Genomic DNA, 55,330 nt, shown 5'->3' with positions numbered 1-55,330 from the left:
CCAGGTGGCCAGCCAGTCCTGCAGGAGCGCCTTGTTGTGGTCGGCGAACTCCTTGTCGTTGGTCAGCAGCTCGAACATCGCCTTGGTGTAGCGCAGGTCGCGCTCGGCGAAGTCGTACTCGGCCGCGCCGACCACGGTCGGCGTCACGAAGTCACCGTTGCCGGGGGCCGCGTGCTGGACCAGCTGGCTGCGGAACAGCTCACCGACCAGCGGCTCGAACACGACGTTGGCGGCGAAGATCGCTTCGCACCAGTCGTCGATCCCGGTCAGCTGCTCGGCCACTTCACGGACGCCCTGCCAGGCCGGGTCGGAGTTCCAGGTCTCCAGGTGGCCCTTGCCGTCGAAGTCCTCGATCTCCTCGCTCAGCGTCAGGTTGTACAGCGCCAGGTCCTGGGCGGCCCGGATCCGGTGCATGCTGTTCACCGAGATCGCGTTGTTGTGCATGTTGGTGGGCGCCCGCCGGTTGGCGTTCGCGAACAGGTACAGCCCGAGGCCGTGGTCGACGTGCATCCAGGCACCGACGTGCTGCTCGACGAAGCGGATCCAGTTCCGGTTCCACTGCTCGAAGGCCTTCGACTGCCGTGCTGCTTCGACGTTCTGGGTGACCTGCCGGACGACGTTGGAGTTGTACCGGTAGAGCGTCATCTCCCACTCTTCGTTGGGATCGCGGAACTCGTGCCAGCCGGTCGACGGCCACTCCTTCACGATCATGCCGCCGGAGCCCGGCCCGCGCTGCGGCGAGGGCAGGTCCGAGCCCCAGGCCTTCAGCTGGGTCCACTCCAGCGGGTAGCCGCCGCGGCCGTCCGCGAAGCCGTACAGCCAGCCCTGCGTCAGGTAGTGCCGCGGGTCCGGCTGGACGTCGACCGTGACGTCCTCGTAGTGGCTCTGCTTGCGCTTCTGCGGGGTGTAGTAGTTGTACCGGCGGGCCGTCGAGTCCGGGAAGACCTTGGCGCCGGCCTCGGCGTCGGTGAAGACCGGCTGCGGCACACTGCGTGCCTGCGGGGATTCCTGTGTGGTCGTCATCTGGCTTCTTCCTCCAGCGCGGGATCACCGGCGTCGCCGGTGGTGGTGAACTTGTCGTAGAAGATGCGCTTCTGGGCGACCCCCAGCCGTTCCAGCAGGGGGAGCGCGGCCTCGACCATCGGCGGCGGGCCGCAGACGTAGGCGTCGGCACCGTCGAGGTCGTCCTCGTACCGGGCGACGACGTCGGTGATCAGGCCGACCTCGCCGTCCCACTCGTCGTCGCCGGCCGGCTCGGACAGGGCCGGCAGGTAGCGGAAGTCGGGAAGGGTCGCGGCCAGCGACCGCAGCTCCTCGTCGAAGCACAGGTCGCGCAGCCCGCGCGCGCCGTAGTAGAAGGTGGTCGGCCGGTCGATCGCCCGTTCGGCCATCGACCGCAGCAGCGACAGGATCGGGGCCATCCCCGCCCCGCCGCCGAGGAACACCAGCCGGGCGCCGGGGTTGTCGCGCAGGGTGAACACCCCGAACGGCCCGGTCAGGTCGAGCCGGTCGCCGACCGCGACGCGCTCGTCCAGGTACGACGAGAACAGCCCGCCCGGGTAGATCTTGATCACGAACTCGAGCTGGCCGCCCTCGCGGCTGGACGTGTTCGCCATCGAGAACGACCGGGTGGCCCGCGTCCCGGGGACGGTGATGTCGACGTACTGGCCCGGGAAGTACTTCAGCTCGCCGGGTTCCAGCAGCCGCAGGACCAGGTGCCGCATGTCGTGCGTGACCGCGGTGTTCGCGACCACCTCCGCGACGGCCTCCTGGATCGGCAGGCCGGACCTGATCATGTCCGCGTCGTAGTTGAGCAGCTCGATGGTGAGGTCCTCGTAGGCGTGCGCCCGGCACAGCAGCGTGTAGCCCTCGGACAGCTCGTAGTCCGGCAGCGCGAACGTCGAGTACCGGTCCAGCTCGAGGTCGTCACCGTCGAGCACGAACGACTTGCACGACGAGCACTGCCCTTCCTTGCAGCCGTGCATCAGCATCACGCCCTGCTCGGCCGCGGCCCGCAGGATGGTCTGGTCCTCGTCGACCTCGATCTCGATGCCGACCGGTTCGAACCGTACGACGTGCTTGTCGCCCATGGCTCCTCGGCTCCTCGCAGCTGCTCCGTGCGCCGGCGAAAACGGACCTGGGGGAGGGCGAGCGGGGGTCTCGCCCTCCCTGGTGGAGGGGTCGTGCGTCAGTTGTCGACCGGGGCCCGGCCTGCGGGACCGCCGCGCACGTAACGGGCCGCGAAGGCCGTCCGCTGGTCGTCGGTCATCTCGTTCAGCAGCACGTTCGGGCTCTGCAGCGGGGGACAGCGCCGCAGATGGTCGAGCGTCCACATCTTGTCGGGGTTCAGGTCGAGGTGCGGCTGGGCGACCATCGTCTTGCCGTCGTCACGGACGAAGCCCATGTCGGAGACCACGTCGGCCCAGTTCCAGCCGTGGTACAGCGTCTCCCACTCGCGGTGGCCGATCAGCTGACCCATGTTCGGCGTCTGCCGGCCCTGGTACGTCGGCCGGAAGGCGGTCTCATCGGTCCACTTGCACATCTCGTGGCAGTACGTGCGCCACTGGCCGTCGACCTCGGCCATCACCATGTCCTCACGGACCAGGCACGGCACCATGCAGGTCCAGCAGCGGTGCGGGTACTCGTAGTCGACGTCCTCGAAGACGATCGGGTTGTGCCCGTTCGGCGTGGCCAGCCGGTTGTAGTTCTCCCACCACTTGCCGTACCGGTCGTACCAGCCCGGGTACTTGAACTCGAACCACTCGAAGTCCTTGTCGGTCATCGGGTCGATCCGCCAGTAGTTGGCCAGCCAGCCGGTGGCGAAGAACTGCGCGACCTCGTGCACGTAGCCCTTGTTCCAGATCTGGTTCCAGGACTCCTCGATCAGGTCGTGCGGGATCTCCAGGCCGTACTTCTCCAGCGGCACCAGGTAGCTGCGGTAGTAGTCGTCGTAGATCCAGCGCCGCCACATCTCGGCGTACGACTCGCGGTCCTTGCGCCGGTCCTTCGTGCCGTATTCGATGAACGTCCCGATCGCCGCGTCGACGACGCGGTGGTTGTTCCACCAGGCGTAGCGCAGGTCGCGGGCCAGCAGTTGGTGGTTGCTCTCGTCGGCCAGCGCCATCAGCAGCGTGGCGTACCCGTTGCTGATGTGCCGCGACTCGTCGGACTGCACCGAGTGGAACACCGTCGGCAGCAGGTAGTCGCCGTTCGCGGCGGCCTCGGCCGGCATCGCGACGAACAGCGTGTTGGTGAAGGCGGTCTCGGCCACGATGGTCAGGTAGACGCTGGCCGCGGTGATCGCGTCACCGGTGATGAAGCCTTCCGCGAACTGCCGGCCGATGGTGCCGCAGTAGTCGCTCTGGAAGTTGCGCAGGCTGGAGTTGAAGCCCGCCGGGTCGATGTAGTTGTTCATGTACAGGCGCTTCAGGTTCTGCTGGATCGTCGAGTGCCGGACCTCGTCGATCATCTGGATCGCCTGACCGTTGTGCAGTTCCGGGTTCGGGACGGTCCGGAACAGCAGCGGCATCGCCCGCGCGGCCGAGATCTCCGGCAGCGGGATGATGCTCAGGAACAGCTTCTGCCACTCCAGCCAGCGCTCCTGCACCTGGCGGAACATGTTGCCCCGGATGGCGCCGTCGGACGCGCCGTACACCCGGTGGTCCTTCTCCTCCTGCATCGGGAAGTACGAGCGCAGCACCTGCTTGAGCGGGTCCTTCTTCTGCGCCTTCTGGAACGTGTAGTCGGTCCCGTACTGGGAGACGGGCTCGTGGTAGGCGGGCTCCCAGGACAGTTCCTGGATCTTCTGGTGGGCCTTCGCCACACTCTGGCGACTCATGGCACTCCTCTGTGGCTCGCTGTGGCCGCTGGCCTGGCCCCACCCCCACGGGGCCGTACGACGTGGGCTGGGCCACGTCCTGCTTGCTTTCTGCAGTACATCGCAGCCGCGGAGTGCCGGGAGGTCTCAAATTGAGACTCCAGTTGCCTGGTGGGTTTCAGTCGTTGCCGAAGACGGCGTCTCGGATATCGGCGAGCTCCGGGGCGGCGTCCCGCAGACTCCGGGCGTCACCCGGTACGGCGGGCCGGACACCGAGCGCGACGAGCAGCGCGGCGGCTGCCTCACCCGGATCGCCGGCCGACCCGAGCACCGGGTGCAGCCCGGCGTCGGCGAGCTGGTGGAAGACCGCGTTGACGACCGTCCAGGGGTTGTACGTCTCGTCGGTGGTCATCTCTCCATCAGAAACCCTGCGCTCCGCGGTGGCTGTCTCAAATTGAGACAGCCACCGGCGCGGACGTGACTACGCTGGAGGGATCGGTGCTGTTCCCGAAACGAGGCCCTGTCATGGAGGACCTGGAGACCATTGCCGGAGACAGCGGCCGGACCGAGCAGGCCCGGCTCAGTTTCCTGACCTACGACGCCTTCCCGGTCGGCGACGTCCGCCGTCCGGTCCTCGCCTCCTGGGTCCGTTCGCGCCGCCGCAACCTGCCCGCGGACCGGATCGAGCTCCCGTACGTCTCCGATCCCGATCTCGACCAGCCGCTCACGCGCAGCGCCGACCCGGTCCTGCTCCGGCTGCACGAGCACCTCGACGGCCAGCCGATCAGCGTCATCCTGACCGAGCGGGACGGCCTGGTCCTGCGCCGCCTGACCGCCGACACCGGCCTGAGCCGGCACCTGGACCGGGTCCACCTCGCCCCGGGGTTCAGCTACTCGGAGCAGTTCGCCGGCACCAACGGCATCGGTACGGCGCTCGAACGCGGCGGCCCGATGCACGTCTTCGGGCACGAGCACTACGCCGAGGACCTCGAGGACCTGGCCTGCGCCGGCGTACCGATCAAGCACCCGATCACCGGCAAGACCGTCGGCGCGATCGACCTGACCTGCTGGCGCAAGGACGCCGGCTCGCTGCTGATCGCGCTGGCCAAGACCACGGCCGACCAGATCCGCGCGGCGCTGATGCGCGACTGCTCGGCGCGCCAGCAGGAGCTCGTCGAGCAGTACCTGCAGGCCGGCCGGCGTACGGCGGACATGGTGCTCGCCTTCGAGGGCGACCTGCTGGTGATGAACACCAACGCCCGCCGCAACCTCGACAACAGCGACCAGGCCGCCATCCTCGCCCACGGCACCGATCTCCTGTCCGCGGGCCGCACCGCCATCGCGGTCGAGCTCCCCAGCGGCAGCCGCGTCCGTATCACCTGCCGCCCGGTCCCAGAAGGCGTCCGCACCACCGCCGCCGTCCTCCAGGTCACCCCACTGGCCCCCGGCCTGGGCGTGATGACCGTCCGCGCCAGCCGCCCACCCCCACGCCCCGAGCTCCCCGGCATGGTCGGCCGCAGCGGCCCCTGGCTGGCCTGCTGCCGCGACGTCGACAACGCCTACCGCGCCGGCCAGTGGATCGTCCTCACCGGCGAAACCGGCACCGGCAAGGCGGCACTGGCCCGCGCCGCCCACCAGCAGAACAACCCCGGCGGCGCCCTCGCCGTACTGGACGCTGCCGCCGTACCCCTGTCGAACGCTGGCGCCCCCGACTACCTGACCCCACCCGACTTCGCCGCCGACGTACAGGCCGAACTCTCCGACGACACCACCCAGGCCGTCATCATCCGCCACGCGGAGCACCTGGCCCCACCCCAGCTGGACGACCTGGTCAACGGCATCTACACAGCCCTCGAGACCCGCCGAACCGACCCACCCTGGGTCGCCCTGACCCTCACCGCCACAACCACCACAGACCCCGACCTGGGCGATCTGCTCCCGCTCTTCCCCCTGACCGTCACCGTCCCACCCCTACGCCACCACGCCGACGACATCCGCGAGCTGGTCCCGTTCTTCCTGAGCCAGCTGAGCCGCGGAGACCTCCGCTGCTCTCCCGAGGCCCTCCACCAACTCCTCCGCTCCGCCTGGCCCGGCAACACCGCGGAGCTCCACCGAGTCCTGAACCAGATCGTCCGCCACCGGCGGCGTACCGGCCAGGTCGTCCTCACCGACCTCCCCGCAGACCTCCAGTCCGTCAGCCGCCGAAGCCTCAGCCCTCTGGAAGCTCTGGAACGAGACGCGATCCTCCGCAGCCTCCTCGACAACAACGGCAACCGCCGCGAGGCGGCGCGGGCGTTGGGGATGTCTCGAGCGACGATCTACCGGAAGATCCACGACTACGGCATCCGCTAACTGACTGCTGCAGGTTCGTGGTGCCGGCGGTCGGCAGCGCGATTGGCGACCACACCTGTCGCAGTACCTGCGGCTGCGAACAGCACCCCGAGCCCGATCCACCCGGGCACGCCTTGGTCCACCGCAGTCGTGGTGACAACCGCCGGCCCAAGCATCAACGCAAGCGCATGCCCGGTCTGACTGAGACCTTGGTACGCACCAGCCCGCGCGGGGTCGGCTAGCTCGAAAGCCATTCCCCAGCTGCCCGCTTCCCCCTTGGTCTCCGCCGCTGAGGAGGCAAGCGCGCCAAGCAGCAACACGACGGTCGCCGCGACGGCGCCGAGCTGGCCCGCTGTGGCGAAGAGCAGGCAAGCGATTAAGAGGAGCAGCCCTGCCCGGCGTACGGATTGCCCGGCAGTACGAACGTTCTGCGTCCCCCGCGACGCGCGAATCTGAAACAGCGCCACGTACGCGGTGTTGACTAGCAGCAGCGCCGACACGACGACCGTCGGCGCCTCGGTATGGTCCGCCACCCAGAGCGGAATCCCGACCGACGTCAGCCCGAAATGAATCGCGACCACCGCGTTCAGCAACGTCGACGCCACATAGGTCCGATCACGCAACGGCGAGGGCCCGCGCGGTACGCCGAGCGCAGCCGACACATCCATCCGCGCGGCAAGCCCGGAGACCCTTCTCCGCAGACCAATCAGCGGCAGCGCCCCGAGCAGCGTGAGCACACCGACCACAACGATCGTGACCCGGTACGCCGTCGCCGTGTCGACCAGCAGAGCCAGGCTCGCCAGCAACGTGCCGACACCCATCAGCACGTTCATCACCACCCGCAGCCTCGCCCGAACAGCAACCCGCTCCGGCCCGACGTACCAGCGAGCGAGCATCGTCATCTGCGCGGTGCCCTGCAGCCCGCGAGTCGTCGACACGCACACCGCGACGGCCAGGAACGTGATGAGGTCCCCGGCGAACGCGTAAGCCAGCAACGAGACTCCGTTGGCCGCCAACGCCCATTGCTGCAGGCGATCCGCGCCCCACCGATCACTCAGCCGCCCACCGACGTACGACGCCAGCACCCCGAACCCACCCGCCACGGTCAGCCCGATCCCGATCGCGGCCGGCGACAACCCGACGCCCCGCGTGAAGTAGAGAGCGCTGACGGCGAAGAACATCCCGCGCGACAACGACAAAGCAGCAACAGCAGACGCGAGCGCCCGCTCGACAGGATCCTTCAGGAGTTGAGCCACCGTGCAGTTCTCGCACCACCCGGCACTGCTCCGCTAACGATGTAGCGTATTACTTCATGATCGAGTACGACCTCGCCGCCAACGACCTGGGCGAAGTCCGTTTCGCGATCTCTCCTATGAACGAGCTCGTCCTCTCCCTACGCGCCCTCCGAGACCCCGGCCGCTTCCCCCTGCAACTCCCGTGGCTCCGAGCCACCGAGCCCGCCCGAGCCCAACTCGATCTGGACCTCCTGCTCGCCCTGTCGAACGAGGTCCTCTGGGTCCCGGACTTCCTCACCCCGAGACCCCACACACCCCTAGGCAAGATCGACGACGAACTCGCCGCCGTGTCCACCACCCCGTCCTCGGTAGTCCGAGCCGACCTGGCGAGAGTCCACCCCGACTCCCTACCCCCGGTACTCCGCGGCCGCCCCGACCGCCTCCTCACCCGAGTCCTCGCCGCCCTCTCGCAGTACTGGGAAACCTGCTTCACCCCGTACTGGCCAAGGATGCGCACCATCCTCGAGTCCGACGTCGTCTACCGAGGCCGAGTCATCGCCCAATCCGGACTGGCCGCCATGTTCACCGACATCAGCCCCCAGGTCCGCCTCACCGGCCTGACCCTCCAAATCATCCTCCGCACAGACCTCACCTACCGCACCTCAGCCGCCGGCCGAGGCCTGACCCTCGTCCCCAGCCTCTTCAGCCGCAGAGCCTCCACCCCCATCTCCCCCGAAGAACCACCCCACCTCATGTATCCGGCCCGAGGCCTAGCCACCCTCTGGGAAACCCCACCCCCAGCCTCCCCCCAAGCCCTCACCAACCTCATAGGCCAATCCCGAACCCACCTACTAACCCTCCTCGAAACCCCCACCTCCTCAACAGAACTGTCAGTCCGCCTCAACGTCACCCCCACCGCCGTCAACCAACACCTGAGAGCCCTCCACACCGCCGGTCTCCTCACGAAAGCCCGCCACGGCCGCTCAGTCCTCTACTACCGCTCAGACCTCGGCGACCAACTCCTCCGAGGCATCTAGCCGTGCGCGGTCTTGCCCAGATCAACGGATACGAGACTCTTGGACGAGCACAACAACCGCCGGAGGTACTCCGCGCCCCAAGCACGTCTTAAGCCGTCAGGCGGAAACTGACATCCTCGACCATTGCGCATCTCCGCGACTCGTACTAGGTGCACGGACGGTTGCGCGGGATAGGCGAGGTCAAGCGAAACCCAGACTCGCAGACGCATTTGCCGTAGCGGTCTGCTCGGCTGCGCCAATGTTGGGACAATACCCGAGTAACCATGAACTCAGGCTGAAGCAATCACCACGATCGTCGGTGGCCTGGTGCGCCGAGGGTCAACCTTCTCGAGATGGCCAGCCAGCTCCAAGCGACGGAGGACAGCAAAATGATGTTTGTCTCCCGGGAGAGTAGCCGTGGCTCCTGGTGATGCGAGGAGCTCGTAGTCGCCGCTGAGTAAGATGAGGACATCGAGAGTTTCATCCGGCGTGATGGTGTCACCAAGCTGATCGATCAGTTCCATGAGCAAGACGCCATCTCTGGTCGACTCTGCGATTCGCGACAGCAGTCGTAGGTCGAGCGGGATCTTCTGCAGCGCTGCAAAAACACCGGCCGCTCGAAGAGTGATCCCATGGTCGCCGGGAGCGAACTCGTCCATTCGGGCAAGCACCGCCCGTTTCACTGTTTGGTCGATCGTCGGACTGCTCAACAGACGGGCGACCGTCGTCGTGTCGAGTAGGTCCGGAACGACGAACTCCGCGAACTTCTTCGAACGCTGGATCGCGTAGTTGAGTGTCTCCCAGTCTCTGGCGCCGAAGCGGTGGAACAGTTCGACAGTGTCCTCGCAGATCCCGTGCTCGATCAGCAGGCCGAGAAGGTGTCCTTCCTCAGGATGAATCTGAGCTGGCTCTAGACGCTGGTCTAGTTCCAGAGACGCGGCAAGTGTGACTCGATTCTCTGGATCCGCGATCGCATCCGCGCCGCCAATGATCTCCACAGCGAGACGCAGTCTTGTCTCGCTGTCTCCATCAGTCGCGTCCGGCTGAGCACTCGTGTCGATGGCTTTGGCATCGACGAGGAAGTCCCCCAGAGCCAGATCGATGCCTCCGACCTCATCCATGTACGTGACGACGTTACTCAACGTAGGCGAGAACCTTGCGGAGAGCGCTAGGGCGGGCCAGATATCTCGTGGCACGTCGGTCAGATGCGTGATCATGCAATCCACCGCAGCACCTCGACAAACTTCTACGAGATACTGATCCTCCCAGCTCTGCAGGCTGGTGATCACTTCAGAGAATTCTGCAGAAGAGGCGATGGTTGAGACGGTTGCGCGGTCGGTTTCGACCGCGTCGAGGTATTCACTAGGGTGATCAGCGCAGTACTCGAACACGCTCTGGGATATGTCGGAAATTGTGTCCAAGCTGATGTTGTCGGGGTCGCCGAGAGCGATTCGAAGGTTCGATGCAGTCAGAGCATAGCTCGCCGATTCGACGATCAAAGCTCGAACCTTGGGGTCGAGAATGGCGAGGTCATCGACTACAACCCCTGCCTGACTGGCAACCCATGCAGCACTCGACGCGATCGATCCATCGGATGGATCGGTGAGACATGGCAAGTTTGCGTAGTTGTGCTGGAGGTAGTCAGCCACCACTGCACTGGGGCCAAGGTCACCTCCGGATGGGTAGTGACCGACCGCCTCGTTGACCAACTCCAGCCGACGCTCGGGTCCCAAGTCAAGGGTCAGGATCAGGCGTTCAAGAGTTAGAGGCCAGCTTGCCGCTAAGCGTTGAACAGCTCGCAGCGGCAGCGACCCTTCGCTCAGAAACGACTCAAGAAATCGGCTCTCGCTAGGGCCGTCGATACGGACGATACGTTCCAGAACGGACGCTGCCCTTATGTCATTTCTGGCCAGCAGGAAGCTAAGTATCGCTATGTTGTAGGCGCACTCTTGATCCAGGAACGATGACTTCGTCTCCCGCAGGACGCTGGCGATGTCCTCGGCCTCTGGGAAGTGGTAGTTGATATCCGGGATGTTGGGTTGGACGTGTTGCACGATGAAATTCATCGCAGGCATTGAGACGCGCTTCCCGTAGTACTGGGCCACGTAGAGTGCGAAATTTTGATCGATGAAGCCTCGACGGACCAGGTCGCGACCAACTTCCGACTTGAGGGTCTCCTTCAGAATTTCTTCGAAGGCCACCTCCTCACCTTCTCGACGGAGAGTGAAGTCGGATCGTTCCGCGAGATCTGCGAAATCGGCGCTTCTGAGGACCTCTATGTCTTGGAGGATCTGGTGACTCTCGAGCTCAAGCGCCTTTTGTTCCCGTTCATCCCAGTCATTCGGATCTATGTCGCCCAAGACGAGGTTGAGGAGGATGTCGGGGGTGATTCGGATCGTCTGAGGGTTGTAGGAAGGACTACTGAAGGTGACCACCACCGCTCGGCGGCCTCCGACGAGCAGATTCCAAAACCTCTCTGTAAGTACCTCCTCCGGGTCGAATGTCTGGTCTTCGATCGTGCAGGTCCTCGTTCTCAGGCTGGAGAAGGGCGCGGCCTGCTTGAACATGTCGAGGAATCGGTTCAACTTCGTTCCGTACTCTTCAGACCGTGCTGCGAGAGCATCTGACAACGCGACCGAATCACCGATATCCCGGAGACGCTTGCGTCGCAACGTGAGTGACTGATCTACCAGATCTCTGCTGGCCCGATAGAGGTCATCGAGACGGCTGCGACCAAGTTGAACCTGTTCGAAGTCTGCAAGGTGGAGGTTCTTGTAAACCATCATCGCGAAAACCGCGTCGGGGCGAAGGTCGTGAATTCCTTGCTTGCGAGTGATGAGTCGCTCGGCGAAGACGGCATATTCGTTGCGGATGTTCTTCAACAGTCGCATGTCGGGGACGTGACGGGCGGTCAGATCGATCAGGTCGGGGCTCACGGGAACGAGTGATCCCGCGGCAAAGAGCTTCGTTAGGAGGTCGCGCGAGGTTCGATGGGTGATGAACGGAACGACTGGGATCACCAGGTCAAAGAACTTCGTGCGGTTCGCGCGAACAGCTTCGGCGCCGGCCGCATCGTCGTTCACCAGCAAAGTATCGTGGCCGAGCTGCTCGAAGATGCTGTCCTTGAGGGCGTATACGAACTGGACTGTCTTCTTACGTGTGATGAGCGAGGCGTTTAAGAGAGCGTTCAGCTCACGCAATGCCTCGAAGATGTGGGGATCGTTGAATCGATCGAGGTCCTCGAAAACGACGACGTCGACCGGAAGAGTCTGAAAGTAGTAGACGACCTCGTCTAGATACTTGTCGAAGTAGCTGCCTTCTTTGTCCGTTAGAGAGATCGACGCTCCTGCAGCGGAGACTGACGAGATCACCCGGTTGTGCACAGCTATACGGAGCCACGTCAGCCCAGCAACCGCGAGAGCGGAGAAAACACCGACGGTGGCTACCTTGCCGAACGCTCCGTCCGCGCCCGGGAGGTGAGCCAGATCGGGAAAGAATCCCAGGAACCAGAGCAACCCACCGACCACACCCAGCTGGGCTGCCGACGAACCGGCCACCTTCCAGTGGCTCAATGCCACGATCCGTCGGTACCTGGACTGTGGCAGCTCCTCAGGCGGGCGGCTGTGGAGGAGCTGCTTCACAAGCTCCTTCTCGATTTGATTCGTCGGAGACTCGTCAGGCTCAGCTGGACCAAGCGTTGACAGCGACAGCATCAGCACACGGCTTGAGTACAGCTCGGCGAACCTCTGCAGAACGCTCGACTTGCCCGCTCCGTACCGACCTGTCAAGGCGATGTTTCGGACGTTGCTGTCGGCCAAGGCCTCGACCAGACAATCCACGTACTCCTGGTGCTGCGAGGGGTCGAACGCCGGAGTCAGCGGCAACAGCGTAGGCACTTTCTTCCGGGAATCAGCAGCGTTCCTGGATAATCCGATTCTGATCTTGAGTTGGCTGAATAGCCCCATCGCCGTCTCCTCGATGACACCGAGCCTCGCGGCCCGGTTCCGAACTGACGAGCATCATGCCAGCGTGCATCGACAGTTCCCTACTCCCTGGGCGGCCCGCCCTGGTATAGCAAGGACGACAGAGATCGCCAATCAGCAGACGAGTGGTCGCTCGTGCGTCGCTTCGGTCATGTTGGTCTGTCGGGCAGCGGAGTTGAACTCGCACGACGGATGACATGCTTGCGGTATGGAAGATGTCAAGCTCAGGATTCCATCGCCGGAGGCGGAGCTTGGAGGCGGCATACGTGCGGCGACCGGCGTCCGCGTTCTCTTGAAGCGGGATGACCTGATTCATCCCGAATTGCCGGGGAACAAGTGGCGGAAGCTCAAGTACAACCTGGAGGCTGCTCGGGCGGGTGGGTTCGGGACGTTGCTGACGTTCGGTGGGGCCTATTCGAACCACATTCGGGCGACGGCTGCGGCTGGGTACTACGGCGGGTTTCGGACGATCGGGGTGATTCGTGGGGAGGCGCATGATCCGCTGAATCCCTCGTTGGCGTACGCCGTCTCACGAGGGATGGAGTTGACCTACCTGGATCGGGCGACCTATCGGGAGAAGGCGACAGACGAGGTCGTCGACGCGCTGCGGCGGGAGTTCGGGGAGTTCTATCTGCTTCCGGAGGGTGGGAGCAACGCGGAGGCGGTGCGGGGGTGTGCGGAGTTGCCGGCGGAGATCGGCGACGGGTTCGACGTGATCATGTGCGCGGTGGGGACTGGTGGGACGTTGGCCGGGATCGCGTCTGGGTTAGGGGAGGGGCAGCGGGCGATTGGGGTGCCGGTGCTCAAGGGGGCTCAGTTTCTGGAGGGGGAGGTTGCTGAGCTTCAGAGACAGGCTTTTGGAGCTGCGACCTCCAACTGGACGATGGACTACGAGCATCACTTCGGTGGGTATGCGAAGCGGACGGCGGAGTTGGACGAGTTCGTGGTGGACTTCGAAGAACGGCATGGGCTGCGGCTCGACTGGATGTACGTCGCGAAGATGATGATGGCGCTCTTCGATGCGGTTGAGCGGGGTGAGTTCGCTCGGGGGTCGACTGTTGTCGCGGTGATCAGCGGGTCTGACGAGGTGCCGGTGGTTGGCTAGTCGCCCAGCCAGTCGAGGCGCCATTCGCCGGTGTTGACCTTGAACTCCTTGTCGAAGCCGAGCCAGCGGCCGGTCATCGACTGGCCCTGTGGGCTGACGATCAGCTGAAGGGTTCCGTGGTAGACGGCGCCGCGGTAGTAGCCGGTGCGGGACGTTCGTTCGGTCCAGGTGCCGGTTGCGATGGCCCCGGTGAGTGAGAGGTCGAGTCTGAGGCGGGATTCGCCCTCTGCGGCTCGGTTGTGGCCGGTGAGGCGGCCTCCGTGGTGGCGTAGCCGGACCTCGTGCTCGCCGAACAGGTCCTCATCGCGTCCGGACGAGTGGTAGCCGTAGCGGGATGCCCAAAGGCCTGACAGGGTGCCGCGTGGCGGTTCGCGGTCCGGGTCGTCCTGCTCGAGTTCGGTCGGTACGGCGGCCGCGCCCAACGACAGCGCTGACGACAGCTTCAGCATCAGGTTCTGGCGCCTGGCGGCGGGGACGATGTCGCGCGTCCAGGTCCGGACTGCTGCTGCGAGGTCGTCGATGCTGGAGTCTTCGAGGCCGGCGATCAGTGCTTCGACTGTCGCTGCGTCGTCGCTGCTGAGCTGGGACTGCAGAGTGGCGAGCTCGGCGCGCATCTTCTGAGCGGTGTCGTCCTGCCGGAAGTCGGCTACGTCGATGACGAGGTCAGAGACTGAGCACTGGTAGAGCTGCGCCAACCTGCTCAGGACGTCTAGAGACGGCGCGTAGCCCGTCGCGGCCGGCCACTGCTCCCAGTAGGAGAAGTTCTTGAATGTCTTCGGGTCGTCCGGCCAGGCCTCGGTCCACTGGGCAGCTGCGTCGCGCTGGCTCCAGCCACGGACGAGGCGGAGAGCTACTCGCGGATTCAGCCGGTACCGCTCGGTGAAGGCCTGTGCGACTTCCACCCAGGTGCGGCCTTGTTCGCGGAGCGCGGCAGACCACTGAAGGCGCTCCTGGCGGAGGCTCTGCACGGAATCGGAACTCACAGTGCTCATGATGACACTGATTGTCCCCGTTGCGCGGGGAGTTCTCCCCGGAATGCTCACTGTCTGTCCCGGTGGTTCGGAAGCCGTCGTGACGACAGAGTCGAGGCAAGGTCAGCGCGGTGGGTGAGCTTGAATTCCCTGCCCTGCCGCGCTGGCCGATCCAAGGTCGAACGGGGCGAGGGATGGTTGGGATCAGTGGCGGCGACAGGCCTGTGTTGCTCGGCTATATCTGCAGAGGTCTGCTGGCGGGTGACCAGCAAGTCGACGAGGTCGTTCTGGCCATGGCCGATTTCGCGGATGCGATCGGGTTCTGCCTCGAACGCACCTTCGTCGAGGATGCCGTCGGAACGCCGACGGCGTTCGGTGCGTTGGTGGAGTCTCTCGGCGAAGCTGGCGGAGACGCGGTGCTTCTGCCGGGGTTGCTACACATGGTGGTGCTCGGTCCGCAGGACGACATCAAGCGGCTCTTCGAGTGGGTGACCGGAACTCGTGTGCTGGTTCTGTGAAGCGGCGCTGCTGCCGAAAGACAACCTCAGCCACAGACAACCCAACTATATTTTCTCTTCTTGTGTTTGTCTTGCTTTTGTTCTTTGATGTATTTGTACTTCTTGAATTACTTGTTCTTAGGTTTTTGGCTTTTGCCTTGTGCCGTGTGTGCCAGAGGCGGGACTTGAACCCGCACGCCCGAGGGCACCGGCACCTAAAGCCGGCGTGTCTGCCGTTCCACCACTCTGGCTGGGACTGCTCCCCAGGAGGTTAGCCTAGGGAGCAGTCCGGGGTCAGCGGTTCTGCAGGGCGTCGATGAAGACGTCCTGGAGGTCCGTGGGGTTGCGGGCCACGTAGCTCTGGCCGCCGGTGGCCTGGGCCAGGCGCTTGAGCTCGGTCTCGTCGGCGTCGGGGCCGATGCCGAGGGCGATGATGCGGACCGGGCGGGCCGGGTCCTTCAGGCCTTCGAGGATCTGCAGGGCGCGGTCGAGGCTGACGCTGCCGGGGTCGTCGTTCTTGCCGTCGGTGAAGAGCAGGACGGTGTTGACGGCGCCGGAGTTGTACTGGCTGCGGACTTCCTTGATCGCGGCGATCGCCGTGTCGTAGAGGCCGGTGCCACCGCCGACGCGGGCCGACTGGGACTTCAGGTTGTTGATCATCTGCTGCCGGTGGCCCGGGGTCAGCTTGCCGATCGGGACCAGCTTCTTGAAGTCCGCCTGCTCGGGGCCGATCTTCGTCGAGAAGACCCACAGGCCGAGCTCGGCCGAGTCGGGGAACAGCCGCAGGCCGTTGTCGGCGGCCTCGATGGTCAGCTGCATCCGGGTCTTGGCGCTGCCCGGGACCTTCTCGGCCATCGAGCCGGACACGTCGATGACGGCCAGCGAGTGCGCCGACAGCGACAGCGTGGTCCAGCTCTGGATGGCCTTCTCGATCGCGGTCGGGGTCGGCTTGGTGAGCTGGGTGATGTCGCCGACGCCGCGGCCTTCGCCGAGCGGGCTCATCAGGGCGTCGCGGAAGCCGGCGTCGTCGCGGGACTGGCCGACGGCGTCGGTGAGCATCTGCTCGCCGAGCGCGCGGCCGGCCTGGGTGACCGCCTCGATGTTGTTCTTGGCGGTGACCACGACCGGGTAGTCCATCAGCAGCGTGCCGGTCTTCGGCACGATCGCCTTGACCTGCGCCGCCGGGTTCTCGTCCTGGTACTTGACGAACGCCTGTTCCGACATCGGTACGACGACGGAGCTGCCCTCGGTGGAGGCCCGGCTGAGTGGACCGGACACCTCGGTGTACTGCTTCGGCATCGAGCCGAGCCGCTGCGCGAGCGGGACCAGGACCTTGGCGACCTGGCTGTTCGACGCCGACGTCTTCGCCCGCTCAGCCTGTACGGCGAGCAGCGCGAGCGCGCCCGACGACTGCTTCAGCGGGTCGAGCAGCGCCGGCTGGGTTGCGGCGAAGAGGCCTAGCCACGATGAGGTGTTCGCGAAGTTGTCGGAGCGCCCGACCAGGACCAGCGGCGACGTCGCGAGCGACGGGACCGCGATGCTCGGGATCGACTCGCCGTCGTCGGCGCGGCCGACCCACAGCGAGGAGTCCGGCACCCACAGGTCGGGCCGGCTCTCACCGTTGTTCGGGTCGCTGGTCGAGATGTCCTGGGCCACCGACGCGGACTGGGCCGCGGTGATGGTGAACTGCAGGCACGGGTTCCCGTCCTCACCGCCCTTGGCCATCAGCGCCTTGGTCGCCTGGTCCAGCTGCGGCTGGAACTCGGGCGTCGTGCTGAGTTTGATCTGGGTCGGCTCGTCACACTTGCCACCCAGCAAACCGTCGGCGCCGGACTCGGATCCGAAGGAGCGGACCACGAACACGGCACCCAGCGAGAGCACCAAGAGACCGACAGCGGTCAGGTACACCGGTCGGCGGTTGTTGTTACTTCGCGTCACCGCAGAGGAATGTTTTCCCATCGCGGCAGGTCCCTCCCTCCCAGAGGCAGACTGCGCGCGCAGATTACCCGGTTTGCACTGGTCAGGGCCAAGGTCGCCGACCACCGTGACCGCACCGGGACAAGCCCGTTATTGAACCCCGGGCGGCTCCGGAGTACTGGTCGGTCCCGGTTGAGCGCAAAAGGTCACTGAGGGTAGCGCGGAAATCGCGGTCCGCTCAGGAGCCGATGTGATCCAGATCACAGACACAGATTCGCTCAAACGACCGTTCCATGGACCACCGCCGTGAAAGCTTCGAAGGTTTCCCTTCGCCGAGCTGAGCGCGGCGTCTCAGAGACCGAGATCGCGGCGCAGCTTGGCGACGTGCCCGGTGGCCTTCACGTTGTACTGCGCGACCGCGATCTTGCCCTCGCCGTCGACGACGAAGGTCGAGCGGATCACCCCGGTGACCTTCTTGCCGTACATGGTCTTCTCGCCGAAGGCCCCGTACGCCGACAGGACCTCCTTGTCCGGGTCGCTGAGCAGCGGGAACGTCACGCCGTCGTGCTCGCGGAACTTCTGCAGCTTGGCCGGCTTGTCCGGCGAGATCCCCAGTACGGCGTACCCGGCGGCGGCCAGCGAGTCGAGCGAGTCGCGGAAGTCGCAGGCCTGCTTGGTGCAGCCCGGCGTCATCGCGGCCGGGTAGAAGTAGACGATCACGTTCCGGCCGCGCAGGTCGCTCAGCGAGACCTCCTTGCCGTCGGCGTCGGGCAGGGTGAACTCGGGGGCGGCGTCTCCGACGGACAGGCGCTCGGACATGACTGGGTCCTTCCCTCGGCAACGCGACGGCACAACGGGGTGATTGTCCGACATTCTGCCGTACGCCGGAAGCCGCGTCGCGAGGGGCTCCTGTGACAGCTGGGACGAGGATGCGGTACGGCGAGGGGGCTTGCGCGCGGGGACCGGGCAGGAGTGGAGTGGGCGCATGCGGGCGATGACGGTGGTTCCGGGCAAGGCTGGCTCAGCGTCCGTCGGCGAGGTCGCCGAACCGCCCGAGTCCGACGGCACGATGCTCGTCGAGGGGGTGCTGGCCGGGATCTGCGGCACCGACCTGGAGCTGGTCTCCGGGGAGTTCGGCAGCGGCAGGGCCGGAGCTGACCGGCTGGTGCTCGGGCACGAGTCGCTGGGCCAGGTGCTGGAGGCTCCTGCCGGCTCCGGATTCGCCAGCGGGGACCTGGTCGCTGGGATCGTCCGGCGGCCCGACCCGGAGCCCTGCCCGGCCTGTGCGCGTGGCGAGTGGGACTTCTGCCGCAACGGGCTCTACACCGAGCGCGGGATCAAGGGGAACGACGGGTACGGCGCTGAGCGGTGGCGGGTCGACCCCTACTTCGCCGTACGGGTGCCTGGTGAGCTGGGGCGGCTCGGCGTACTGGTGGAGCCGGCCAGCATCCTCACCAAGGCGTGGGAGCAGGTGGACCACGTCGGTGGCCGCTCCTGGTACGAGCCGAAGCAGGTGCTGGTCACTGGTGCTGGGCCGATCGGTCTGCTGGCTGCACTGATCGCTGCACAGCGCGGGTACGACGTACACGTGCTGGACCGGTCTGACGAGGGCCCGAAGCCGCAGCTGGTGCAGGACCTTGGTGGGACGTTCATCACCGACCTGAGCGAGCTGCCGGTGCAGCCGGACGTAGTGATCGAGGCAACCGGTGCTGGGCCGGTAGTGGTCGAGGCGGCCAAGCTGCTCGCGCCGGCTGGGGTCATGTGTCTGGCTGGTATCTCCCCGGGACCGGCGAAGGTAGAGGTGCAGATGGACGCGCTGGTACGGCAGCTCGTCGTACGGAACGCCGCACTGGTCGGGACGGTCAACGCTGCGAAGCGGCACTACGCGGACGCGGTGGACGTGCTGCTGGCCGCCGACCGGAGCTGGCTGGAGCGGCTGATCACGCGGACCGTTCCGCTGTCGGACTGGCCGAGTGCGCTGACCAAGAACGCCGACGACATCAAGGTGGTCGTGGACCTGCGGGCGTGACCTGCGAGGATGGGAACAGTTGCTGGTCGTAACGAGGAGGACAGGTGTCGGACACGCAAGCTCGTGGTACCGAGCAGATCGAGGCGGACATCGCCGCCACCCGTGCGCGACTGGCCTCGACCGTGGATGAGCTGGTCGACCGCGCGCACCCGAAGAACGTCGCCAAGCGGCAGGTCGAGCAGGCGAAGGCGCAGGTCTTCGACGAGCGCGGCGAGCTGCGCACGCAGAAGCTGGTCGCCGTCGGGGCCGCGGTGGTCGGTGTGGTCGGGATGCTGCTGGTGATCCGCAAGCTGGTGGGCCGCCGGTGACCCCTCGCAAGCGTCTGTCCGACGACAAGCTGCCGATCCGGATGCTGCACGACCGGGTCCTGGTCTCGCTCGAGGTCGAGGGGGAGCGGAAGTCCTCGGCGGGCATCCTGATCCCGGCGACCGCGCAGATGGGTCGCCGGCTGGCCTGGGCGAAGGTGGTCGCGATCGGCGCCAACGTGCGGACGGTCGAGGTCGACGACCGGGTGCTGTTCGACCCGGAGGACCGCGCGGAGGTCGAGGTGCGTGGCGACGACTACGTGCTGCTCCGCGAGAGAGACCTGCACGCGGTCGCCGCCAACCGCCTCGAAGACGGACAGACCGGGCTTTATCTCTAGAAGCTGTTGGGTCCGAAGCGGAACACCGCAAGGACCAGCGCTAGGACCAGTACGACGACGTTGATCGGCAGCGTCTTGTACTCGTTCCGGCGAGTGTGAGTGACCACAGCGCCGGCCATGATCACCGCGAGGCCGACCGCGGCCAGCGGGACCAGGATCGGCGCGATGTCGAGGAGCGCGGGCAGGATCACGCCGACCGCGCCCAGGACCTCGACCGCGCCGATGAACTTCAGCGTTCCGGCGGAGAAGTCCTCGGTCCACTTCATGTTCGGGTTCTCACCCAGCTTGGCCTTGGACTGGGACAGCTTGCTCGCGCCGGCGGCGAGAAAGAAGGCGGCCAGGACCCCGGCGACGATCCACAGAAAGACGTTCATGTCCAACTCTCGGTAGTTAGTTGATGCTTCAAGTCAAGGTAACCCCGTTTGAGTTGAAGCGTCAACCAATCGCGTAGACTGACTGGATGGCGGACGATGTGCGGTGGCTGGACGCCGACCAGCTGCAGGCCTGGATGGCGCTGGCCGGCATGCTGTTCAAGCTGCCCGGTGCGCTCGACTTCCAGCTGCAGCGCGACTCGAGCCTGAATCACTTCGAGTACTCCGTGCTCGCCGCGCTCTCGGAGTCGCCGGACCGGTCGCGGCGGATGAGCGACCTGGCCGGTGAGGCGAACGGCACGCTCTCGCGGCTCTCGCACGTGGTGAAGCGGCTGGAGTCCCGCGGCTTCGTGAACCGGCGTCCGTACGAGGAGGACGGCCGGATCACTGTCGCCACGCTGACCGACGAGGGGTTCGCCTACCTCCTCGCGGCCGCGCCCGGTCACGTCGAGATGGTCCGCAAGTACGTCATCGACGCGCTCACCCCGGAGCAGCTCGAGCAGCTCAAGGTGATCAGCCGGCAGATCACCGCGAAGGTCGACCCCGAGCGCCCCTGCTGAAATAGGGCTTGCCGAGAACCGTACGGTCGTGCTCTTATCGACACGTGGGCAAAGGTGAGCAGACCAGGGCGGCGGTGCTCGACGTCGCCGCGGCGCAGGTCAGCGTGATCGGTTTGAGCGGGCTGAGCATCGGCCTGCTCGCCGAGCGGACCCGGCTGTCCAAGAGCGGCCTGTTCTCCCACTTCCGGTCCAAGGAGCAGCTCCAGCTCGACGTGATCGACTGGACCGCGGAGCTGTTCGCCGAGCGGGTCGTCCGGCCGGCGCTGAAGGCGCCGCGCGGCGAGGCCCGGCTGCGTGAGTTCTTCGACCGCAAGCTGCGCTGGGACAGCGGCGACCTCGCGCTGCCCGGCGGCTGTTTCTTCTACAGCGTGTCCGCCGAGCTCGACGACGCGCCGCCCGGTCCGGTCCGGGACCGCTTCCTGCAGGCGTACCGGGACTACATCGACGCGATCGTGACGGTCTTCCGGACCGGCATCACCGAGGGCCAGTTCCGGCCGGACGCCGATCCGGAGCAGTACGCCTTCGACATCCAGGGCGTGCTGATGGCCTTCCATCACGCCAGCCGGCTGCTCGGCGATGACCGTGCCGAGGCGCGGGCGCGGGCCGCCTTCGAAGCGCTGCTCGACGGCGCGCGGATCTAGACGACCTTGTTCAGCACAGTGGGGGAGACGTTTCGGTGAAAAAAAGCACGATCGTTCGATTCTATTCGACAGCCTTCAAGATCCTGCCGGCGCCGCTCGCGGCGCGGCTGCTGGAGCGGCTCTGGTTCACGCTGCCGCCGGTTCCGGCCAAGGCGCGTGCGCCGCGGATCCCGCTCCCGCCCGCGACGGCGTTCGAGCTGCCCTTCGAGGGTGGGCTGATCCGCGGGCACCAGTACGGCGTACAGGGTCCGCTCGTCTATCTCGTGCACGGCTGGGGCGGCTGGGGCCTGCAGCTCGCGTCCTTCGTCCCGCCGCTGGTCGCCGCCGGCTTCCAGGTCGTCGCGTACGACGCGCCGAGCCACGGCGACTCCGCGCCCGGGCTCGAGGGCAAGGCCCGGAGCACGATGCCGGAGCTGGCCGACGCGTTCCAGGCCGTCGTCGCCGAGCGTGGTCCGGCGTACGGCGTGATCGCGCACTCGCTCGGCGCGGCGGCGGTCACGCACGCGCTGCTCCACTTCGCCGAGCCGGCGCGGGTCGTGTACGTCGCGGCCGCGACCGATTTCACGGTGACGCTGGACGCGTTCCAGGCGGCGTTCGGGTTCGGGCCGCGGGTCCGCGACGGGTTCCTCGACCGGTTCGCGCGCCGGTTCGGGACGATGGACAGCTATGACGGCGTCCGGGTGGTGACCGGCCTGGCGACCCGGCGCGAGCTGCCGCCGCTGCTCGCGATCCACGACCGGGACGACCAGGAGACCGACGCGGACGGGAGCGTCCAGCTCGCGAAGGTCTGGCCGGGCGCGAGCGTCGAGCTCACCGAGGGGCTCGGCCACCGGCGGATCCTGCGTGACGCCGCGGTGATCGCCGCCGCGACCGAGTTCTTATCCACAGATTGGGAAGCCGCCGCCCGCGCGACGGTGCCGCGGGAGACAATGGAGGAGTGACAGACCTCTTCTCCAGCTCCACTTCCAGCCGGCTGCCGGACTTCCCGTGGGACAAGCTCGCGCCTTTCAAGCAGAAGGCGGCCGACCATCCGGACGGCATCGTCGACCTGTCGATCGGCAGCCCGGTGGACCCGGTGCCCGAGCTGGTGAAGAAGGCGCTGGCCGACGCTGCCGACGCTCCGGCGTACCCGACCACGATCGGTACGGCGACCGCCCGGCAGTCGGCGGTCGACTGGTTGGAGCGCCGGCTCGGCGTCCCGGGCGTGGACCCGCAGACCGGCGTGCTGCCGGTGATCGGCACCAAGGAGCTGATCATGCTGCTCCCGATGCTGCTCGGCGTCGGCGCGGGGGACACGGTGCTGATCCCCGACCTCGCCTACCCGACGTACGAGGCGGGTGCGGCGCTGGCGCGTGCGACGAGCGTTCCGGTCGCCGACGTCACCCAGTACGACGGCCCGGTCGCCGTCGCCTACCTGAACTCGCCGCGCAACCCGTCCGGCGAGATCACCTCGGCGGCGGAGCTCAAGGCCGCGGTCGAGTGGGCCCGGGCCAACAACGTGCTGCTCGTGAACGACGAGTGCTACGTCGAGTTCGGCTGGGACGAGCAGCCGGTGTCGGTGCTGCACCCGGACGTGTGTGGTGGCTCGTTCGACAACCTGCTCGCGGTGCACTCGCTGTCGAAGCGGTCGAACCTCGCCGGGTACCGCGCCGGTTTCGTCGCTGGTGACGAGCGGATCGTGGCCGAGCTGCTGGCGGTGCGGAAGCATGCGGGGTTGATGGTGCCGTCGCCGATCCAGGCGGCGATGGCGGCGGCGTTCGCCGACGACCAGCATGTCGAGGAGCAGCGGGAGCGGTACATCCGGCGGCGGTCGGTGCTGCGCGAAGCGCTGACCGGTGCGGGCTGGGAGATCACGCTGTCGCAGGGTGGGTTGTATCTGTGGGCCGAGCACCCGGCGTACGACGCGTACGGGTCGGTCGAGGCGCTGTCGGAGCTGGGCATTCTCGTGGCGCCTGGGGCCTTCTACGGGAAGGCCGGAGAGAGGAACATTCGTGTTGCCCTCACCGGGACCGACGAACGAATCGACGCGGCGGTGAAAAGACTGCAGAACTGAGCGAACCTCACGACCGTTGGTGGCGTCATTCCTGGTGAGGGGTGGCGGGGCAGAGTGGTCCCGTCCGTTGGGGAGGACGGCTATGGCTCGGAGAGCTCTGCCCACTGTTGTGGTGGTGACGCTGCTGGCGCTGCTACCGATCACGGCGCACGCCGAGGTCACGCCGAGCGTGCCGACCGGTACGCCGGTGACCTCGGTGACGCCGCCTACAGAAACACCAAGTTCAGAAACACCAAGTACTGAGACGCCGCCACCTGTAGAGACTCCAGTACCAACTCCCACTCAAACACCGACACAGAAACCACCTGCGGCCGCCGCCGAGCCGCTGGCGATCTCGCTCGACCAGCCGGCGACCACCTGGGAAGACCGCCCGCTCACCTTCACCGGCAAGCTCAACAACGGCGCCGTCAACTGGTACCTCTCGCTCTGGCAGGCGCTGCCCAGCGGCTGGACCCTGCGCGGTGCCACCCACTCCACGGCCGGCGGGAACTACAAGATCACCTACACCCCGACCGGCCCGATCCACACCACGTTCCGCGTCGTCGTCGGCCCGAAGTTCTACGGCACCCCGGCGATGTCACCGGCCCGGATCGGCACCGCGCAGGACAAGAAGATCGTGATCACCAAACCGGCCGCGTCGTACGTCACGCTGACCGGCGTCGCCGTCACCGGGACGACGGTTCCCGCCGAGCCCGGCCTCGAGGTCGTGCTCCAGGACCTGCTCGGCAGCGGCGCCTGGCGCTGGCTGACCAGCGTCAAGACCGATGCCAAGGGCAACTTCCGGCTCCTGGTCCCGGACAACTTCCCGTCCAGCCGCTCGGTCCGCGTGGTCAGTCGCGGCGTGCCCACCACCAGCGTCGAGGTCTCGGCGTCGGCGTACGTCGTGATCAAGGCCGGGCTGAACCCGAAGGTCTACGCGGTCGCGGCCAGCATGATCCCGAAGACGTACCGCGCGGGCTGCCCGGTCGGGCCGGCGTCGCTGCGGCTGCTGACGCTGAACCACTGGGGTTTCGACGGATTGATGCACAAGGGTGAGCTGATCGTCCGTGACGCCGCGGTGCAGAAGATGATCACGGTCTGGACGGCGAACCTGAACGCCAAGTTCCCGATCCGGCGGATGACCCGGGTGGACGTGTTCGGCGGTAGCGACGTGCGCGCGATGGAGGCCGACAACACCTCGATGTTCAACTGCCGCCAGGTCACCGGCGACCCGTACTCGCTGTCCCCGCACTCCTACGGCTACGCGATCGACGTCAACACCGTCGAGAACCCTTACCTCGCGGCGAACGGCGTCTGGTACCCGAAGAACGGCCTGTCCTACCGCACCCGCACGCCTGCCCGTCCCGGCATGCTGTTCGCCGGCAGCACGCTCACCAAGGCGCTCGAAGCGCAGGGCTACTTCTGGGGAGCCCGCTGGGCCAAGCCCGACTACCAGCACTTCGAGCCGAAGTGAGACACCAGTACGCCGTACTGCTGGCCGCTGCAGCCCTGCTGACTGGCTGCAGCGCCAGCGTCGTCGCTGAGCCAGACGGCCAACCCGTCGACGTCCCCTCGACGCCGATGGGCTTCCCCAGCATCGTCGGCGGCACCGTGCCGGTCCCGACGATCACACCCGACACAGCCAAGCCCACCGACGCAGCCAAGCCCCCGGCCACGCCGGACCAGGCCACCGCACCCCCTCCTGCAGAAGCAGGCCCGGTGTCCAGCAAGAACCTGCCCCCAGTCGACAAGCTCGGCAACGGCTGGAAGACCTATGTCGACCCAGCGGGAGCAGAGGCGGGCTGGATCAGCAACAACAACTGGACCAGAGAGCGCAACGCACACCAGGCGGCCTTCGAGGCGCTACCGGTCGGCTGCAAGGGCAAGCTGCCGGCCAGCTCGCTCCCGGTTCCGCAGTACGCGCTGCAGGCGACCTACCGGACCGGCCCGGACCTGCCGGCCACAGCGCTGCTGCTGCGGTTCAGCGACGAGCAGCAGGCCCAGCAGTACTACACCGGCTACGAGGCCCGGGTGAAGGCGTGCGGCACGTCCAGCGACGCTGACCTCTCGATCAAGCCGCTCTGGTCCGAGCAGGACGCCGCCGCCCAGCTGCGCAACTACGCAGGCGCCTCCGCGTACGCCGAGGTCGCCGTACGCCAGGGCCGGACCGTGGCCCTGGTCGCGAGCGCGGCGGCCGATCCGGCGCCCCAACCGAACGCCGACTGGGCGCACTCCGTCGTTCCGCAGCTCCGGACTGTGATCGATTCGGCATGAAAGATGTACTACCTTTCAGTTTTCTTCGGGCCTAGACTCCGTTCATGGCTGACTTCGACCGGTACGGACGGCTGACCGCCGAGCTGGACCCACCGTTCGCGGTGGTGGATCTGGCCGCCTTCCGCCGGAACGCGGACGATCTGGTCCGCCGGGCGGCCGGCGTGCCGATCCGGGTCGCGTCCAAGTCGGTGCGCAACCGCGCGCTGCTCGCGGAGGCGCTGCGGAGGCCCGGGTTCCACGGCGTGATGAGCTACGCGCTGCCCGAGGCACTGTGGCTCGCGCGCAACGGCGTCGACGACATCCTGATGGGCTACCCGACCGTGCACCGCGCCGCGCTGCGCGAGCTGGCCGGCGACGCCGAGGCCGCCGCGCGGATCACGCTGATGATCGACGACATCGAGCACCTCGCGTACATCAAGCAGGTCACCGGCGGTGGCGAGCGGATCCGGGTCTGCCTGGACGTCGACGCCTCGCTGCGGATCTTCGGCCAGCACCTCGGCGTACGACGGTCGCCGCTGCGCACGCCCGACCAAGTGCTCGCGCTCGCCCGGCAAGTGGTCGCCGACGACGCCTTCGAGCTGGTCGGCGTGATGTTCTACGAGGCGCAGATCGCGGGCCTGCCGGACACGTCGCCCGCGGTCCGCTGGGTGAAGCGCCGCTCGGCCGCCGAGCTGTCCGACCGCCGCGGGCTCGTGGTCGACGCGGTCAAGCAGGTCGCGCCGCTGCGGCTGGTGAACAGCGGCGGCACCGGCAGCATCGAGGTGAGCAGCAGCGATCCCGCGGTCACCGAGGTGACGGCCGGGTCCGGGCTGTACGGGCCGACGCTGTTCGACAAGTACGACGTCTTCCAGCCCGAGCATGCCGTCGCCTACGCACTCGGCGTCGTACGGCGGCCGACCCCGCGGATCGCGACGCTGTTCGGCGGCGGGTACGTCGCCTCCGGGCCGGCGAAGAAGTCGCGGCTGCCCGCGCCGGCATGGCCGCTCGGGCTGAAGCTGCTCGGGACCGAGGGCGCGGGCGAGGTGCAGACGCCGGTCGAGGGCGAGCACGCGCGCGGGCTGAAGATCGGCGACCGGGTCTGGATGCGCTACGCGAAGGCAGGCGAGATGCTGGAGCGGTTCGACCGGCTGTACGCGATCGACGGCAACGACCTGAGCGAGCTGGTGAGCTACCGCGGCGAAGGGAAGAACTTCGGATGAGCGCGGGCGAGGGGATCGGATGAACACCTGGCGGAACTGGGCCGGCACCGAGTCGGCGACCGGCGTGGAGGTGCTGCGCCCGGGCTCGACCGACGAGGTCGCGGCGGCGGTCAAGGCCGCGGCCGAGCAGGGCAAGAAGCTGAAGGCGGTCGGCTCCGGCCACTCGTTCACCGGCTGCTCGGTCCCCGAGCAGGTGATGGTCCGCCTCGACGGGCTGTCCGCGATCCAGTCCGCCGACCGGACGTCGGGCCGCGTGACCGTCGGCGCGGGCACCGGCCTGGCCAAGCTGAACGCCGGGCTGGCGTCGTTCGACCTCGCGATGGCCAACCTCGGCGACATCGACAAGCAGACGATCTCCGGCGCCGTCTCCACCGGCACGCACGGGACCGGCGCGAAGCTCGGCGGGCTGGCGACGCAGGTCGTCGGGCTCGAGCTGGTCACCGCCGACGGCTCGGTGCTGCACTGCTCGGCCGACGAGAACGCGGATGTGTTCGCGGCGGCTCGGGTGTCGGTCGGCGCGCTCGGCGTGATCACCGCGATGACGCTGCAGTGCGTCCCCGCGTTCCTGCTCCGCGCGCAGGAGATGCCGCTGCCGCTCGGCGAGGTGCTGAGCGGCTTCGATGAGCTTGCTGATGGCAACGATCATTTCGAGTTCTACTGGTTCCCGCACACCGACGTCGCGCTGACCAAGCGCAACAACCGGGTCTCCGGCGGCGTCGGCGCATCCCCGGTCAGCCGGATCCGCGGCTGGGTCGACGACGAGTTGCTGTCCAACAAGGTGTTCGAGCTGACCAACCGGCTCGCCGTCCGGCGCCCGGCGCTGGTGCCGCGGATCAATCAGCTCGCGTCCCGGGCACTGTCCGCGCGCGAGTACGTCGACGCGTCGTACAAGGTGTTCTGCTCCGAGCGCAACGTGGTCTTCCGCGAGTCCGAGTACGCCGTACCGCGGGAGAAGCTGGTCGAGGTGCTCGGCGAACTGCGCGGCTGGATCGACCGGTCGGGCGAGCGGTTCCCGTTCCCGATCGAGGTCCGGGTGGCCGCGGCCGACGACATCTGGCTGTCGACCGCGCAGGGCCGCGCGACGGCGTACATCGCGATCCACCAGTACCACCGGCTCGACCACGGGCGGTACTTCGCGGCCTTCGAGCAGATCGTCGCGGCGTACGGCGGGCGGCCGCACTGGGGCAAGCTGCACACCCTCGGCGCCGAGCGCTTCGCCGAGCTGTACCCGCACTTCGGCGACTTCCTGGCCGTGCGCGACCGGCTCGATCCGGGCCGCGCGTTCGCGAACCCCTACTCCCGGAAGGTCTTCGGCGACTAACCTGCGGCCATGAACCCGCTCGAACCGGTAGTTGAGGACTGGACCAAGGCGCTGGCGATCGTGGCGCACCCCGACGATCTCGAGTTCGGCACGGCGGCGGCCATCGCGCGCTGGACCGGGCAGGGCAAGCAGGTCGTCTACGTGATGGCGACCTCCGGCGAGGCCGGGATCGACAGCTTGGAGCCCGCGAAGTGCGGCCCGCTGCGCGAGGCCGAGCAGATCGAGTCGGCGCGGATCGTCGGCGTCGACGTGGTCGAGTTCCTCGGGCAGCCGGACGGCACGATCGAGTACGGCGTCGCGCTGCGCGAGGTGCTCACCGCGGTGATCCGCCGGCACCAGCCGGAGATCGTGATCACCAACAACTTCCGCGAGACCTGGGACGGGCACGACGTGCTCAACCAGGCCGACCACATGGCCGTCGGGCGCGCGACCCTCGACGCGGTCCGGGACGCGGCGAACCGGTGGATCTTCCCCACCGCGGGCGAGCGGTGGAACGGCGTACGGCAGGTGTGGGCGGCCGGGTCACCGCTGGGCAAGCACGGTGTCGACACCACCGACACCTACGAGACCGGGCTGGCGTCGCTGCGGGCGCACAAGGCGTACATCGACGGGCTCGGCGGGTTCGACCCGGCGGAGTTCCTCGAAGGCGTCGCGCGCGCCGGCGGCACGCGGTTCGGCACGACGTTCGCGACGTCCTTCGAGGTCTTCACGCCTTAGAAGCGAGCGTTCAGGGCTCCGAAGTCGAGGCTGCTCTCCTCGTAGGTGCCCTGGTCGAGCAGGCGGCGGGCGGCGTCGAAGGCCTTGCTGTACGCCGCTTCGGCGATCGCCGTACCGACGCTGACCCGGCGTACGCCGTGGGCGAGCAGCTCGGCGACGGTGGGCGCGCCCGGGCCGGCCATCGCGTTGACCGGGAGCGGAGAGGCGCCGGTCAGCTCGGCGAGGGTCGGCAGGTCGGTGAGGCCGGGGACGAAGAGGCTGTCGGCGCCGGCTTCGGCGTACTGCTTGGCCCTGGCGAGGACCTCCGTCAGCCGGCCTTCCTCCGGGCCGATGCCGAAGAGGAAGACGTCGGTGCGGACGTTGATCAGGAGCTCGGGGAGTCCGGCGGCGACTGCTGCACTTCGTGCTGCGACGATCCGGTCGGCCTGCTCGGCCGGTGTGAACAGCGGGCCGCCCGGGACCTTCGAGTCCTCAAGATTCACGCCGACCGCGCCGGCCTCGATGATCTCCTCGACCGCTCGGCTGACGTCTTCCGGCGCTGCGCCGTAACCGCCTTCGATGTCGGCCGTGACCGGTACGTCGACGGCCGCGGCGATTCGGCGTACCTGCTCGACCATCTCGTCCCGCGTGACGACCTGCCCGTCGGGCTTGCCCAGCGACCAGGCGACGCCGCCGCTCGTCGTGGCGACCGCCCGCGCACCCGCGGCGACGACGAGCACGGCGCTCCCGGCATCCCAGACGTTCGGCAGCACGAGCGGGTCGAGCCCGCGCAGCACCTCGGCCTTGCCCATCAGTGGCTGACCAGTAGCTCGTGGTCGATTTCCACGAACTCGACGATCAGCTCACCGAACCGGCCCGCGACCAGTTCCTCGTACGCCGCTGAGCCGGTGTGCGCGTCGTACGCGTTCTGGTCCGCGAAGTGCTCGACGAAGAGCAGGTAGTCGGCGCGCGCCGGATCACGGTAGACGCGGAACGACAGCGTTCCCGCTTCCTGCTCCGGGCCGCGCGGCGCGAACTCGGCGACGATCGCCTCGGCCTCGGCCTGCTTTCCGGCTTTCAACTCGATCGGGAAAACCTTGCACAGCATGGTGATTGACCTTTCTGGGATGACTTGATGGGAAAAAGCATCGGCCGTTGGGGAGGGGGAGGTCTGGCCAGATTCGGACAGGGACCGTCGGGACCGCCCCGGTTTAGCGGCTTGGAGCCCCCGGCCCTCGCTGGGCTGCTCCGAGCGTGTCCGGATCTGGCTGGCCGGTGGTCCGGGGATGGCCTATACCTGGTGGGGTGACGACCTACTCGGCGGTGGTGACGACCGGCATCTACTGCCGGCCGGGCTGCGGGGCCAAGCCGCTGGCGGAGAACGTTCGGACGTTCGAGCTGGCGGCCGCCGCGGAGGCGGCCGGGTTCCGGGCCTGCCTGCGGTGCCGGCCGTATCGTGTCGCTTCGCCAGTGGACGCCCGAGCGCCGGAGATGGTGTGCCGAGCGGTGCAGCTGATCATCGACGGGGTGCTCGACGACGGGACCGAGGTGGCACTGGGCGAGCGGCTCGCGGTGTCGCCTCGGCATCTGCGGCGGATGTTCCGCGAGCACCTCGGCGTGACACCCGACCAGCTCGCGCGGTCGCGACGCGCGCACTTCGCGCGACGGTTGCTGGACGACTCGGAGCTGAGCGTCGCGGACGTCGCGTTCGCCTCGGGGTTCGGGAGCCTGCGGCAGTTCAACCGCGAGATCCGCCAGGTCTTCCGGGCCGCGCCGCGCGAACTCCGCGAACGGCATCGGCGCGCCGACCGACTGACTGCCGACGGCGGGTTGGTGCTGCGGTTGCCGTACCAGCCGCCGTACGACTGGGATGCGATGCTCGCCTTCTTCGCGGCCCGGGCGATCCCCGGCGTCGAGTCGGTCGCCGACCGCACGTACCGCCGTACGATCGCGATCGATGGTGGCCCTGGGCTGCTCGAGCTCTCGCCGGGCACCGGCGACCACCTGATCCTGCGCGCGCACCTCCCGTACTGGGAAGGCCTCATCCACGTCGTCGAACGCGCCGCCCGCATGGTCGGCGTCGACAGCGCACCCGCCGATGATTCGGACGCCGTCCTTGGTCCCCTCGTACGCCGCCGCCCGGGGCTCCGCGTGCCCGGCGCGTGGGGCCCGCTGGAGGCGGCCGTCCAGTCAACCCTTGCCCAAGGCAACACTCTCACCGAGGCCCGCGCGCTCGCCGGTGAACTGGTCGCGCGCTTCGGCCATCCCGTACCGGGCCTCCCGCACGGCCTCACCCACCTCTTCCCCTCAGCCGAAGCGCTCATCCCCGCCCCCGGTCTCCCAGGAGCGATCGGGCAGGCACACGCCACCCACCCGACCCTCCTCGACCCGCAACCTCTCGCCGCGCTGATCGCCAACCTCGTCGCCATCCCCGGCCTCACCGAGGACACCGCCCACGAGATCGCACTCCGCCTCGGCCACCAGGACGCCTTCCCACCAAGCCTGCACGCGGACCCAGCGCGATGGCGCCCACATCAAGCCCTGGCGGCGACCTACCTCAGCACCTGAAGCGTCTGCGCGAACCGCAGCCCGTTCCAGTCCTTGGCTCCCTGCTGATGAGCGACAAAATTCCGATGTCCGCGGGCGCGGTGGTGTCAGGCCCGTAGGCGGGCGAGGGCGTCCGGCGTCAGGTACTGGGCGAGTTTCTCCAGTAGGTCGACGACCTCGGCGACCTGGCTGGGGTCGTCCAGGGCGGTGGCGAGGGTGTCGTCGATCGGCGCCGCGCGGACTTCGGCGACTCGGGGTGACGGGTTGCGAGCTGGGTTGACGATCGAGCGGCGGCGGTCGGTGGGATCGGCCTCGGTGTTGACGGCGCCGGCTTCGCGGAGGCGGGCGATGGCGGCTGAGACGGCGCTCTGGGGGAGGCCGGTGCGGGCGGCGATCTCGCCGACGGCGCTGCCGGGGTGGGTGCGGACGTCGCTGACGACGATCAGGACCGTGCGCACGCTCGTCGAGTGTTCGCCGATGCCTTCGGTCGGGAGGGCTTGTTCGCCGATCTTCATCAGGGTGCGGCCGAGCAGGAAGAGGTCTACTCCGTTCACAGCGCAAACTGTATCACTCTTGATGCATCAGAAATGATGGATTACGGTGATCGGCATGGAGAACACGCTGAAGGTGCCGGGTGCGGAGCTGTACTACGAGGTCCGGGGCAGCGGCCCCGCGCTGCTGATCGGGCAGAGCGGGGAAGGCGATGCCGGTCGCAGCCGGGATCTCGTCGATCGGCTGGTCGGTGACTTCCGGGTGATCACGTACGACCGGCGCGGGCTCTCGCGCAGTCGACTCGACGAGCCGGGGCAGGGGGTCACGCTCGCCGACCACGCGTACGACGTACACCTGCTGCTGGCGAAGCTGACCGACGAGCCGGTGACGATGCTCGGCTGCAGCCTCGGCGCCTCGATCGGGCTGCATGTCGTCGTCGATCACCCGGGGCAGCTCGGGGCGCTGATCGCGCACGAGCCGGTGACGCCGCGGCTGCTTCCGGAGGACGAGCGGACGCGGCACGAGCGGGAACTGCTGCACCTCCAGGACGTGCATCGCCGCGAAGGCCTGGCTCCGACGCTGAAGCTGGTCGCTGAGGTGCTCGGCATCGACCCGACCAACCGGAACGCCGAACCCGATCTGACGCCGCAGCCGATGAACGCGCAGCGGATCGCGAACTTCGACTTCTTCATCGAGCACGACTTCACGGCGATCGTCCACGACACGCTGGACGTCGCGGCGCTCCCAGGCGCGTCGACGCGCATCGTGCCGGCGGTCGGCAAGACGACGCCGGAGAACGTGTTCGACCGGCAATGCGCGATGGCCCTGGGCGAGCTGGTCGGCGCTGAGGTCCGAGGGTTCCCCGGCGGCCACAACGGCAACACCAGCCACCCGCAGGCCTACGCTGCCGCCCTACGCGCGCTTTGCGACTAACGCCAGCGACGGTACGCCGGCGACGCTCTCGGACAACCGCAGATCGGCAACCTGGGCGAGGCCGGCTTTGTCCAGCAGCGCCCACAGGTCCTCGGGTTGCCACAGATGCGTCGTCCACGTGACCGGCACTCCGCCGTACGCCTCCGTGCGGTGGATCTCGCCGTCGCCCTGATGCAGGCCGAGGATGACGTGGCCGCCGGGGACCAAGGCGCGGGCGAACGACTCGAGGACCTGGGCGAGCGTTGCCCGGGGGAGATTGAAGAGCGACCACCAGCCGAGAATGCCGCCGAGGGAGGAGTCGGGGAGGCCTAGGTCGGTCGCTGAGGCGACGGCGAACCGCTGATCCGGATAGCGTCGCCGGGCGTGCTCGATCATCCGGGGAGACAGGTCGACGCCACGCACGTCGAGGCCGCGCTCGGCGAGGTACGCGGTGACGTCACCCGGCCCGCAACCGACATCGAGCACCGGCCCGAGATCCCGGACCGCGGTCGCGAAACCGTCGACGGCGATCCGCAGCCACGGGTACGCCGTGAGGTCGCCGAGGTTCATCTCGACGTAGTTGTCCGCGACCCGGTCGTACGACGTACGGACGAGGTCGAGATCAGCCGGCTGCTCGATCAGGGATGCGTTCATGCTGCCGGATGCTAATGACCGCCGCCGACAGCGATGCCCTAATCCCTGAAGGCGCGCAAGCTCGGCGGGTTTGGGAGCGGACGGCGAGGTTCGCGGTCGCCGGACGGGTCGGCCGGGGGCTGCTTCCAGGATCGGACCAGCGCCCGGCCGTGCTTGTCGAGGCGGAAGAGGTCCAGTTGCTCGACCTCGATCGCCGGGATGCCGAGCTGGGCGAGGGTCCGGTGGGCCGTTGCCGCCGCGAAGTCGTGCTTGCGCGGGCTGGACTTGTGCTGCAGTACTACGGCCACGCGGCCGTCCGGGAGCGTTTCGGTACGGACGAAACGCATGCCCTTGTCGAGCTTCGCCGAGTCGAGATAGGCGGACGTGGTCAGGCGCCGGGGTTGCCGGGTGCGGGCGATCACTTCGTACTGGGCCATGTATCGATCATGCGTTGTCGGCCTACCGTTTTCCAGGAATGTTTTCTGGACCTGCCAGACTCGTATCCGGGGCAGCGCGTGAGGAGGCGCAGGGCCGTGTCGGACAGTGAAGCCGGACCGGAGCCGGAACGGTCCGAGCTCTGGCAACCGCCGTGGTGGATGCTCGTGTTCGCGCCACTGGTGTGGTTGCTGCTGGCCGCGCTGGTGATGGACCGGCGAGGGCTCGCGGTCGGGCTGGTCGCCCTGGTGCTGCTGGTCCCGGTGGGGATGCCGGCGCCGCCGATTCTGCGGTGGCTACGCCGGCATCGGCGGCTGGTCGGCGTGCACGCCGGGCCGGTGGTCTTCGCCGGTACGGCGGCGTTCACGGACTTCCCGCTGTGGTTGTGCACGGCGGCGGGCGTGACCGCGTTGCTCGTCGCGGTCGTGCTCACGACGATGCGGGAGTTCTCGCACCACTAGGTCAGCTGGGTGCTGGGGAGAGCTCGAGGGTTCGGGTCGCGTCGGCGAGGACCGCGGGAGAGGCGAGGGACTGCCAGCGAGGGATCAGCTCCTGCAGGTACGGGCGGAGCTTGCCGGCCAGGTGCGGGGCGTGGTCGAGGACATCCAGCTCGTTGACGATCGAGAGGTCGACGAAGTCGCGGAGCTCGGCGGTCGACAGCTCCTCCGACGTACCGGTGAAGCGGTCGGTGACCGTGTGGTGCTCGGCCAGGTCGCGCCAGGTCGTCTCGCGCTCGCAGGCGCCGTACCGGTAGACGAGCTGCTCCGCCTCGGCGCCGATCGCGGCTTCGAGGACCGGGCGTTCGTTCTGCCAGTCGAAGAGGTGGGTGGGGAAGCCGTCGGTGCCGTACGCCGCGTGGGCCAGACCGGCCAGCACCAGAGTGTCGGTTGCGCCGAGAGTGGTGAGTCGCTTGGCGACGCGGTGCAGGTGAACGTAGAGCGTGCCGCCGGCGTGGTCGAGCTCGTCGGCGCCGCGGACCATCAGCAGCGATCCCAGGTCGTGGAAGGTGCTCATCTGACCTCTTCTGTTCGGAGCGGCCAGGGCCCGGAAGGTGAACCCAGAGCAAATACGGTACGGCGCGAGGGTGGCGCTCGCCCAGCGGTCCGGCGTGCCGGATGCGTCACATCTTTCGCGGTGAATCGGTGGAAAAGATTCGCCGCTGATGGGATGTGGCGGGAAGAACGGTCGAGGTCGGGGTCTACCAGTGGAGTCTGTCCAGGTGGTTGTGGCCGGAGAGGAGGTTCGCGATGCGGTGTTGTGCTGTTTGACGGATGTCGGGCTGGGGGTGGTGGGCGTGGATCGCCAGCTCTACGTACAGGTCGTAGAAGTTCAATCGTTCGCGGAGGTTGTCGCGGTCGAAGAGCTCTGGGTAGGCGTTGTGCAGCCAGGTGGGGACTTCGGTGAGGGTGGATTCGTCTAGGCCTTGGCGGTCTGGGGTTGGCGGGTAGTCTCGCGCGTTTGCGCACCAGCGGAGGAGGGTGTCGAGCTCTACGTCCGCGGGTTGGGCTACTGCTTCTGCGAAGTCGATGAGGCCGGTGACTTGGCCTTGGTCGACCATGATGTTGGAGCCGTGGAGGTCGCCGTGGACGAGGACTTGTTCGTCGGTGGCGAAGAGGGGGAGGCGGTCCTGGATCCAGATGGCTACGTCTTTGAGCAGCTGTGGGTCGTGGTCTTCGTGTTGCTGGGCTGCTTCGAGGTTTTGGAGTGTTGCGGACACCACTGGTGGGTGGAAGGCGGGCCATGGGTGGCCGGCTAGGGCGTTGATCAGCCAGGGTGGGCGGAGGTTCGGCGGGGCGGGGATGCGGTGGAGGGCGCGCAGTGCTGCGGCCAGGCTTTTGATGATCGATTGGCGGGTGGGGGTGTCGGCGGTTGGCCAGGTCTCGTGGAGGGTTCGGCCGGGGATTCGTTCGGTGACTGACCAGGGGCCTTGTGGGGCGGTGCCTTGGGCGATTTGGCGGGGGTGAGGGACGTCGGTGTCGGCCAGGAGGGCGACGACGGCGGCCTCGTGGTGGTAGGCGTCGGGGAATCGATCGGTGCTGAGGCGTACTACGTGGTTTTCGCCGACCCAGACGCGGCTGACCCAGCCGGCTTTGGGGAGGAAGCTGCCGGTGGTGGGGAGGGCTGCGGCTTTGAGGATTGCTAGGAGGGTGGGGTCGTTGGCGGGGGTGGTTGGGGGGTGGTTGGGCACGGGGTAACCGTTGCATGGGGGCGGGGGTTGCATCATGTGGTTTGTGGGTGGGGGGGTGCGTGTACGGCGAACGCCGGGGCTGAGGTTGCCTGTCGGCTGACCGGTTGGGGCTGGGGTTGTTTGTACGGCGAGCGGCGGGGGCTGGGGTTGCTTGTCAGCTGACCGGCTGGGGTTGGCGCACGTAGGTCGGGTGCGGGTGGTTCGGGCCTCGCGGCGCCGGCTGCGGGTCGGCGGTTGGGTGCGGGTAGGTGCCACCTGTGTACTTCTCGCCTGCCTCCGCCGATTGGCAGCTACAGGCGCGCTGTTTGGGCGAGAAGTCAGCAGGCGTCACCTTGGGCTTGGCCTTTGCCCTGCACACCTTTGGCTTCGGTGGGGACCGGCTGGGGCTGGGGTTGTTGGCCGGGTGACCGGCTGGGGCTGAGGTCCCAGGGCGGGGGACCGGCTGGGGTTGAGGTCCCCGGGCGGCTGACCGGGCCGGGCTGGGCTGGGGTTGCCGGCTTGGGCTGCGTTCCTGGGCGGGAACGCGTCATGCCGGGCCGTCTTTCGACGGCCCGGCATGCTCCTCAGTGCGCTGGGTGGGGGCGGACGCCTCTGTCCCCGCCCAGGGGGCCACGGTCGGTGGGGAAGGGAAGTCCCCGGGCCGACTGCGGGATTGGGGGTCAGTCGTCGAGTTCGGCGAGGGCTCGGCGGGCTGCTTCGAGTTCGGCTTCGAGGGCGGCGACCTTGGCGGCCTGCTGTTCGCGGGCGGCGTCGATGACCTCGTCGATGGGGCCGGAGAGGTCCTCGTGGAGTTCCTTGGCGGCGCGGGAGACTGCGGCCGCGGCGACCAGGAGGTTCTTGGCGATGTAGCTGTTGCCCTGCTTGAGCTCAGCCTTCCACTCGCCGTCGGCGGTGCCCGTGACGGTGAGGGTGAGTTCGAGGGTCTTGGTCTTCTTCGCGGGAGCCTTCTTGGCGGGGGCCTTCTTGGGCTTCTCGGCCGCGGGGGCCGGAGCCGGGGTCGGCTCGTCGGAGGACGACGCGTCGGACGGCGAAGCGTCCGAGGCGGCGGGGGCGTCCGACGGGGAAGCGTCGGCCGCGGGGGTCGTGGTGTCCGCGTCGGGGGCGGTCACGTCGGTCGCGTCGGCGGGAGTGTCGACGGTGTCGGTCTGAGCTTCAGCTGCAAAAGTGTCTACAGTCATCGTTGCGGCGATCTCCCTGGGTGAACATGTCCCCGCCGGAGCGGGCTGGCGCTGAGTGAACAGTAGAACATATGTTCGATCTCAGCGCCAATCCCACTGCAGCGTCAACTACCTCAGGCGTCGTGCTCCTTGCGGTCACCGGACCAGTCCAGGTGGAACGCGCCCTCGCGGTCGACCCGGTGGTAGGTGTGCGCGCCGAACAGGTCGCGCAGGCCCTGGATCAGGGCGGCCGGCAGGCGCTCCGCGCGCAGGCCGTCGTAGTACGAGAGCGAGGCCGAGAAGCCCGGTGCCGGGATGCCCGCGGCGGCGGCGACGCCGACGACCCGGCGCCACGCCTCCTGGCCGTTCGCGACGGCTTCCTTGAAGTAGTCGTCGACGAGCAGCGACGGCAGGTTCGCGTCGCGGTCGTAGGCCTCCTTGATCCGGTCCAGGAAGCGGGCCCGGATGATGCAGCCGCCGCGCCAGATCTTGGCCATCGCGCCCAGGTCGATGTCCCAGCCGTACTGCTCGGAGGCGGCCCGGATGGCGTCGAAGCCCTGCGCGTAGGCGACCAGCTTCGACGAGTACAGCGCGTGCCGGACGTCCTCGATGAACGCGTCCCGGTCGGCCGGGGCCTCGAAGCTCGCCGGCCCGGGCAGCGCGCCCGCGCCGGCCTTACGCCGTACGACGTCGCCCGACAGCGACCGCGCGAAGACCGCCTCGGCCATCCCGCTGACCGGGATCCCGAGGTCGAGCGCGACCTGGACGGTCCAGCGCCCGGTGCCCTTCTGCTCGGCCTGGTCGAGCACGACGTCGACGAACGGCCCGCCGGTCGACTCGTCGACCTGGGACAGCACCTCGGCGGTGATCTCGATCAGGAACGACTCCAGGTCGCCGCTGTTCCACTCGCGGAACACGTCGGCCACCTCGGATGCGGACAGCCCGAGCACCTGGCGGAGCAGGTCGTAGGACTCCGCGATCAGCTGCATGTCGGCGTACTCGATGCCGTTGTGCAGCATCTTGACGAAGTGGCCGGCGCCGTCCGGGCCGACGTGCACGCAGCACGGCTCGCCGCCGACGTGAGCGGAGATCTTGGTCAGCATCGGCTCCAGCGCCGCGTAGGCGAAGGTCGAGCCGCCGGGCATGATGCTCGGGCCGTTCAGCGCGCCCTCCTCGCCGCCGGAGACGCCGGCGCCGACGAAGTGCAGGCCCTTCGCCTTCAGTGCGTCCTCGCGGCGGCGGGTGTCGGCGAAGTGCGCGTTGCCCGCGTCGACGACGATGTCGCCCTCGGACAGCAGCGGCACCAGCTCGTCGATCACCGCGTCGGTCGGCTCGCCGGCCTTGACCATGATGATGATCTTGCGCGGCGTCTCGAGCGACTCCACCAGCGCCGGCAGGTCCGCGGCGGGGACGAACTCACCCTCGTGGCCGAACTCCGCGACCAGTGCGTCCGTGCGGCCCTGGGACCGGTTGTGGACGGCGACGCGGAAGCCGTTGCGGGCCAGGTTCCGGGCCAGGTTGCGGCCCATCACGGCGAGGCCGGTGACGGCGATCTGGGCTGGAGCAGAACTCATCGGTGTCTCCTGCGGGTGAGGACTGGAATACGGCGTGCGGGAACAGTCTGTCTCGTACCTGGTGAGGACAAGGTGTTGGGGCCGAACTCTTCTCATCCACCGGACGGGATGGTAGACATCTGAGAAATCGATTTCCGAGCTTCTGGGAAGGCCCGCCTATGACCAGGTTGCTGCGCCGCGCCACCGCAGTTCTGCTGGGATCACTCCTTGTTCTTCCGGCGGTTTCCGCCGGTACGTCGTCCGCCGCACCGGCCGCGCCGAGCGTGGCCGGGGGCAACGGCCCGGTCGGCTGGGACGTCTACCGGCGGCTCGACCGCCTGCCCGAGCTGCAGAACGGGGTCCGCACCAAGCAGTTCTCCAGCTTCGGCCGCGACGGCACCAACAACGACGGGTTCGACGGCACCTACTCGTGCCTGCGCACCGACGCCTCCGGCTGCGTGATCGCCGAGGACGCCGGGCCGGGCGAGGTCGCCTCGATCTGGTTCACCCGCGACGAGGGCAACGTCACCAAGACCGGCAGGATCACCATCGAGCTCGACGGCAGGAAGGTCGTCGACACCAGCCTGCAGGACCTGGTCGACGGCAAGCTCGGCGCGCCGTTCGTCTACCCGCTGGTGGCGAATGCGATGGAGACCAGCGGCGGCGTCTACGTCCGCGTCCCGATGCCGTACCAGCACTCGATGAAGGTCACCACGCAGAGCAACCCGTACTTCTACCACGTCGACTACCGCGAGTTCCCCGACGCCAACGGCGTCCGGACCTTCGACCCGGCCGACAAGGCCGAGGACGTCGTCGCGCTGCTCAAGGCCGCCGGTACGAAGGACCCGAAGCCGGTCAAGCCAGGAGCCCGTACGACGGCCAAGGCCGTCGACCTGAAGCCCGGCGCGCAGGTGAAGCTGGCCGAGGCGACCGGCCCCGGTGAGCTGAGCGCGCTGCGGCTGAAGTTCCCGGCCATCCAGGGCCTGAACCTGAAGAGCGTCTCCGACGACGGCCGCGCGCACACCGGGACCAGCGAGTTCACGATGGCGGTCGACCCGGCCAACACCGGCGTCAAGCTGATCCGCCGGATGGACCGCAAGATCGGCAACCAGCGCGCGAAGGTTCTCGTCGACGGTGTCGTCGCGGGCGAGTGGGCGCCGCTGCCGGCCGCCGGCGCGCAGTGGTACGACCAGGTCCTCGACCTGCCGGCCGCGCTGACCGCGGGCAAGTCGACCCTGACCATTCGCAACGAGTTCGTCTCCTCGGACCTGGACTTCAACGAGTTCACCTACTGGGCCGACTCGATCGTCGGCGGCACCGCGCAGCGCACCGACACCCTCGACCTCGGCACCGAGCACCCGGCCGAGGAGCAGGCGCACCACTACACCAACACCCAGCAGAAGTGGACCGGCCGCAACTCGATGCCGTACGCCGCGACCGACGAGGACCTCGAGCGGGTCAAGTCCTCCGACGCGCTGCTGGCCGGCGCCCGCGTCCAGGTCGTTGTCGACGGCAAGCTCCAGGTGGACGCGCCGGTCGGCGAGTTCTTCGGCTCCGGGCTCGGCGAGAACCCGGTGCACAGCCTGTTCTTCGGGATGGACCCGGACGGCTGGTACTCGGCCTGGTGGCCGATGCCGTACGTCGCCAAGGCCACCGTCACGCTGGTCAACAAGTCGGCGTACCGGCTGACCGGTCAGGGCGAGGTCACCTCGGCCCGCGACGCCGGCGCGGCCGTCGACCTGCTGACCGGGACCAGCGGCTACTTCACCGCGCTCTCGCACCGGGCGCAGACGGTCACCGGCCAGGACTGGATGATTGCCCAGAGCACCGGTCGCGGCAAGTTCGTCGGCGTCTCGCAGACCATGGAGGGTCTGCAGCCCGACGGCAACACGCGTGGCTACCTCGAAGGTGACGAGCGCGTGTACGTCGACGGCGAGCGCACCCCGGCGATCCACGGCACCGGCACCGAGGACTACTACGAGTCCGGCTGGTACTTCAACCAGGGCACCTACTCGACACCGTTCCACGGCAACTCCGGGCACGAGGTCCGCCTGGGCGCCTGCGCGGTCGAGTGCGACAGCGCCTGGCGGCTGCACATCACCGACTCGATCGGCTTCCAGAACCAGTTGGCTTTCGGCATCGAGCACGGCCAGCAGAACGACCACACGTCGATCTACGGCTCGACCGCGTACCTCTACACCGCGCCGAAGCTCGGCTCCAGCCCGCTGTTCGGGGCTCGCGAGACCGACCGCATCGACACCGGTTCGGCGGCCAGCCGCACGCAGCACAAGTACGCCGACTCCGGTGCGCAGACCGCGGACCTGACCTCGGTCTACGAGGGCGACCACGACGACACCGTGCTCACCGACCAGGTGCGCTCGGCAACGAGCCCGATCAGGTTCGAGGTCAAGGTCGACCCGATCAACCGCGGCGTCACGTTGCGCCGTACCGGTGACCAGAACGTCGCCGGGCAGTCCGCCAAGGTGGTTGTCAACGGCAAGGACGCGGGTACCTGGTTGCAGCCGCTCGGCAACGACCGGCAGCGCTGGCTCGACGACAACTACCAGCTTCCGGCGTCGCTCACCTTCGGCAAGACCAAGCTGAGCATCGAGCTCCGGCCGACCGCCGGTGCCCCCGCCTGGACCGCCGCCGCGTACGCCGTCCAGTCGCTCGTCCTCCCGTACGCCGACCGCAAGGCGCCGGCCGCGGCGACGAACCTGGTCGCCACCGGGCGGACCGACAACGCGATCGGGCTGACCTGGTCCGAGGCGTCGGACGACAGCGGGATCGCGCAGTACAAGGTGTACGGCGCGAAGGCCGGTGCCGCCGAGAAGCTGATCGGCACGAGCACCGTTCCCGGCTTCGTGCACCGGGCGCTCGGGCTCAAGGAGACCTGGAAGTACCGGGTCTCGGCGGTCGACCTGGCCGGGCAGGAGAGCACGAAGTCCGCGACCGCGCAGGCGACCTCGGGCAGCACGATCCGGGTCGAGGCCGAGTCGCTGCTGCCGGCCGTCTCGGCGACCGTGCCGGTCGACCCGCAGGGCAACTGCTGCGGCGTCAGCTGGTCGGGCGGAAGTCAACTGTGGATCCACGGAACGAAGGCGGGTGACAAGGTGGTGCTCGAGTTCTCGGTGCCGTCGGCGGGGACGTACAAGCTGTCGTCGGTGCTGACCAAGGCCGCCGACTACGGGATCGTCGACCTCGCGGTCGACGGCAACCAGCCGGTCTCGTTCGACGGCTACCAGGCCGTTGGCGTCGGCACCCAGAAGGTTGACCTGGGCAACGCGACGCTTGCCGCCGGCAAGCACCAGCTGAGCGTCACGCTGACCGGGAAGAACGCCGCGGCGGTCAACTTCCTGGCCGGGGTGGACGTGCTGGATCTGGAGCTCAGCTGATGCGCGGGCGACGGATCCTGGCGGCGCTGGCCGGAGCCGCCCTCCTGAGCGGGGCAGCCCTGCCGGCGTCGGCCGGACACGGAGGAGGTGACGACCGGGTGCGCAGTACGCCGTACGTGCAGGTGGACCGCGTGGTCGCGGCGGGCAAGTTCGTGAAGGTGTACGACCCGAGCGTGGGCGAGAACGAGCAGTGGTACTACAACGACCACACGCTCGTCCAGGACCGCAAGACCGGGACCTGGCACGTGTACGCGATCACGCACGCCGAGCCGGCGAACCCGCTCGACGAGAAGAGCTTCGGGCACGCCACGGCGCCGACGCCGAACGGGCCGTGGACCAAGCAGGCGCCAGCGCTGTTCGCCGATCCGGCGGCCGGGGAGAGCCACATCTGGGCGCCGTACGTGATGTACGACGCCGGCACCTACTACATGTTCTACGCCGGCGGCACCGAGGACCACACGGCGTACCGGATGCAGCTGGCGACCTCGAAGGACCTCGTCACCTGGACCCGGGACACGGCGGCGAACCCGCTGTTCACCGACGGCTTCGACGGGCGCGACCCGATGGTGCACCGGGTCGGCAACCAGTGGGTGATGTACTACACGGCCAACTCGACGCCTGCCGGGGGCAACCACATCGTTGCCTACCGCACCAGTCCGGACCTGCGGCACTGGAGCGAGCGGAAGACGGCGTTCCAGCATCCGGCGACCGGAACGTTCGGTGGGCCGACCGAGTCGCCGTTCGTCGTACAGCGTGGGTCGGACTGGTACCTGTTCGTCTGCTGTGACGGCGGGTACGAGTCGACGAAGGTGTACAAGAGCAAGGACCCGCTGAAGTTCACCGTCGACCAGCTGGTCGGGACGATCGCGGCGCACGCCGCCGAGGTCGTCCAGGACGGGCGCAAGTGGTGGGTCACCGGTGCTGGGTGGGGGAAGGGCGGGCTGTACGTCGCTCCGCTCGACTTCGACGCGCTGCAGGTGACGAAGGGGCGGGTGGTCTCGACCAAGTACTACCGGGCGGACATCCAGAGCGCCCCGCGGGCGGCGCTTCGGAAGCTCGAGGTCGATCCGTCGGGGCGCGGGAAGTACAAGGCCGCGCTCGACTCGTCGTCGCGCTCGACCGCGCCGTACCTGGCGGTCGGGAACTTCGGCGCCACCGACACGGCCGGACCGGCCGCGCGGGTGGAGTCACGGCGGGACCGGCTGACGCTGAAGGGCATCAGGTTCAACGACGAGCCGGTGACCGCGGACTGGACGTTCGCGTTCGGGGCGCGGACGTTCGACACGTCGCTGCGGTGGAACGTTCGAGGGGCCACGACCGCGCCGGTGTGGGAGGTCGCGCTGAACGTCGACTCGGCGCTCGGGAACCAGGGTGATCCGAGTGGATTCGAGCGGAACGGCGATGTCGCCGGGCTGCCGGCCTGGTCGATGGCGACGGGAGCTGGGCTGAGCGTCGTCACGGCGTACAAGGCGGGGTCGGCGTGGTCGACCGACAACCACTGGTACGACCCGCCGAACGGCGCGGTCGCCTGGCAGCCGCTGTGGCAGCCGGGTGGGCGGGCGCTGCCGGTGGGGACGTACGAGGGTGGGACCTTCCGGTTCGGCTTCTCGGCGAAGGAGAAGGACGTCCAGTACGCCGAACAGCTGGCCGCCGGACTGCAGTAGTAGGACTCCTGCCGCCCCCACACCTCAGGTGGGGGCGGCTAGGGTCGGGGGATGACTTTCAGCTTGGAAGCCCGGCGGACCGCCCTCGTGCTGATCGACCTGATGCCGCGGATCATCGCGCTCGAGACCGCGCCGCTGGCCGGTCGTGAGGTGCTGGAGCGGTGCATCGCGCTGGCGAAGGCGACGCGGTCGGTGGGCGGGACCGTGGTCCACGTGCGCGTCGAGCGGCCGGGCGTCGGCGTACAGCCGGAGGGCAGCGAGCTCGCGCCGGAGCTCGACCCCCAACCCGGCGACCTGGAGATCGTGAAGCGGACGGTCGGCGCGTTCCAGGGCACCGGGCTCGACGACGAGCTGCGCAAGCGCGACATCGCGACCGTCGCGCTCGCCGGGATCGCCACCAACTTCGGCGTCGAGTCCACCGGCCGGGTCGCCGACGACCTCGGCTACGCGACCGTCTACCTGACCGACGCGATGACCGGTCTCGACGCGGCCGCCCACGACTTCGCGGTCTCCTACGTCTTCCCGCGCTTCGGTACGGCGATCTCCGGCGCCGAGTACGTCGCCGCCCTCGGCCCGGCCACCTGAGGCAGGTCGTTGCCCGGAGGTTGTATCGGCGGCTGATGGGGTACCGGGTCCGGCGGATGACGGCGGACCTGGGAGCGGCGGATGAGATGGGTGCTGGGTGTCCTGCTACTCGTCTGCCTGACCGCCTGTGCGGGGCCTGAGCAGCAGATCCAGGACGCCGGAGCGCAGGCCGCGCGCGAAGCCGCTGCCGAGGTTGGGACCGCGCGGCTGGCGGTGCAGCAGCTCGGCGACGGGAAGCTCTGGGCGCAGCCTGCCGGGCAGCTGGTGAAGGACTCGGAGAAGGCGCTCGATGGCATCGTCTCCGGGTTCGACAGTCAGCAGCCGGAAACGGACGAAGCGCGGAAGCTGTACGACCGGATCAGTCAGCTGCTCGACGATGCGGCACAGGCAGTCACCGACACACGGATCGCGCTCGGGAACGGGGACGAGGCAGCGGCGGCTCAGCAAGTGGCAGCGCTGGAGAAGAGCGCACAGCAGCTCCTGGAGCTCGCCGGGTGAAGAAGCTGCTGGCCGTCACGCTCGGCATCCTGACCGCGATCGGCGGGTTCGTCGACATCGGGGACCTGGTCACGAACGCACTCGTCGGCGCGCGGTTCGGGATGCACCTGGCCTGGGTGGTCGTGGTCGGCGTGATCGGCATCTGCCTGTACGCCGACATGGCGGGCCGCGTCGTCGCCATCTCGGGCCGACCCGTGTTCGACCTGATCCGCGAGCGGCTCGGCCCGAAGACCGGGTTCGTCACGCTCGTCTCGTCGTTCCTCGTGACCGTGCTGACCCTGGTCGCCGAGATCGGTGGCATCGCGCTCGCGTTCGAGCTGGCCAGCGGGGTGAACTACCTGCTCTGGATGCCGCTCGCGGCGTTCGCGGTCTGGCTGGTGATCTGGAAGGTGAAGTTCTCCAAGCTGGAGACCACCTTCGGGCTGATGGGGCTGCTGCTGATCGTGTTCGCCGTCGCGCTCTGGAAGCTCGGCCCGGACTGGGGACAGCTGCTGCACCAGGCAACGAGCCCACACCCGATCGGGCACGAGTCGTGGGCGACGTACGCGTACTACGCGATCGCGCTGTTCGGCGCGGCGATGACGCCGTACGAGGTGTTCTTCTTCTCCTCCGGTGGCGTCGAGGAGAAGTGGACGCGGCGAGATCTGGCCACCGAGCGGACGAACGTGTTCATCGGGTTCCCGCTCGGCGGGCTGCTGTCGCTGGCGATCGCAGGCTGCGCGGCCGTCGTCTACCTGCCGGCCGGGATCCAGGTCAGCACGCTCGGCCAGGTCGCGCTGCCGACCGCGGTCGCGCTCGGGCAGCTCGGGCTGGCCGTCGTTCTGGTCGGGATGTTCGCGGCGACCTTCGGGGCGGCGCTGGAGACCGCGCTGTCCTGCGGGTACACGATCGCGCAGTACCGCGGCTGGCAGTGGGGCAAGTTCGTCCGGCCGCGGGAGGCGTCGCGGTTCCACCTGGTGATCATCGTCTGCCTGCTGCTCTCGGTGCTGACGCTGCTCACCGCCGTCGACCCGGTCAAAGTCACCGAGTACTCCGTGGTGTTCGCGGCGATGGCGCTGCCGCTGACCTACCTGCCGATCCTGATCGTCGCCAACGACCCGGACTACATGGGCACCGGCACGAACGGTCGGATGCGCAACTTCCTGGCCCTGATCTACCTGGGGTTGTTGCTGGTGGCATCGATCGCGGCGATCCCGTTGATGATCGTGACGAAGGCGGGGCAGTGATGACCGGACGGGTTCTGCACGCGCAGCTGCACCTGCTGGACCGGCAGCTGCTCGACCAGCACAGCGGGCGGATGCTCGGCAAGATCGACGACGTCGAGCTCGACCTCGACGCCGACGTACCGGTCGTGACCGCGCTCATCTCCGGCCGGGAGCGCATCCCCGCCAACCAGATCACCGAGATCGGCTCCGCGGTGAAGATCCTCAACCAGGACCTGGATCTGGACCGCCACGACGACTGGGTCGAGGAGCACGTCATCGACCGGATCCCAGGAGCCGGCGATGCGACTGAATGAGCTGCTCGGCCGCCGGGTGCTCGATGCCAACGGCAACGAGATCGGCGGTGTCGCCGACGTCCGGCTGGTGCAGGACGGGCCGCTGCTGACGTCCCGGCAGGCGGCGCTGCGGATCGACGGGTTGATCGTGGTCGAGAAGCGGTCGACCCGGTTGTTCGGGTACGAGCGGCACGTCGGTCCGGCGTTGCTGCGGCGGCTCGTGCACTGGAAGCTGGGCCGGGTCTGGTACGTGCCGTGGATCGCCGTCGAGCGGGTCGGCGAGACCGTGCGGATCCGTGAAGAACCGCGGCCGCTGGACGAGGTCGCCCGCTACAAATAGTTGCTACAAGCACCTAATCGAAGGTGCGCAAGATCAGAGGATCCATGGCACCTGTCACCAGCGACTAGCCGGCGGTGGCCCTGCCGTGGTGCACGCCGACGTGCACCCGCCACGACGCCCCTCCCCGCGCTGCCCTGCTCAGCTACCACCGCCGTCCGGCCCCCCGGTCCGTGGCCGCCCCTGGGCGATCGCGGCGTCTTTGAGCGCCGGTCAGTCACTATCGCGTCGTTGAAACGGCTGGGTGGTGCTCAAAGACGAGACGGCGCGAGGAGTGGGTTCGGATGTCAGACCGCCAGGCGCCCGCCGTCCACCGGCAGGACGACGCCGTGGATCTGTGCGGCGGTGTCGGAGGCCAGGAAGACGATGCCGGCCGCCACTTCCTCAGGCTTGCCGACGCGGTTGAGTGGGGTTGTCGTCGCGAGGCCGTCGAGGGAGCTGCCCATTGACGCTGTGCCTTCGGTTCGGGTCGGTCCGGGGCTCACCGCGTTCACCCGTACGCCGGCCGCGCCGAACTCGGCGGCCCATGTCTTCGTCAGCAGTTGCAGCGCCGCCTTGCTCGAGCCGTAGACGGCCGCGCCGGCCAGGCCGAACGTTGCGACCATCGTGGTGACGTTCACGATCGCGCCGTTGCCGCGCTCGGCCATCGCCGGGGCCAGCGCCTGGACGAGGAAGAACGGTGCGCGCACGTTCACGGCGTACACCTCGTCGAACTCCTGCTGCGGCACCTCCGCGGTCGGCGCGAACGGGAACAGCCCGGCGTTGTTGACCAGGATGTCGACCTGGCCGCCGAGCTCGATCGCGCGGACGGCGAGCTGCTGAACGCTCGCCGGGTCGGCCAGGTCCGCCTGGATGAAGTCGGCCTTGCCCCCGCTCGACCGGATCGCCTCGACCGTCGCCGCGCCGCGCTCGGCGTCGCGCCCGCTGACGAGCACGTGAGCGCCCCGGGTGGCGAGCTGGCGGGCGACCTCGCGGCCGATGCCGCTGGTGCTGCCGGTGACGAGCGCGGTCCGGCCGGTGAAGTCTGCAGTCATCGCAGTGCCTCTCTCTTGGAGTATCTGCTCCAATCCTGCGGATCTGTTTTTGGAGTATCAACTCCAGAATCGGTACGCTCGAGAGATGGCACTGACGCGCAAGGGACAGGCGACCCGGGACCGGATCGTCGCCGCCGCGTCCCGGCTGATGCTCGACCAGGGCGTGGCCCGGACGACGATCGAGGACATCCAGGCGGCGGCCGCGGTCAGCCCGTCGCAGCTCTACCACTACTTCCCGGGCAAGAACGCGCTGGTGCTCGCGGTGATCGAGTACCAGAGCGGCCAGGTCCTCGACGTCCAGCGCGAAGGGCTCGACCGCCTCGACGATTTCGATGCCCTGGGCAACTGGCGGGACCTGATGGTCGGCATCCTCACCGCGACGCAGTGCGCCGGCGGCTGCCCGCTGGGGTCACTGGCCAGTGACCTGTCCGAGGCCGATCCCGTCGCCCGGGTGCAGCTCGCGAACGCCTTCCAGATGTGGGAGTCGCTGATCGAGGACGGGCTCACCCGCATGCAGTCCCGCGGTGAGCTGTCGCCGAGCGCCGACACCGCTCAGCTGGCCGTCGCGATGCTCGCTGCGGTCCAGGGCGGTCTGCTGCTGAGCCAGGTACGCCGTACGCCGGACCCGCTGATCAAAGCGGTCGACACGATGATCGACCACCTGCGGACGCTCGCGGTCAGCTGAAGCGTTCGGCGTTCTCCGACACCCACTCCTGCAGGGGGCGGGCCGGGTGACCGGTGATCTCCTCGACGGTTGGGTTGACCGTCGTCTCGTCGATGAATCCTTCGCCGTAGAAACCGTGGATGGCGTCGGCGTAGGCCTGGGGCATGGCGGCGAGGAGTTCCGCGTGGGACTCGGTGGGGGACAGTTCGATCGCGCGCAGGGGCCGGCCCAAGGCCCGGCCGAGGATCTCGACCTGTTCGGCCGGGCGCAGGGCGACTGGGCCGGTCAGGCGGTACGCCGTGCTCGCGTGGTCGGTGGTGATCAGCGAGGATCACAGGACTCCCAGGTGGTCGGCAGCGGTGGCTGCGGCGGCTAGTTCGGAGGCGGGGTCGCCCTCGTGGTAGATCCGTTCGGCCGGCTCGATGTTGTCGAGGAAGCGCTGGTAGGTGATCGCGCCGAGCAGCCGAGTGAGGACGGTAACCGGCGGGAGGGCCAGGGCCGGATCGCTGTGGGGGAGGTGCTCTTTCCACGCGGAGATCCAGACAGCGCGCGCTAGTTCCTGTTGCGCCGGTGGGAGGTAACCGCAGAGGCGGTGGAGGTCGACGGCGGGGTGGCCGACGTAGCTGTCGGCCCAGTCGACGATGCGGCGGGTGGTGCCGTCCGAGCGCCAGTTGCCGGGGTGGAAGTCGCCGTGCACCAAGGTGTTGGGAAGGCCCGCGGCGTCGAGACGCTCCAGCAGTTGAGGGAGCGCCGCCGCAACCCGAGTGGGTGGCAACGCCGCCCCGATCTCCTCCGGGAGCAGCCGCGGCACCGGCAGCTCAGCACCAGCAAGCCCAGCCTGTACGGCGACCCACCGGCCGATCACGTCCCGCAGCGTCGCGTCGTCCGGCTCCCAGCAGTCCACCCCCGGCGCATGCGCCAGCAGCGACCAGCGGCGAGCCACATCAACGCCGAGGACCTCCGGCGCCAGCTCAGCGTCGTACTGGCGCACCCACTGGATCACCTCGGCATCGACGCTGCAGAACGTGCTCGTCGCCTTCGCCCACGCGCCGGGGAAGCGGATCAGGCACGACAGGTTCCACGTCTTCACCTGCCTCGCCTGCTGCAAACCAAGAAACGTCTGCGCCCACGAGATCAACCGCTGCGGCCCGTCGACCTCCGCCCAGCTCGCACGCAACGGATGCGGCGCAACGATCTCGTCCCACCCAGCACACGGCGTCAGATCGAGCACCCCCGAAGCAGGCTCCCGGTCCACCTGCACGTGATAGACCACGCGCCCACCACGCCCGACCGCAGCCTCATCCGCCTGCAGAAGCCGCAGCACCAAGCTCCGCACCCCCAGCAGCTCATCCAGGTACGCCGTCACCGCCTCGATCTCCGACCACCACGGCCGGTCGGCCTCGAACGGCCCGACCCGGCCCAGGTACCGCGCGCCGAGGCTGACCAGCGCCTCCACCGTCTTCGTCTCGCTCACCTCACAGATGCTCCGGCATCACGCGTCCGCCGCCTGCGAATTTCGCCGCACCCGGTGCCACACCCGCCGTCCCGACCGCACCACAGCCCCGGCGTGCACCTCCACCAGCTCCTCCGAGTCGCGCAGCCGAGTCCCGTCCACACTCACCGCACCCTGCCGCAACAGCCGGCGCAGCTCGGACTTGCTCACATCCGGCCGTACGGCGGCCAACAGCTCCAACGCCGACAGCGTGGTCGAGTCGATCACCACCTCCGGCAGCTCGTCCGGCTCGGCCCGCTGCGAGAAGACGCGCTGGAACGCGTCCAGTTCGGCTCGCGCCGTACCAGCGCCGTGGTAGCGAGTCACGACCGCAGCAGCCAGCCGCAGCTTCGCGTCCCGAGCAGCGGGCCCGCCATCCGCAGCAGCGCTCCCCAGCGCGGCCACAGCGTCCAGCGGCAGCTCGGTGTACACCCGCGCCCAGGTCTCGACCAGCTCGTCGGGCAGGCTCATCAGCTTGCCGAACTTGTCCTTCGGCGAATCGGTCAGCGCGACGTAGTTGTTCAGCGACTTCGACTGCTTCGGGCCACCGTCGAGCCCGGGCGTGATCGTGCTCGTGATCACCACCTGCGGCTCAGCACCGAGGCGCTGCTGGAAGTGCCGGCCCAGCTGCTCGTTGAACAGTTGGTCGGTCCCCACGATCGTCAGGTCGCTGCGCAGCGCGAAGCTGTCGTAGCCCTGCAGCACCGGGTAGGTCAGCTCGTGCAGCGCGATCTCGCGCCCGGCCGCGACCCGCGCCCGGAACATGTCGCGCGCCATCAGCTGCGCCTGGGTCACGTGGGAGAACAATCCGAGCAGCGTCGCGACGTCCATCGCGTCGTACCACTCGGAGTTCCGGCGTACTTCGAAAACGGCTGGATCGGTCCGCAGGACCAGCGAGACCTGCTCGAGGAACGCGGCCGCGTTGACCTCGATCTCCTCCGGCGTCAGCACCGGGCGGGTCTCGCTGCGCCCGGTCGGGTCGCCGATCCGGGTGGTCAGGTCGCCGAGCAGGAACACGACGGTGTGGCCGAGGTCCTGCAGGCCGCGCATCATCCACAAGTTCACCGCGTGCCCGAGGTGCAGGTCGGGCGCGGTGCAGTCGACGCCGTACTTGATCCGCAGCGGCCGGCCGGACTCCAGCCGGGTGCGCAGGTCGGCCTCGCCGACGATGCTGTCGGTGGTCCGCCGTAACCGGTCGATCACGGCCTGGGCGTCGTTCATGAGGGTCCTCTCGGAGCAGACGGCGAGAGGACGAGCCTCCCGGCAACGGAAAGAGGCAGGAACCGGACGGTTCCTGCCTCGGAGGCTCTGGTACGAAGCGGTTGCTTCAGGGCGCGACTAGCTCCCGGCTCCTCCCAGAGCCGGTCGATACGTCGCACGCTGCTTCGTCACGTCCACGAGACTAGCACTACGCTTGACCTGGTGAACACGGAGAAAGTCGTCCTGCTGGACGAAGCGGGCCACGCGATCGGCAGCCAGGACAAGGCGACCGTGCACCACGCGTCGACCCCGCTGCACCTGGCCTTCTCCAGTTACGTTTTCGACCGCAGCGGCCGTGTGCTGCTGACCCAGCGGGCGCACACGAAGACCACCTGGCCGGGAGTCTGGACGAACAGTTGCTGCGGGCATCCCTTGCCGGGCGAGCCGCTGCCTGACGCCGTACGCCGGCGGCTGTCCGACGAGCTCGGCATCGTCGCGGACCAGGTCGAACTGGTGCTGCCGGAGTTCCGCTACCGCGCCGAGCTGGCCGGCGTCGTCGAGTACGAGATCTGCCCGGTCTACCGGGTCACCTGGGACGGCGACCCGCAGCCGGAGCCCACCGAGGTCGCGGCGTACGAGTGGGTGGAGTGGTCGAAGGTGGCCTCCTGGCCGGGGCTGTCGCCTTGGTGCTTGCTGCAGCTGGATGCCCTGTCTGCGTTGGGTCCAGCGCCGGCCGACTGGCCGCTCGGTGACCACGACCTGCTCCCACCCGCGGCTCTAAATCCGTAGCTGCTTGGACAGCTCTTCACCGGTCCAGACGTGGCGTGGTCCGGCTTCCTCGGCACGAACCAGCTCAACGAGCTTGGCGTTGACCGGTGCTGTGCGGCCCAGCGATTCGGCCAGGCGGACCACCTCGCCGTTCAGATAATCGATCTCCGTCCGCCGACCGGCCTGCAGGTCCTCCCACATCGACGTCCGCGCGTACGGGTCGATCGCGAGCATCTTCGACGCCAGCCGCCGGAACAACCAGTCCGGAAGCCGCAGCACCGCGGGCATCCGCCCGGGCGGCAGTGCCGTGAGCTTCGCGGGCCGGATCCTCTTGTCCTGCAGGAGTTTCAGCGTCTCCTCCTGCGCGGCCGCGAGGCAGCGGCGGTACGAGCGCTGCGACAGCTCGTCGCGCAACGGCAGGTCGGACAGTGCGTTGACCGGGTTGTTCAGGTTGAGCAGGAGCTTCGCCCACTGCACCGGTACGACGTCGTCGTGCTGCGTCAGCGGCAGCCCGGCCTTCGCGAACGCTTCGCCGTACGGCGTGAGCGCCGCGTGCGCCTGCACATCGAGCCCGCCCTCGGTGCCCTGGTGGAACGCCCCGCCGCCCTTGCTCAGCACGTTGAAGGGGACCATCCCGGACAGCACGACTTGCTCCGGCAGCCGCTCCCGCAGGACCTCGCCGTTGCGCAGCCCGTTCTGGAAGCTCACCACCACGGCACCCGGCTTCAGTACGCCGGCCAGCTCCTCAGCCGCGCCTTCGGTCGCCGCCGACTTCACCGTCACCAGCACGAGGTCAGCGTCAGCGGCCGCCGCCGGCGTCGTCGCGAATCGCAGATCCGACACGCGAACGTCGGCGCCCTTGTAGTCGGTCAGCCGGAGCCCGTGCTCGGCCAGCTCGTCGCCGATCCGCTGCCGACCGACGAACACGACGTCGGCCCCACCGGCGACCAGCCGCCCGCCGACGTAGCACCCGATCCCGCCCGCGCCGTACACCGCGATCGTCACCGCGTTCTCCCTCCGGGCGTCACCTCTCCGGTCAGCTCCTGAAGTATCGACCACAACGCGTCCAGCCGCTCCTCGCCGAGGCGCTCCCGCCAGTCGTCCCGGACGACGTCGATCGCGCGCACCAGATCCTTCTCCAGCCGGCGGCCCTTCGCGGTCAGCCGGACGAGCCGGGCGCGCGAGTCCGCGGGGTCAGGCGCCCGCGTCAGGTACCCGTGCCGCTCCAGATGCGTCACCAGCTCGTGCATCGACTGCTTGGTGATGCCCGCGTGCGCGGCCAGCTCGCTGGTGTGCAGCCCGTCGATCCCACCGAACCGGAACAGCTGCAGGTGCGCCGGCCGCAGCTCGGGGTACCGGCGGCCGAGCTCGGTCTCGACGGCGGCCATCGCCTGGTCGAACGCCACCCGCAGCAGGCCGAACCAGCGGCCGGGGGAGCTGTACTCCGTTGACATGACGGTCAGGGTACCTTACCGTTTTGGTCAGGTCGCCTGACCGTATCGCTGGAGGGGAATCATGACCGCACGCCAGGAGCTGACCCGGTACCTGACCGGCAAGTGGATCCCGCCGGTGCTCGCCACCGTCGCCGAGCTGGGCATCGCCGACGCGCTGGTGGACAAACCGCTGACCGCCGCCGAGCTCGCCGAAACCACCAACGTCAACGCCCGTGCGCTCTACCGCGTACTGCGGGCCGCCGCGAGCATCGGGGTCTTCGCCGAGGACGCCGACGGCCGGTTCGCGCTCACCGAGACCGCCGAGCTGCTGCGCTCCGACGTCCCGGGATCGCTGCGCGCGGCCGCCCGGATGTTCGCCCTGGAACCGTTCTGGACGCCGTACGCGCGGATCAGCGAGTCCGTCCGGACCGGCGAGCCCGCCTTCGCTAGCACGTTCGGGACGAGAATCTACGACTACCTGCAGACGCATCCGGACGACGCCGCGGTCTTCGGCGCGACCGTCGCGAGCTTCCACGACCAGGCGATGGGCCCGATCGTCGCCGCGCACGACTTCTCGTCGTACCGGACGGTGGTGGATCTGGGCGCTGGCTCGGGCAACCTGCTGCTCGAGTTGCTGACCGTGTACCCCGGCCTCCGCGGGGTTCTGCTGGAGCTGGACAGCGTCCTGTCCTCGGCGCGCGAGACCCTGGCCGCGGTGCTGGACCGCGTCGACCTGGTCGCGGGGGACTTCTTCGCCGCCGTACCACCGGGTGACGCGTACCTGCTCAAGAGTTGCCTGCACAACTTCGACGACGAGCAGGCGATCCGGATCCTGCGCGCGGTCCGCGCCGGCGGCGGGCCGGTGCTGATCGCCGAGACGATGGTCCCGGCCGGGAACGGCGCCCACTACTCCAAGTTCGACGACATCGAGATGCTGGTGATCGCCGGCGGCGCCGACCGGACCGAGCAGGAGTACTCGGAGCTGGTCACCGCCGCCGGTTTCACCCCGCGCGAAGTCGTCCAGTGCGACGAGCGGTTCTCGCTGCTCGTCGCCGACTAGCGTTGGTCAGACGGCGTCGTCGTCCTCGGGCTCCTCGTCGGAGTCGGCCAGGCTCCACTTCAGCTGGAACTCGACCTCCTCCTCGTCCTCACCGCGCTCGTGCTCGACGCTGATCTGCGCGTTCTTCGGGACCGTGAACCGCTCGCCGGCGATCTGGATCCGGAACGGCTTGCCACTCTCCAGGGCGTCCGCCAGCCGGCGGAGCTTCGCGGCGAACTCCTCGACGGTGTACGTCTTCTCGACATCTCTCTCACTCATGCGGCACATCCTGGCAGCCGGTGGGGCGACCGAAAACCAGTCGCACGCCTTGCGCTGCGAACGTACTGTGGGGACATGGCTACTTGCCTCTGTGTCTAGCTGCGCGACCCGCTTCCGTACCCGAAGTGCGTCCCGTAGTCATCACAGAGAGTAACCAGGTTCATGATCACCGTTCACTCGGTCGACGTCCGCGCCGGTGCCCAGCTGCTGCTGTCGGACCTGTCCTTCCACATCGGCCCCGGCGACAAGATCGGCCTGGTCGGCCGCAACGGCGCCGGGAAGACCACGCTGCTCAAGGCGCTCGCGGGCGAGGACCGCCCGGCCGCCGGCAGCATCACCGCGACCGGCTCGGTCGGCTACCTGCCGCAGGACCCGCGGGCCGCCGACCCCGCCCTCACCGTGACCGCGCGCATCCTGTCCGCCCGCGGGCTGGACGCCGTGGTCGCCCGGCTGCGCAAGGCCGAGGCCACCATGAGCACGGCGACCGGCGCCGAGCAGGAGCGCGCGATGGCGGCGTACGCGCGGGCCGAGACCGAGTTCCAGGCCGCGGGCGGGTACGCCGCCGAGGCGGAGGCCGGCCGGCTCGCGGCGGGCGTCGGGTTGCCGATCCGCGCGCTGGAGCAGCCGATCGGCGAGCTGTCCGGCGGGCAGCGGCGCCGGGTCGAGCTGGCCCGGATCCTGTTCGCCGAGCACGACACGCTGCTGCTCGACGAGCCGACCAACCACCTCGACGCGGACTCCGTGGTCTGGCTGCGGTCGTTCCTGCTCGGCTACGCCGGCGGGCTGGTGGTGATCAGCCACGACCGTCAGTTGCTCGCGGCAACGGTCAACCGGGTCTTCCACCTGGACCCGCAGCGGCGCACGATCGACGTCCACAACACCGGCTGGA

The 55,330-nt window shown here is 68.4% G+C and carries 56 protein-coding genes and 1 tRNA gene (2 of these 57 running past the window's edge); 30 read left to right on the top strand and 27 right to left on the bottom strand.

Annotation, left to right across the window (positions count from 1 at the left end):
• The 4 genes from AB0M01_RS23570 to AB0M01_RS23555 all read right to left on the bottom strand — a co-directional run.
• On the bottom strand, positions 1-1,023 hold the 5' portion of the coding sequence (locus AB0M01_RS23570; RefSeq protein ID WP_363672867.1) for a hypothetical protein. 162 nt of this gene lie to the left of the window's left edge; 1,023 of the gene's 1,185 nt are visible here — the first part of the coding sequence; it begins with the start codon at positions 1,021-1,023; the stop codon falls past the left edge of the window.
• A complete protein-coding gene (locus tag AB0M01_RS23565) occupies positions 1,020-2,090 on the bottom strand; it encodes a 2Fe-2S iron-sulfur cluster binding domain-containing protein (RefSeq protein WP_363672865.1) in 1,071 nt (356 codons plus the stop codon). Before AB0M01_RS23565 ends, AB0M01_RS23570 begins: the two co-directional genes overlap by 4 nt.
• Positions 2,091-2,188: 98 nt before the next feature.
• Complete coding sequence (locus AB0M01_RS23560) at positions 2,189-3,838, bottom strand: hypothetical protein (protein WP_363672863.1); 1,650 nt, start codon at positions 3,836-3,838, stop codon at positions 2,189-2,191.
• A 157-nt stretch (positions 3,839-3,995) separates the two neighbouring features.
• The gene (locus AB0M01_RS23555; protein ID WP_363672861.1) at positions 3,996-4,229 is read right to left on the bottom strand and encodes a hypothetical protein; all 234 of its coding nucleotides are present in this window, start codon (positions 4,227-4,229) and stop codon (positions 3,996-3,998) included.
• Positions 4,230-4,342: 113 nt separating this feature from the next.
• Here AB0M01_RS23555 and AB0M01_RS23550 point away from each other — a divergent pair, with 113 nt between their 5' ends.
• On the top strand, positions 4,343-6,169 hold the full coding sequence (locus AB0M01_RS23550; RefSeq protein ID WP_363672859.1) for a GAF domain-containing protein: 1,827 nt from the start codon (positions 4,343-4,345) through the stop codon (positions 6,167-6,169).
• Here AB0M01_RS23550 and AB0M01_RS23545 read toward each other — a convergent pair.
• Positions 6,166-7,404 carry an MFS transporter gene (locus AB0M01_RS23545; RefSeq protein WP_363672857.1) on the bottom strand — a complete coding sequence of 413 codons (1,239 nt, stop codon included), beginning with the start codon at positions 7,402-7,404 and terminating at the stop codon, positions 6,166-6,168. The genes AB0M01_RS23550 and AB0M01_RS23545 overlap by 4 nt on opposite strands.
• 56 nt (positions 7,405-7,460) lie before the next feature.
• On the opposite strand from AB0M01_RS23545, the gene AB0M01_RS23540 reads away from it, so the two are divergent.
• Positions 7,461-8,420 (top strand): DUF5937 family protein, encoded by a 960-nt coding sequence (locus AB0M01_RS23540; protein ID WP_363672855.1) that lies wholly within the window; start codon positions 7,461-7,463, stop codon positions 8,418-8,420.
• A 269-nt stretch (positions 8,421-8,689) separates the two neighbouring features.
• On the opposite strand, the gene AB0M01_RS23535 is transcribed toward AB0M01_RS23540, so the two are convergent.
• Positions 8,690-12,364 (bottom strand): hypothetical protein, encoded by a 3,675-nt coding sequence (locus AB0M01_RS23535; RefSeq protein ID WP_363672853.1) that lies wholly within the window; start codon positions 12,362-12,364, stop codon positions 8,690-8,692.
• Positions 12,365-12,590: 226 nt separating this feature from the next.
• On the opposite strand from AB0M01_RS23535, the gene AB0M01_RS23530 reads away from it, so the two are divergent.
• Positions 12,591-13,487: a pyridoxal-phosphate dependent enzyme gene (locus AB0M01_RS23530; protein ID WP_363672851.1), complete on the top strand. Its 897-nt coding sequence runs from the start codon at positions 12,591-12,593 to the stop codon at positions 13,485-13,487.
• Here AB0M01_RS23530 and AB0M01_RS23525 read toward each other — a convergent pair.
• Positions 13,484-14,470, bottom strand: coding sequence for a hypothetical protein (locus tag AB0M01_RS23525; protein ID WP_363672849.1), 987 nt, complete (start codon positions 14,468-14,470; stop codon positions 13,484-13,486). The two genes, AB0M01_RS23530 and AB0M01_RS23525, sit on opposite strands and share 4 nt — an antisense overlap.
• 119 nt (positions 14,471-14,589) lie before the next feature.
• Here AB0M01_RS23525 and AB0M01_RS23520 point away from each other — a divergent pair, with 119 nt between their 5' ends.
• The gene (locus AB0M01_RS23520; RefSeq protein ID WP_363672847.1) at positions 14,590-14,976 is read left to right on the top strand and encodes a hypothetical protein; all 387 of its coding nucleotides are present in this window, start codon (positions 14,590-14,592) and stop codon (positions 14,974-14,976) included.
• A gap of 149 nt (positions 14,977-15,125) precedes the next feature.
• Here AB0M01_RS23520 and AB0M01_RS23515 read toward each other — a convergent pair.
• The 3 genes from AB0M01_RS23515 to bcp form a co-directional block, all read right to left on the bottom strand.
• A tRNA-Leu gene (locus tag AB0M01_RS23515) sits at positions 15,126-15,206 on the bottom strand.
• Between the two features lie 43 nt (positions 15,207-15,249).
• Entirely contained in the window at positions 15,250-16,893 is a 1,644-nt protein-coding gene (locus AB0M01_RS23510; RefSeq protein ID WP_363672845.1) for a VWA domain-containing protein, read from the bottom strand.
• Between the two features lie 330 nt (positions 16,894-17,223).
• On the bottom strand, positions 17,224-17,691 hold the full coding sequence (gene bcp, locus AB0M01_RS23505; RefSeq protein ID WP_363672843.1) for a thioredoxin-dependent thiol peroxidase: 468 nt from the start codon (positions 17,689-17,691) through the stop codon (positions 17,224-17,226).
• Positions 17,692-17,857: 166 nt separating this feature from the next.
• Here bcp and AB0M01_RS23500 point away from each other — a divergent pair, with 166 nt between their 5' ends.
• The 3 genes from AB0M01_RS23500 to AB0M01_RS23490 are packed head-to-tail and all read left to right on the top strand — an operon-like array spanning position 17,858 to position 19,544.
• A complete protein-coding gene (locus AB0M01_RS23500; protein ID WP_363672841.1) occupies positions 17,858-18,901 on the top strand; it encodes a glucose 1-dehydrogenase in 1,044 nt (347 codons plus the stop codon).
• Between the two features lie 44 nt (positions 18,902-18,945).
• On the top strand, positions 18,946-19,209 hold the full coding sequence (locus AB0M01_RS23495) for a DUF3618 domain-containing protein (protein ID WP_363672839.1): 264 nt from the start codon (positions 18,946-18,948) through the stop codon (positions 19,207-19,209).
• A 41-nt stretch (positions 19,210-19,250) separates the two neighbouring features.
• Positions 19,251-19,544 (top strand): co-chaperone GroES, encoded by a 294-nt coding sequence (locus tag AB0M01_RS23490; protein ID WP_344178651.1) that lies wholly within the window; start codon positions 19,251-19,253, stop codon positions 19,542-19,544.
• Here AB0M01_RS23490 and AB0M01_RS23485 read toward each other — a convergent pair.
• Positions 19,541-19,918, bottom strand: a complete 378-nt coding sequence (locus AB0M01_RS23485; RefSeq protein WP_363672837.1) for a DoxX family protein — start codon at positions 19,916-19,918, stop codon at positions 19,541-19,543. The genes AB0M01_RS23490 and AB0M01_RS23485 overlap by 4 nt on opposite strands.
• A gap of 86 nt (positions 19,919-20,004) precedes the next feature.
• On the opposite strand from AB0M01_RS23485, the gene AB0M01_RS23480 reads away from it, so the two are divergent.
• The 9 genes from AB0M01_RS23480 to AB0M01_RS23440 all read left to right on the top strand — a co-directional run bounded on the left by AB0M01_RS23480 (position 20,005) and on the right by AB0M01_RS23440 (position 28,659).
• Positions 20,005-20,475: a MarR family transcriptional regulator gene (locus tag AB0M01_RS23480; RefSeq protein ID WP_363672835.1), complete on the top strand. Its 471-nt coding sequence runs from the start codon at positions 20,005-20,007 to the stop codon at positions 20,473-20,475.
• Between the two features lie 44 nt (positions 20,476-20,519).
• Positions 20,520-21,116 carry a TetR/AcrR family transcriptional regulator gene (locus tag AB0M01_RS23475; RefSeq protein WP_363672833.1) on the top strand — a complete coding sequence of 199 codons (597 nt, stop codon included), beginning with the start codon at positions 20,520-20,522 and terminating at the stop codon, positions 21,114-21,116.
• Between the two features lie 35 nt (positions 21,117-21,151).
• A complete protein-coding gene (locus tag AB0M01_RS23470; protein WP_363672831.1) occupies positions 21,152-22,057 on the top strand; it encodes an alpha/beta fold hydrolase in 906 nt (301 codons plus the stop codon).
• On the top strand, positions 22,054-23,169 hold the full coding sequence (dapC, locus tag AB0M01_RS23465; RefSeq protein ID WP_363672829.1) for a succinyldiaminopimelate transaminase: 1,116 nt from the start codon (positions 22,054-22,056) through the stop codon (positions 23,167-23,169). Before AB0M01_RS23470 ends, dapC begins: the two co-directional genes overlap by 4 nt.
• 82 nt (positions 23,170-23,251) lie before the next feature.
• On the top strand, positions 23,252-24,622 hold the full coding sequence (locus AB0M01_RS23460; protein WP_363672827.1) for a M15 family metallopeptidase: 1,371 nt from the start codon (positions 23,252-23,254) through the stop codon (positions 24,620-24,622).
• Positions 24,619-25,422, top strand: a complete 804-nt coding sequence (locus AB0M01_RS23455; RefSeq protein ID WP_363672825.1) for a hypothetical protein — start codon at positions 24,619-24,621, stop codon at positions 25,420-25,422. The genes AB0M01_RS23460 and AB0M01_RS23455 overlap by 4 nt, the downstream gene beginning before the upstream one ends.
• Before the next feature lie 44 nt (positions 25,423-25,466).
• Complete coding sequence (locus AB0M01_RS23450) at positions 25,467-26,621, top strand: amino acid deaminase/aldolase (protein WP_363672823.1); 1,155 nt, start codon at positions 25,467-25,469, stop codon at positions 26,619-26,621.
• A gap of 19 nt (positions 26,622-26,640) precedes the next feature.
• Complete coding sequence (locus AB0M01_RS23445; protein WP_363672821.1) at positions 26,641-27,942, top strand: D-arabinono-1,4-lactone oxidase; 1,302 nt, start codon at positions 26,641-26,643, stop codon at positions 27,940-27,942.
• Positions 27,943-27,951: 9 nt separating this feature from the next.
• A complete protein-coding gene (locus tag AB0M01_RS23440) occupies positions 27,952-28,659 on the top strand; it encodes a PIG-L deacetylase family protein (RefSeq protein ID WP_363672819.1) in 708 nt (235 codons plus the stop codon).
• Here AB0M01_RS23440 and AB0M01_RS23435 read toward each other — a convergent pair.
• Both AB0M01_RS23435 and AB0M01_RS23430 read right to left on the bottom strand, forming a co-directional pair.
• Complete coding sequence (locus AB0M01_RS23435; RefSeq protein WP_363672817.1) at positions 28,656-29,450, bottom strand: isocitrate lyase/phosphoenolpyruvate mutase family protein; 795 nt, start codon at positions 29,448-29,450, stop codon at positions 28,656-28,658. The genes AB0M01_RS23440 and AB0M01_RS23435 overlap by 4 nt on opposite strands.
• Positions 29,450-29,746 (bottom strand): antibiotic biosynthesis monooxygenase, encoded by a 297-nt coding sequence (locus tag AB0M01_RS23430; protein WP_363672814.1) that lies wholly within the window; start codon positions 29,744-29,746, stop codon positions 29,450-29,452. Before AB0M01_RS23430 ends, AB0M01_RS23435 begins: the two co-directional genes overlap by 1 nt.
• 197 nt (positions 29,747-29,943) lie before the next feature.
• Between AB0M01_RS23430 and AB0M01_RS23425 the strand changes: the two genes are divergently transcribed.
• Positions 29,944-31,206 (top strand): AlkA N-terminal domain-containing protein, encoded by a 1,263-nt coding sequence (locus tag AB0M01_RS23425; protein WP_363672812.1) that lies wholly within the window; start codon positions 29,944-29,946, stop codon positions 31,204-31,206.
• Between the two features lie 86 nt (positions 31,207-31,292).
• Here the strand turns inward: AB0M01_RS23425 and AB0M01_RS23420 are convergent, their stop codons facing one another.
• A complete protein-coding gene (locus AB0M01_RS23420) occupies positions 31,293-31,739 on the bottom strand; it encodes a MarR family transcriptional regulator (protein ID WP_363672810.1) in 447 nt (148 codons plus the stop codon).
• Between the two features lie 55 nt (positions 31,740-31,794).
• Here AB0M01_RS23420 and AB0M01_RS23415 point away from each other — a divergent pair, with 55 nt between their 5' ends.
• On the top strand, positions 31,795-32,610 hold the full coding sequence (locus tag AB0M01_RS23415) for an alpha/beta hydrolase (protein ID WP_363672808.1): 816 nt from the start codon (positions 31,795-31,797) through the stop codon (positions 32,608-32,610).
• Here the strand turns inward: AB0M01_RS23415 and AB0M01_RS23410 are convergent.
• Both AB0M01_RS23410 and AB0M01_RS23405 read right to left on the bottom strand, forming a co-directional pair.
• Positions 32,590-33,243 (bottom strand): class I SAM-dependent methyltransferase, encoded by a 654-nt coding sequence (locus tag AB0M01_RS23410; RefSeq protein WP_363672805.1) that lies wholly within the window; start codon positions 33,241-33,243, stop codon positions 32,590-32,592. The two genes, AB0M01_RS23415 and AB0M01_RS23410, sit on opposite strands and share 21 nt — an antisense overlap.
• 38 nt (positions 33,244-33,281) lie before the next feature.
• On the bottom strand, positions 33,282-33,659 hold the full coding sequence (locus tag AB0M01_RS23405) for a hypothetical protein (protein WP_363672803.1): 378 nt from the start codon (positions 33,657-33,659) through the stop codon (positions 33,282-33,284).
• A 96-nt stretch (positions 33,660-33,755) separates the two neighbouring features.
• Between AB0M01_RS23405 and AB0M01_RS23400 the strand changes: the two genes are divergently transcribed.
• On the top strand, positions 33,756-34,118 hold the full coding sequence (locus AB0M01_RS23400; RefSeq protein ID WP_363672801.1) for a hypothetical protein: 363 nt from the start codon (positions 33,756-33,758) through the stop codon (positions 34,116-34,118).
• 1 nt (position 34,119) lies between these two features.
• Here the strand turns inward: AB0M01_RS23400 and AB0M01_RS23395 are convergent, their stop codons facing one another.
• The 4 genes from AB0M01_RS23395 to gndA form a co-directional block, all read right to left on the bottom strand.
• A complete protein-coding gene (locus AB0M01_RS23395) occupies positions 34,120-34,671 on the bottom strand; it encodes a DUF6817 domain-containing protein (RefSeq protein ID WP_363672799.1) in 552 nt (183 codons plus the stop codon).
• A gap of 184 nt (positions 34,672-34,855) precedes the next feature.
• Positions 34,856-35,845, bottom strand: coding sequence for a phosphotransferase (locus AB0M01_RS23390; RefSeq protein ID WP_363672797.1), 990 nt, complete (start codon positions 35,843-35,845; stop codon positions 34,856-34,858).
• 659 nt (positions 35,846-36,504) lie between these two features.
• Positions 36,505-37,023 carry a DUF6319 family protein gene (locus tag AB0M01_RS23385; protein ID WP_363672795.1) on the bottom strand — a complete coding sequence of 173 codons (519 nt, stop codon included), beginning with the start codon at positions 37,021-37,023 and terminating at the stop codon, positions 36,505-36,507.
• Positions 37,024-37,136: 113 nt separating this feature from the next.
• The gene (gndA, locus tag AB0M01_RS23380; protein ID WP_363672793.1) at positions 37,137-38,576 is read right to left on the bottom strand and encodes an NADP-dependent phosphogluconate dehydrogenase; all 1,440 of its coding nucleotides are present in this window, start codon (positions 38,574-38,576) and stop codon (positions 37,137-37,139) included.
• A gap of 158 nt (positions 38,577-38,734) precedes the next feature.
• On the opposite strand from gndA, the gene AB0M01_RS23375 reads away from it, so the two are divergent.
• From AB0M01_RS23375 to AB0M01_RS23345, 7 genes are all read left to right on the top strand, one after another.
• Positions 38,735-41,950, top strand: a complete 3,216-nt coding sequence (locus AB0M01_RS23375; RefSeq protein ID WP_363672791.1) for a DUF2961 domain-containing protein — start codon at positions 38,735-38,737, stop codon at positions 41,948-41,950.
• A complete protein-coding gene (locus tag AB0M01_RS23370) occupies positions 41,950-43,614 on the top strand; it encodes a family 43 glycosylhydrolase (protein ID WP_363672789.1) in 1,665 nt (554 codons plus the stop codon). The genes AB0M01_RS23375 and AB0M01_RS23370 overlap by 1 nt, the downstream gene beginning before the upstream one ends.
• Before the next feature lie 51 nt (positions 43,615-43,665).
• Positions 43,666-44,199: an isochorismatase family protein gene (locus AB0M01_RS23365; protein WP_363672787.1), complete on the top strand. Its 534-nt coding sequence runs from the start codon at positions 43,666-43,668 to the stop codon at positions 44,197-44,199.
• Positions 44,200-44,280: 81 nt separating this feature from the next.
• Entirely contained in the window at positions 44,281-44,697 is a 417-nt protein-coding gene (locus tag AB0M01_RS23360; RefSeq protein WP_363672785.1) for a hypothetical protein, read from the top strand.
• Positions 44,694-45,923, top strand: coding sequence for a divalent metal cation transporter (locus AB0M01_RS23355; protein WP_363672783.1), 1,230 nt, complete (start codon positions 44,694-44,696; stop codon positions 45,921-45,923). Before AB0M01_RS23360 ends, AB0M01_RS23355 begins: the two co-directional genes overlap by 4 nt.
• Positions 45,923-46,216, top strand: coding sequence for a hypothetical protein (locus AB0M01_RS23350; RefSeq protein ID WP_363672781.1), 294 nt, complete (start codon positions 45,923-45,925; stop codon positions 46,214-46,216). Before AB0M01_RS23355 ends, AB0M01_RS23350 begins: the two co-directional genes overlap by 1 nt.
• Positions 46,203-46,535, top strand: coding sequence for a hypothetical protein (locus AB0M01_RS23345; RefSeq protein WP_363672779.1), 333 nt, complete (start codon positions 46,203-46,205; stop codon positions 46,533-46,535). Before AB0M01_RS23350 ends, AB0M01_RS23345 begins: the two co-directional genes overlap by 14 nt.
• A gap of 284 nt (positions 46,536-46,819) precedes the next feature.
• Here AB0M01_RS23345 and AB0M01_RS23340 read toward each other — a convergent pair whose 3' ends face one another.
• Entirely contained in the window at positions 46,820-47,566 is a 747-nt protein-coding gene (locus AB0M01_RS23340; protein WP_363672777.1) for an SDR family oxidoreductase, read from the bottom strand.
• An 85-nt stretch (positions 47,567-47,651) separates the two neighbouring features.
• Between AB0M01_RS23340 and AB0M01_RS23335 the strand changes: the two genes are divergently transcribed.
• Positions 47,652-48,251, top strand: coding sequence for a TetR/AcrR family transcriptional regulator (locus AB0M01_RS23335; protein WP_363672775.1), 600 nt, complete (start codon positions 47,652-47,654; stop codon positions 48,249-48,251).
• On the opposite strand, the gene AB0M01_RS23330 is transcribed toward AB0M01_RS23335, so the two are convergent.
• From AB0M01_RS23330 to tyrS, 3 genes are all read right to left on the bottom strand, one after another.
• A complete protein-coding gene (locus tag AB0M01_RS23330) occupies positions 48,244-48,396 on the bottom strand; it encodes a hypothetical protein (RefSeq protein ID WP_363672773.1) in 153 nt (50 codons plus the stop codon). The genes AB0M01_RS23335 and AB0M01_RS23330 overlap by 8 nt on opposite strands.
• Before the next feature lie 165 nt (positions 48,397-48,561).
• Complete coding sequence (locus AB0M01_RS23325; RefSeq protein ID WP_363672771.1) at positions 48,562-49,704, bottom strand: aminoglycoside phosphotransferase family protein; 1,143 nt, start codon at positions 49,702-49,704, stop codon at positions 48,562-48,564.
• Positions 49,705-49,722: 18 nt separating this feature from the next.
• Entirely contained in the window at positions 49,723-50,943 is a 1,221-nt protein-coding gene (gene tyrS, locus AB0M01_RS23320) for a tyrosine--tRNA ligase (RefSeq protein ID WP_363672769.1), read from the bottom strand.
• Between the two features lie 201 nt (positions 50,944-51,144).
• Here tyrS and idi point away from each other — a divergent pair, with 201 nt between their 5' ends.
• Positions 51,145-51,711, top strand: coding sequence for an isopentenyl-diphosphate Delta-isomerase (gene idi / locus AB0M01_RS23315; RefSeq protein ID WP_363672767.1), 567 nt, complete (start codon positions 51,145-51,147; stop codon positions 51,709-51,711).
• Here idi and AB0M01_RS23310 read toward each other — a convergent pair.
• Both AB0M01_RS23310 and AB0M01_RS23305 read right to left on the bottom strand, forming a co-directional pair.
• On the bottom strand, positions 51,700-52,695 hold the full coding sequence (locus AB0M01_RS23310) for a 2-dehydropantoate 2-reductase (protein WP_363672765.1): 996 nt from the start codon (positions 52,693-52,695) through the stop codon (positions 51,700-51,702). The genes idi and AB0M01_RS23310 overlap by 12 nt on opposite strands.
• The gene (locus AB0M01_RS23305; RefSeq protein ID WP_363672763.1) at positions 52,692-53,144 is read right to left on the bottom strand and encodes a MarR family winged helix-turn-helix transcriptional regulator; all 453 of its coding nucleotides are present in this window, start codon (positions 53,142-53,144) and stop codon (positions 52,692-52,694) included. Before AB0M01_RS23305 ends, AB0M01_RS23310 begins: the two co-directional genes overlap by 4 nt.
• 61 nt (positions 53,145-53,205) lie before the next feature.
• On the opposite strand from AB0M01_RS23305, the gene AB0M01_RS23300 reads away from it, so the two are divergent.
• Positions 53,206-54,183 carry a methyltransferase gene (locus AB0M01_RS23300; protein ID WP_363672761.1) on the top strand — a complete coding sequence of 326 codons (978 nt, stop codon included), beginning with the start codon at positions 53,206-53,208 and terminating at the stop codon, positions 54,181-54,183.
• 6 nt (positions 54,184-54,189) lie between these two features.
• Here AB0M01_RS23300 and AB0M01_RS23295 read toward each other — a convergent pair whose 3' ends face one another.
• The gene (locus AB0M01_RS23295) at positions 54,190-54,441 is read right to left on the bottom strand and encodes an amphi-Trp domain-containing protein (protein WP_363672759.1); all 252 of its coding nucleotides are present in this window, start codon (positions 54,439-54,441) and stop codon (positions 54,190-54,192) included.
• A 162-nt stretch (positions 54,442-54,603) separates the two neighbouring features.
• On the opposite strand from AB0M01_RS23295, the gene AB0M01_RS23290 reads away from it, so the two are divergent.
• A protein-coding gene (locus tag AB0M01_RS23290) for an ABC-F family ATP-binding cassette domain-containing protein (RefSeq protein ID WP_363672757.1) crosses the window boundary here: on the top strand, positions 54,604-55,330 show its 5' end (the start). The gene runs 872 nt beyond the window's last position; 727 of the gene's 1,599 nt are visible here — the first part of the coding sequence; the start codon lies at positions 54,604-54,606; its stop codon lies off the right edge, out of view.

Origin of the sequence: Kribbella sp. NPDC051770, assembly GCF_040681455.1 — a bacterium.
Classification (GTDB): Bacteria; Actinomycetota; Actinomycetes; order Propionibacteriales; family Kribbellaceae; genus Kribbella.
Note: the sequence above shows the minus strand (reverse complement) of the source record. Positions and strands in the feature narration are given on the sequence as shown.

Coding starts and splice junctions, on each gene's coding strand:
- AB0M01_RS23565 (WP_363672865.1), bottom strand. CDS start 2,090: ATGGGCGACAAGCACGTCGTACGGTTCGAACCGGTCGGCATCGAGATC.
- AB0M01_RS23560 (WP_363672863.1), bottom strand. CDS start 3,838: ATGAGTCGCCAGAGTGTGGCGAAGGCCCACCAGAAGATCCAGGAACTG.
- AB0M01_RS23345 (WP_363672779.1), top strand. CDS start 46,203: ATGCGACTGAATGAGCTGCTCGGCCGCCGGGTGCTCGATGCCAACGGC.
- AB0M01_RS23450 (WP_363672823.1), top strand. CDS start 25,467: ATGGCTGACTTCGACCGGTACGGACGGCTGACCGCCGAGCTGGACCCA.
- AB0M01_RS23530 (WP_363672851.1), top strand. CDS start 12,591: ATGGAAGATGTCAAGCTCAGGATTCCATCGCCGGAGGCGGAGCTTGGA.
- tyrS (WP_363672769.1), bottom strand. CDS start 50,943: ATGAACGACGCCCAGGCCGTGATCGACCGGTTACGGCGGACCACCGAC.
- bcp (WP_363672843.1), bottom strand. CDS start 17,691: ATGTCCGAGCGCCTGTCCGTCGGAGACGCCGCCCCCGAGTTCACCCTG.
- AB0M01_RS23415 (WP_363672808.1), top strand. CDS start 31,795: ATGGAGAACACGCTGAAGGTGCCGGGTGCGGAGCTGTACTACGAGGTC.
- AB0M01_RS23540 (WP_363672855.1), top strand. CDS start 7,461: ATGATCGAGTACGACCTCGCCGCCAACGACCTGGGCGAAGTCCGTTTC.
- AB0M01_RS23490 (WP_344178651.1), top strand. CDS start 19,251: ATGCTGCACGACCGGGTCCTGGTCTCGCTCGAGGTCGAGGGGGAGCGG.
- AB0M01_RS23340 (WP_363672777.1), bottom strand. CDS start 47,566: ATGACTGCAGACTTCACCGGCCGGACCGCGCTCGTCACCGGCAGCACC.
- AB0M01_RS23350 (WP_363672781.1), top strand. CDS start 45,923: ATGACCGGACGGGTTCTGCACGCGCAGCTGCACCTGCTGGACCGGCAG.
- AB0M01_RS23300 (WP_363672761.1), top strand. CDS start 53,206: ATGACCGCACGCCAGGAGCTGACCCGGTACCTGACCGGCAAGTGGATC.
- AB0M01_RS23480 (WP_363672835.1), top strand. CDS start 20,005: ATGGCGGACGATGTGCGGTGGCTGGACGCCGACCAGCTGCAGGCCTGG.
- AB0M01_RS23445 (WP_363672821.1), top strand. CDS start 26,641: ATGAACACCTGGCGGAACTGGGCCGGCACCGAGTCGGCGACCGGCGTG.
- AB0M01_RS23330 (WP_363672773.1), bottom strand. CDS start 48,396: ATGCCCCAGGCCTACGCCGACGCCATCCACGGTTTCTACGGCGAAGGA.
- AB0M01_RS23360 (WP_363672785.1), top strand. CDS start 44,281: ATGAGATGGGTGCTGGGTGTCCTGCTACTCGTCTGCCTGACCGCCTGT.
- AB0M01_RS23375 (WP_363672791.1), top strand. CDS start 38,735: ATGACCAGGTTGCTGCGCCGCGCCACCGCAGTTCTGCTGGGATCACTC.
- AB0M01_RS23430 (WP_363672814.1), bottom strand. CDS start 29,746: ATGCTGTGCAAGGTTTTCCCGATCGAGTTGAAAGCCGGAAAGCAGGCC.
- AB0M01_RS23410 (WP_363672805.1), bottom strand. CDS start 33,243: ATGAACGCATCCCTGATCGAGCAGCCGGCTGATCTCGACCTCGTCCGT.
- AB0M01_RS23370 (WP_363672789.1), top strand. CDS start 41,950: ATGCGCGGGCGACGGATCCTGGCGGCGCTGGCCGGAGCCGCCCTCCTG.
- AB0M01_RS23555 (WP_363672861.1), bottom strand. CDS start 4,229: ATGACCACCGACGAGACGTACAACCCCTGGACGGTCGTCAACGCGGTC.
- AB0M01_RS23305 (WP_363672763.1), bottom strand. CDS start 53,144: ATGTCAACGGAGTACAGCTCCCCCGGCCGCTGGTTCGGCCTGCTGCGG.
- AB0M01_RS23440 (WP_363672819.1), top strand. CDS start 27,952: ATGAACCCGCTCGAACCGGTAGTTGAGGACTGGACCAAGGCGCTGGCG.
- gndA (WP_363672793.1), bottom strand. CDS start 38,576: ATGAGTTCTGCTCCAGCCCAGATCGCCGTCACCGGCCTCGCCGTGATG.
- AB0M01_RS23500 (WP_363672841.1), top strand. CDS start 17,858: ATGCGGGCGATGACGGTGGTTCCGGGCAAGGCTGGCTCAGCGTCCGTC.
- AB0M01_RS23435 (WP_363672817.1), bottom strand. CDS start 29,450: ATGGGCAAGGCCGAGGTGCTGCGCGGGCTCGACCCGCTCGTGCTGCCG.
- AB0M01_RS23385 (WP_363672795.1), bottom strand. CDS start 37,023: ATGACTGTAGACACTTTTGCAGCTGAAGCTCAGACCGACACCGTCGAC.
- AB0M01_RS23395 (WP_363672799.1), bottom strand. CDS start 34,671: ATGAGCACCTTCCACGACCTGGGATCGCTGCTGATGGTCCGCGGCGCC.
- AB0M01_RS23365 (WP_363672787.1), top strand. CDS start 43,666: ATGACTTTCAGCTTGGAAGCCCGGCGGACCGCCCTCGTGCTGATCGAC.
- AB0M01_RS23535 (WP_363672853.1), bottom strand. CDS start 12,364: ATGGGGCTATTCAGCCAACTCAAGATCAGAATCGGATTATCCAGGAAC.
- AB0M01_RS23295 (WP_363672759.1), bottom strand. CDS start 54,441: ATGAGTGAGAGAGATGTCGAGAAGACGTACACCGTCGAGGAGTTCGCC.
- AB0M01_RS23460 (WP_363672827.1), top strand. CDS start 23,252: ATGGCTCGGAGAGCTCTGCCCACTGTTGTGGTGGTGACGCTGCTGGCG.
- AB0M01_RS23405 (WP_363672803.1), bottom strand. CDS start 33,659: ATGGCCCAGTACGAAGTGATCGCCCGCACCCGGCAACCCCGGCGCCTG.
- AB0M01_RS23550 (WP_363672859.1), top strand. CDS start 4,343: ATGGAGGACCTGGAGACCATTGCCGGAGACAGCGGCCGGACCGAGCAG.
- AB0M01_RS23335 (WP_363672775.1), top strand. CDS start 47,652: ATGGCACTGACGCGCAAGGGACAGGCGACCCGGGACCGGATCGTCGCC.
- AB0M01_RS23485 (WP_363672837.1), bottom strand. CDS start 19,918: ATGAACGTCTTTCTGTGGATCGTCGCCGGGGTCCTGGCCGCCTTCTTT.